This window comes from Helicobacter mehlei (genome assembly GCF_003660265.1).
Classification (GTDB): Bacteria; Campylobacterota; Campylobacteria; order Campylobacterales; family Helicobacteraceae; genus Helicobacter; species Helicobacter mehlei.
Genome location: NZ_QXQP01000002.1, coordinates 55,434 through 113,104 on the forward strand (window position 1 = coordinate 55,434; position 57,671 = coordinate 113,104).

At 46.2% G+C, this 57,671-nt stretch carries 52 protein-coding genes and 1 tRNA gene (2 of these 53 cut by a window edge); 21 read left to right on the forward strand and 32 right to left on the reverse strand.

Annotation, left to right across the window (positions count from 1 at the left end):
• The 3 genes from EAO36_RS01040 to EAO36_RS01050 all read left to right on the forward strand — a co-directional run.
• Positions 1 to 166, forward strand: the final stretch of a protein-coding gene (locus EAO36_RS01040) for an HpaA family protein (RefSeq protein ID WP_120947465.1). 551 nt of this gene lie to the left of the window's left edge; only the last 166 of its 717 coding nucleotides appear in the window; its start codon lies off the left edge, out of view; its stop codon occupies positions 164 to 166.
• Positions 167 to 234: 68 nt separating this feature from the next.
• Positions 235 to 735: a YhcH/YjgK/YiaL family protein gene (locus tag EAO36_RS01045; RefSeq protein ID WP_120947464.1), complete on the forward strand. Its 501-nt coding sequence runs from the start codon at positions 235 to 237 to the stop codon at positions 733 to 735.
• Between the two features lie 2 nt (positions 736 to 737).
• Positions 738 to 1,238 (forward strand): DUF2147 domain-containing protein, encoded by a 501-nt coding sequence (locus tag EAO36_RS01050; protein WP_120947463.1) that lies wholly within the window; start codon positions 738 to 740, stop codon positions 1,236 to 1,238.
• Here EAO36_RS01050 and asd read toward each other — a convergent pair.
• The 3 genes from asd to uvrA are packed head-to-tail and all read right to left on the reverse strand — an operon-like array spanning position 1,213 to position 6,393.
• Complete coding sequence (asd, locus tag EAO36_RS01055; RefSeq protein ID WP_120947462.1) at positions 1,213 to 2,223, reverse strand: aspartate-semialdehyde dehydrogenase; 1,011 nt, start codon at positions 2,221 to 2,223, stop codon at positions 1,213 to 1,215. The two genes, EAO36_RS01050 and asd, sit on opposite strands and share 26 nt — an antisense overlap.
• Positions 2,220 to 3,530, reverse strand: coding sequence for a histidine--tRNA ligase (gene hisS / locus EAO36_RS01060; RefSeq protein ID WP_120947461.1), 1,311 nt, complete (start codon positions 3,528 to 3,530; stop codon positions 2,220 to 2,222). Before hisS ends, asd begins: the two co-directional genes overlap by 4 nt.
• Positions 3,531 to 3,585: 55 nt before the next feature.
• On the reverse strand, positions 3,586 to 6,393 hold the full coding sequence (uvrA, locus tag EAO36_RS01065) for an excinuclease ABC subunit UvrA (RefSeq protein WP_120955589.1): 2,808 nt from the start codon (positions 6,391 to 6,393) through the stop codon (positions 3,586 to 3,588).
• A 163-nt stretch (positions 6,394 to 6,556) separates the two neighbouring features.
• On the opposite strand from uvrA, the gene EAO36_RS01070 reads away from it, so the two are divergent.
• A complete protein-coding gene (locus EAO36_RS01070; RefSeq protein ID WP_120947460.1) occupies positions 6,557 to 7,354 on the forward strand; it encodes an outer membrane protein in 798 nt (265 codons plus the stop codon).
• A 59-nt stretch (positions 7,355 to 7,413) separates the two neighbouring features.
• On the opposite strand, the gene EAO36_RS01075 is transcribed toward EAO36_RS01070, so the two are convergent.
• On the reverse strand, positions 7,414 to 8,571 hold the full coding sequence (locus EAO36_RS01075) for a cation:proton antiporter (protein WP_120955590.1): 1,158 nt from the start codon (positions 8,569 to 8,571) through the stop codon (positions 7,414 to 7,416).
• Positions 8,564 to 9,175 (reverse strand): phosphoribosylglycinamide formyltransferase, encoded by a 612-nt coding sequence (gene purN / locus EAO36_RS01080; protein WP_120947458.1) that lies wholly within the window; start codon positions 9,173 to 9,175, stop codon positions 8,564 to 8,566. Before purN ends, EAO36_RS01075 begins: the two co-directional genes overlap by 8 nt.
• Positions 9,176 to 9,293: 118 nt before the next feature.
• On the opposite strand from purN, the gene htpG reads away from it, so the two are divergent.
• The 5 genes from htpG to EAO36_RS01105 all read left to right on the forward strand — a co-directional run bounded on the left by htpG (position 9,294) and on the right by EAO36_RS01105 (position 15,202).
• Complete coding sequence (htpG, locus tag EAO36_RS01085) at positions 9,294 to 11,156, forward strand: molecular chaperone HtpG (RefSeq protein WP_120947457.1); 1,863 nt, start codon at positions 9,294 to 9,296, stop codon at positions 11,154 to 11,156.
• A complete protein-coding gene (locus tag EAO36_RS01090; protein ID WP_120947456.1) occupies positions 11,156 to 11,779 on the forward strand; it encodes a hypothetical protein in 624 nt (207 codons plus the stop codon). Before htpG ends, EAO36_RS01090 begins: the two co-directional genes overlap by 1 nt.
• Complete coding sequence (guaA, locus tag EAO36_RS01095) at positions 11,769 to 13,310, forward strand: glutamine-hydrolyzing GMP synthase (protein WP_120947455.1); 1,542 nt, start codon at positions 11,769 to 11,771, stop codon at positions 13,308 to 13,310. Before EAO36_RS01090 ends, guaA begins: the two co-directional genes overlap by 11 nt.
• Positions 13,301 to 13,912 (forward strand): thiamine phosphate synthase, encoded by a 612-nt coding sequence (thiE, locus tag EAO36_RS01100; protein WP_120947454.1) that lies wholly within the window; start codon positions 13,301 to 13,303, stop codon positions 13,910 to 13,912. The genes guaA and thiE overlap by 10 nt, the downstream gene beginning before the upstream one ends.
• A 72-nt stretch (positions 13,913 to 13,984) precedes the next feature.
• Entirely contained in the window at positions 13,985 to 15,202 is a 1,218-nt protein-coding gene (locus EAO36_RS01105) for a molybdopterin molybdotransferase MoeA (RefSeq protein ID WP_120947453.1), read from the forward strand.
• A 9-nt stretch (positions 15,203 to 15,211) separates the two neighbouring features.
• Here the strand turns inward: EAO36_RS01105 and EAO36_RS01110 are convergent, their stop codons facing one another.
• The 17 genes from EAO36_RS01110 to glmM form a co-directional block, all read right to left on the reverse strand.
• The gene (locus EAO36_RS01110; RefSeq protein WP_120947452.1) at positions 15,212 to 16,624 is read right to left on the reverse strand and encodes an outer membrane family protein; all 1,413 of its coding nucleotides are present in this window, start codon (positions 16,622 to 16,624) and stop codon (positions 15,212 to 15,214) included.
• 97 nt (positions 16,625 to 16,721) lie between these two features.
• A complete protein-coding gene (locus EAO36_RS01115; protein ID WP_120947451.1) occupies positions 16,722 to 18,359 on the reverse strand; it encodes an outer membrane family protein in 1,638 nt (545 codons plus the stop codon).
• A gap of 246 nt (positions 18,360 to 18,605) precedes the next feature.
• On the reverse strand, positions 18,606 to 20,078 hold the full coding sequence (locus tag EAO36_RS01120) for an outer membrane family protein (protein WP_120947551.1): 1,473 nt from the start codon (positions 20,076 to 20,078) through the stop codon (positions 18,606 to 18,608).
• A gap of 161 nt (positions 20,079 to 20,239) precedes the next feature.
• Complete coding sequence (locus EAO36_RS01125) at positions 20,240 to 21,601, reverse strand: outer membrane family protein (RefSeq protein ID WP_120955591.1); 1,362 nt, start codon at positions 21,599 to 21,601, stop codon at positions 20,240 to 20,242.
• A 7-nt stretch (positions 21,602 to 21,608) separates the two neighbouring features.
• Complete coding sequence (locus tag EAO36_RS01130) at positions 21,609 to 23,135, reverse strand: outer membrane family protein (RefSeq protein WP_120947449.1); 1,527 nt, start codon at positions 23,133 to 23,135, stop codon at positions 21,609 to 21,611.
• 46 nt (positions 23,136 to 23,181) lie between these two features.
• Entirely contained in the window at positions 23,182 to 24,660 is a 1,479-nt protein-coding gene (locus tag EAO36_RS01135) for an outer membrane family protein (RefSeq protein WP_120947549.1), read from the reverse strand.
• A 149-nt stretch (positions 24,661 to 24,809) separates the two neighbouring features.
• On the reverse strand, positions 24,810 to 26,261 hold the full coding sequence (locus EAO36_RS01140) for an outer membrane family protein (RefSeq protein ID WP_235852167.1): 1,452 nt from the start codon (positions 26,259 to 26,261) through the stop codon (positions 24,810 to 24,812).
• A 142-nt stretch (positions 26,262 to 26,403) separates the two neighbouring features.
• On the reverse strand, positions 26,404 to 27,834 hold the full coding sequence (locus EAO36_RS01145; RefSeq protein WP_120955592.1) for an outer membrane family protein: 1,431 nt from the start codon (positions 27,832 to 27,834) through the stop codon (positions 26,404 to 26,406).
• A 20-nt stretch (positions 27,835 to 27,854) separates the two neighbouring features.
• Entirely contained in the window at positions 27,855 to 28,781 is a 927-nt protein-coding gene (locus EAO36_RS01150; protein ID WP_120955593.1) for an ACP S-malonyltransferase, read from the reverse strand.
• Positions 28,782 to 28,908: 127 nt separating this feature from the next.
• On the reverse strand, positions 28,909 to 30,246 hold the full coding sequence (locus EAO36_RS01155) for an NFACT family protein (RefSeq protein WP_120955594.1): 1,338 nt from the start codon (positions 30,244 to 30,246) through the stop codon (positions 28,909 to 28,911).
• Positions 30,243 to 31,739 (reverse strand): DNA repair protein RecN, encoded by a 1,497-nt coding sequence (locus tag EAO36_RS01160; protein ID WP_120955595.1) that lies wholly within the window; start codon positions 31,737 to 31,739, stop codon positions 30,243 to 30,245. Before EAO36_RS01160 ends, EAO36_RS01155 begins: the two co-directional genes overlap by 4 nt.
• A 69-nt stretch (positions 31,740 to 31,808) precedes the next feature.
• Complete coding sequence (locus tag EAO36_RS01165; protein ID WP_006016099.1) at positions 31,809 to 32,480, reverse strand: potassium channel family protein; 672 nt, start codon at positions 32,478 to 32,480, stop codon at positions 31,809 to 31,811.
• On the reverse strand, positions 32,477 to 33,841 hold the full coding sequence (locus EAO36_RS01170; protein WP_120947444.1) for a TrkH family potassium uptake protein: 1,365 nt from the start codon (positions 33,839 to 33,841) through the stop codon (positions 32,477 to 32,479). The genes EAO36_RS01165 and EAO36_RS01170 overlap by 4 nt, the downstream gene beginning before the upstream one ends.
• Before the next feature lie 91 nt (positions 33,842 to 33,932).
• Positions 33,933 to 34,724: a tetratricopeptide repeat protein gene (locus EAO36_RS01175; protein ID WP_120955596.1), complete on the reverse strand. Its 792-nt coding sequence runs from the start codon at positions 34,722 to 34,724 to the stop codon at positions 33,933 to 33,935.
• 197 nt (positions 34,725 to 34,921) lie between these two features.
• Positions 34,922 to 34,996: transfer RNA gene (locus tag EAO36_RS01180), tRNA-Val, on the reverse strand.
• Between the two features lie 8 nt (positions 34,997 to 35,004).
• Positions 35,005 to 35,478, reverse strand: coding sequence for a signal peptidase II (gene lspA, locus EAO36_RS01185; protein WP_120955597.1), 474 nt, complete (start codon positions 35,476 to 35,478; stop codon positions 35,005 to 35,007).
• 3 nt (positions 35,479 to 35,481) lie between these two features.
• Positions 35,482 to 36,816: a phosphoglucosamine mutase gene (gene glmM, locus EAO36_RS01190; RefSeq protein WP_120947441.1), complete on the reverse strand. Its 1,335-nt coding sequence runs from the start codon at positions 36,814 to 36,816 to the stop codon at positions 35,482 to 35,484.
• An 80-nt stretch (positions 36,817 to 36,896) separates the two neighbouring features.
• On the opposite strand from glmM, the gene rpsT reads away from it, so the two are divergent.
• The 4 genes from rpsT (at position 36,897) to EAO36_RS01210 (ending at position 40,571) form a co-directional block, all read left to right on the forward strand.
• Positions 36,897 to 37,169 (forward strand): 30S ribosomal protein S20, encoded by a 273-nt coding sequence (gene rpsT, locus EAO36_RS01195; protein ID WP_120947440.1) that lies wholly within the window; start codon positions 36,897 to 36,899, stop codon positions 37,167 to 37,169.
• Positions 37,170 to 37,172: 3 nt separating this feature from the next.
• On the forward strand, positions 37,173 to 38,231 hold the full coding sequence (gene prfA, locus EAO36_RS01200) for a peptide chain release factor 1 (protein ID WP_120955598.1): 1,059 nt from the start codon (positions 37,173 to 37,175) through the stop codon (positions 38,229 to 38,231).
• A 115-nt stretch (positions 38,232 to 38,346) separates the two neighbouring features.
• Entirely contained in the window at positions 38,347 to 39,474 is a 1,128-nt protein-coding gene (locus tag EAO36_RS01205) for a hypothetical protein (protein ID WP_143928405.1), read from the forward strand.
• Entirely contained in the window at positions 39,474 to 40,571 is a 1,098-nt protein-coding gene (locus EAO36_RS01210) for a hypothetical protein (RefSeq protein ID WP_235852165.1), read from the forward strand. Before EAO36_RS01205 ends, EAO36_RS01210 begins: the two co-directional genes overlap by 1 nt.
• Here EAO36_RS01210 and pdxA read toward each other — a convergent pair.
• Genes pdxA through EAO36_RS01225 form a run of 3 tightly spaced genes read right to left on the reverse strand, consistent with a single transcriptional unit; the run spans position 40,548 to position 43,218 of the window.
• Complete coding sequence (pdxA, locus tag EAO36_RS01215; RefSeq protein WP_120947437.1) at positions 40,548 to 41,492, reverse strand: 4-hydroxythreonine-4-phosphate dehydrogenase; 945 nt, start codon at positions 41,490 to 41,492, stop codon at positions 40,548 to 40,550. The genes EAO36_RS01210 and pdxA overlap by 24 nt on opposite strands.
• A complete protein-coding gene (locus EAO36_RS01220) occupies positions 41,489 to 42,268 on the reverse strand; it encodes a pyridoxine 5'-phosphate synthase (protein ID WP_120947436.1) in 780 nt (259 codons plus the stop codon). Before EAO36_RS01220 ends, pdxA begins: the two co-directional genes overlap by 4 nt.
• Positions 42,259 to 43,218 (reverse strand): glycosyltransferase family 4 protein, encoded by a 960-nt coding sequence (locus EAO36_RS01225; protein WP_205586152.1) that lies wholly within the window; start codon positions 43,216 to 43,218, stop codon positions 42,259 to 42,261. Before EAO36_RS01225 ends, EAO36_RS01220 begins: the two co-directional genes overlap by 10 nt.
• A 50-nt stretch (positions 43,219 to 43,268) precedes the next feature.
• On the opposite strand from EAO36_RS01225, the gene EAO36_RS01230 reads away from it, so the two are divergent.
• Positions 43,269 to 43,859, forward strand: coding sequence for a phosphatase PAP2 family protein (locus EAO36_RS01230; RefSeq protein WP_013890114.1), 591 nt, complete (start codon positions 43,269 to 43,271; stop codon positions 43,857 to 43,859).
• A gap of 15 nt (positions 43,860 to 43,874) precedes the next feature.
• Here the strand turns inward: EAO36_RS01230 and EAO36_RS08890 are convergent, their stop codons facing one another.
• From EAO36_RS08890 to fliI, 6 genes are all read right to left on the reverse strand, one after another.
• Positions 43,875 to 44,156: an HpaA family protein gene (locus tag EAO36_RS08890; RefSeq protein WP_268877261.1), complete on the reverse strand. Its 282-nt coding sequence runs from the start codon at positions 44,154 to 44,156 to the stop codon at positions 43,875 to 43,877.
• Between the two features lie 46 nt (positions 44,157 to 44,202).
• A complete protein-coding gene (locus tag EAO36_RS08895) occupies positions 44,203 to 44,376 on the reverse strand; it encodes an HpaA family protein (protein ID WP_268877226.1) in 174 nt (57 codons plus the stop codon).
• A 165-nt stretch (positions 44,377 to 44,541) separates the two neighbouring features.
• The gene (locus EAO36_RS01240; RefSeq protein ID WP_120947435.1) at positions 44,542 to 45,318 is read right to left on the reverse strand and encodes an HpaA family protein; all 777 of its coding nucleotides are present in this window, start codon (positions 45,316 to 45,318) and stop codon (positions 44,542 to 44,544) included.
• Positions 45,319 to 45,413: 95 nt separating this feature from the next.
• On the reverse strand, positions 45,414 to 46,394 hold the full coding sequence (locus EAO36_RS01245; RefSeq protein ID WP_120947434.1) for an iron-sulfur cluster assembly scaffold protein: 981 nt from the start codon (positions 46,392 to 46,394) through the stop codon (positions 45,414 to 45,416).
• Between the two features lie 9 nt (positions 46,395 to 46,403).
• Positions 46,404 to 47,576: a NifS family cysteine desulfurase gene (locus tag EAO36_RS01250; RefSeq protein ID WP_120955599.1), complete on the reverse strand. Its 1,173-nt coding sequence runs from the start codon at positions 47,574 to 47,576 to the stop codon at positions 46,404 to 46,406.
• A gap of 88 nt (positions 47,577 to 47,664) precedes the next feature.
• Complete coding sequence (gene fliI, locus EAO36_RS01255; protein ID WP_120947432.1) at positions 47,665 to 48,975, reverse strand: flagellar protein export ATPase FliI; 1,311 nt, start codon at positions 48,973 to 48,975, stop codon at positions 47,665 to 47,667.
• Between the two features lie 92 nt (positions 48,976 to 49,067).
• On the opposite strand from fliI, the gene tig reads away from it, so the two are divergent.
• From tig to EAO36_RS01285, 6 genes are all read left to right on the forward strand, one after another.
• The gene (tig, locus tag EAO36_RS01260; protein ID WP_120947431.1) at positions 49,068 to 50,375 is read left to right on the forward strand and encodes a trigger factor; all 1,308 of its coding nucleotides are present in this window, start codon (positions 49,068 to 49,070) and stop codon (positions 50,373 to 50,375) included.
• Positions 50,372 to 50,965 carry an ATP-dependent Clp endopeptidase proteolytic subunit ClpP gene (clpP, locus tag EAO36_RS01265; protein ID WP_006017056.1) on the forward strand — a complete coding sequence of 198 codons (594 nt, stop codon included), beginning with the start codon at positions 50,372 to 50,374 and terminating at the stop codon, positions 50,963 to 50,965. Before tig ends, clpP begins: the two co-directional genes overlap by 4 nt.
• Complete coding sequence (def, locus tag EAO36_RS01270; protein ID WP_120947430.1) at positions 50,965 to 51,477, forward strand: peptide deformylase; 513 nt, start codon at positions 50,965 to 50,967, stop codon at positions 51,475 to 51,477. Before clpP ends, def begins: the two co-directional genes overlap by 1 nt.
• 32 nt (positions 51,478 to 51,509) lie before the next feature.
• The gene (locus EAO36_RS01275) at positions 51,510 to 52,994 is read left to right on the forward strand and encodes a YifB family Mg chelatase-like AAA ATPase (protein WP_120947542.1); all 1,485 of its coding nucleotides are present in this window, start codon (positions 51,510 to 51,512) and stop codon (positions 52,992 to 52,994) included.
• A 33-nt stretch (positions 52,995 to 53,027) separates the two neighbouring features.
• A complete protein-coding gene (locus EAO36_RS01280; protein WP_120955600.1) occupies positions 53,028 to 55,091 on the forward strand; it encodes a heavy metal translocating P-type ATPase in 2,064 nt (687 codons plus the stop codon).
• A 68-nt stretch (positions 55,092 to 55,159) separates the two neighbouring features.
• Positions 55,160 to 55,618, forward strand: a complete 459-nt coding sequence (locus EAO36_RS01285) for a DUF1104 domain-containing protein (protein WP_120947429.1) — start codon at positions 55,160 to 55,162, stop codon at positions 55,616 to 55,618.
• Between the two features lies 1 nt (position 55,619).
• Here the strand turns inward: EAO36_RS01285 and EAO36_RS01290 are convergent, their stop codons facing one another.
• The gene (locus tag EAO36_RS01290) at positions 55,620 to 56,054 is read right to left on the reverse strand and encodes a N6-threonylcarbamoyl adenosine t(6)A37 modification in tRNA (RefSeq protein WP_185962965.1); all 435 of its coding nucleotides are present in this window, start codon (positions 56,052 to 56,054) and stop codon (positions 55,620 to 55,622) included.
• Between the two features lie 172 nt (positions 56,055 to 56,226).
• Here EAO36_RS01290 and EAO36_RS01295 point away from each other — a divergent pair, with 172 nt between their 5' ends.
• Positions 56,227 to 57,671, forward strand: partial view of a methyl-accepting chemotaxis protein gene (locus EAO36_RS01295; protein ID WP_120947428.1) — the 5' portion only. The gene runs 232 nt beyond the window's last position; only the first 1,445 of its 1,677 coding nucleotides appear in the window; its start codon is at positions 56,227 to 56,229; its stop codon lies beyond the right edge, outside the window.

The window sequence follows — 57,671 nt, forward strand, 5'->3', positions numbered from 1 at the left end:
CACCAGCGTGGTAACACCCGTGCATGGCAATGGGTTTGATAGCCATGTCTATCAAATCTTACTGCAAATTTATACGCAAGGTGTGAGCAAGATTAGCCATGAGCTCACCTTGCACAAGTTGGAGCAAGAAAAATACTTGATCCAAAAAGCCAAACAAACACCTTAAGGGGGCACGGCTACTTTATTCACCTTTTATTGCTAGAATGTGCCCTTTAGTGATAACATGGAGGTTACATGGCAATTATTGGTAAATTAAACTCTTTAGAGACACTTTTCAGCAAAACCCTAGAACTAGAGACTCTCTATGGGTATTTGGCTAGCATGTTGGACACCAACCACCCCCACCACCAAAGCTTAATCCAACAGCAAAGCGGATCGCTACGGCAAGACATCGGGCATGGCATGCACGCCATGCACATCGCTTACAAACCCTTAGGAGGTGTGTTGGAGACTCACCGCACCCACATTGATTTTTGCCTTGTGGTGCATGGGTGTGAGATTTTAAACTTAAGCGACTCAAGCGATTTGGTAATTCAAGAAGACTATGATAGCACGCTAGACAAGCAAACTTACCATAATGGCGAACATAGCCTAGAAATGTATTTGCACGCTGGCTGGTTAGCCATCTTATTCCCCACAGATGCGCACACCACCAGCCCCCACCCCCAATCTTTGGACTTAGTGCATAAAGTCGTGGCTAAAGTGCCCGCTAATCTTGTTAAATTAAAGCTCTAAACATGAAAATTTGCTCTTTTGTTTTCTGTATCGCCCCCCTGTGTGCGGGCACTTTGGAGGGGATTTACCAAACCCAAGCTTTTTTGTATATGAAAGCCTCTTATGTAGAATTTTTTAAGTATGAGGACAAGTATTATGCTTACGGGATTGCCAATGTGGATGGCTCACCGGCTAGAAAAGATATTTACAATAAAAACCCTGCTTTACGCAGCCGTAGCGATAAGGGCGTGGTGTTTTTATATAATCTGAAACACATTTATGATGACACCTATAAAGGCGGGCGGGCATATAATTTTTACGATGGGCGGACTTATTATGTGCAAATCCACCAAAAGAAAAACGGGGACTTAAAATTTTTGCCCAGCCTAGATCGGCGTGGATTTTTTGGCAAAACTTTTATCTGGAAAAAGCTCGATGAAAACTACCTCAAAGAGCACAACATTGCCCGACCTAATTTTTTTGAAGTGCTCGAAACCCTCAAGCAAATCCCGCAAGACCCTTAAGAGCAAGGGCGATCTTAACCGCATTGGTGGCCGCACCCACGCGCAACTGGTCAGCTACACACCACAAGTGTAGCATGTGTGGGCTGTGCAAATCATCGCGAATCCGCCCCACAAAAGTTTGATCGCTATGGCTAGCAATCAAGGGGGTGGGGTAGCTAGAGGTGGTGGGTTCATCGAGCACCACGACATTGGGAGCTTGTTTTAAAACTTCTCTAGCTTCTAGGGCACTCACGGGTTTTTCAAAGCTAATACTCAGACTCTCACTATGGCTTCTAAGCACGGGGACACGCACACAAGTAGCACTGATAGGGAAGTTGGCGTGCATGATCTTATGGGTCTCTTGCACCATTTTCATCTCTTCTTTAGTGTAACCCGAGGGTAAAAAGACATCAATTTGGGGGATCACATTAAAGGCGATGGGATGGGGGAAGGCACTATTAGGCGCATTAGAATCCTTGATTTGTTCTTGTAGCTGGTGAATGCCCTTTTTGCCCGCCCCGCTCACAGCCTGATAAGTGCTCACATCCACGCGCACAACTTTAAAGGCGTGGTGTAGGGGGTTTAAGATTTGCACCATTTGGATGGTGGAACAATTCGGGTTAGCAATGATTGATTGTGGGCAGTTTTGCAAGTCTCTCGCATTGACCTCTGGGACCACTAAGGGGACATCTGCTTGCAAGCGAAAAAAACTGGTATTATCAATCACCACCGCGCCATTTTGAGCAGCACAAGGGGCAAAAACCTCACTCACGCCCTTACCTGCACTAAAAAAGGCAATGTCGATCTTTTCTTGGCTAAAAAAGGCTTGGGTGGTCTCTAAAATGGTGTGATTCTCCCCAAAGGCGCGGATTTTCTTGCCCGCACTCTTGGCACTAGCCAAAGCAAAGAATGCGCCCACGGGAAAAGTGCGCTCTTCTAATACCTTGATGATCTCCTCACCCACTGCCCCGCTTGCGCCCACTAAAGCAATGCTATATGTTTTCATTCTTTGACCATCGCTAAAGCTTTTAGAAAACTCAAATGATTCACCTGCAATCCCGTTGTCATGTTTTTGAGTGTCAAACTCTCCTTTTGCACCTCTTCTTCGCCCAAAACCACCACAAACTCATGCCCCTTCTGGTTGGCATAGCTAAAAGGTTTTTTTAACTTGCCAATCTCAGGGTAAAGCTCGGTATTGACCTCACTTTGCCTAAAATTCTGCGCCACTTGGCTAGCATAGACAAAATGCGAGGGGTGCATGCACACCACCAACACCCGCGCACTAGTGGATTTGCTCTCCACCAACTCCAATTCCTCCAAAGCCACCAACAAGCGATCCAAACCAATAGAAGCCCCCACGCCGGGTAAATTTTGCGTGCTAAAACTCCTGGAGAGATTGTCATAACGCCCCCCCGAGCACACACTCCCCAAGCTGGTGAGTTGGTTGAGTGTAGTTTCACAGACCATGCCCGTGTAGTAACCCAATCCCCTAGCAATGGAAAAATCCACCTTGAAGTGATCCGGATTGATGTCTAGGGCTAACAAGAGGGCAAAAAGTCTCTCTAGCTCCTCTAAGCCCTCCTTGAGGGTGGCATTGTAATCTTTCAAGTAAGCCACGCGTTTGAAAAACTCTAGGCTATCCTCTTCTTGTTTGGTGTTGATGATGCTCAAAAACTCTTTAAAATCAATCTCGGGAAAATAGGTATTAAGCTCTAAGAGCACCCCCTCATGCCCGATTTTGCCCAATTTGTCAATCACCCTTAAAAGTGTGTGGGTGTCCTCTTGGGCGTGCAAGCCAAAATGTTGGCACAGACCATTTAAAATTTTGCGGTGGTTGATCCAAACACTAAACTCCTCCAAATCTAGGGCTCTCAAACCCGCAATGATCACCTGGATAATCTCGCTATCACAAAGGATGCTATGACTCCCAATAAAATCAAAATCACATTGTGTAAATTCGCGATAACGCCCTTTTTGGGCGCGCTCGCCCCGAAAAACATTCCCAATCGCATAACGCTTAAAGGGCAAACCCAAGACAGAATGGTGTTGGGCGATAAAACGTGCTAGGGGCAAGGTTTGATCAAAGCGCAAGCCCACTTCACGCTTGCCATGATCTTTAAAGCGGTAAATCTCTTTTTGAATCTCCCCTTGTTCTTGGGTGAGGATATGGGCGTATTCTAAATGTGGAGTCTCAATGGGCACAAAACCAAAACTTTTAAACACATGGGCTAACTTGTCCAGCACCACCCCCTTTGCCATCGCCTCTTTAGGGAGTCTGTCTTTAAAGCCACTCAAGGTTTTAGGAGTGATCATGGGATTCCTTTATTAAGATGGGTGCATTATAGCAATTTTTAGGATTCTTTAGGGCTTAAAGCTTGGGGGCAATCCCTAGCTCTTGGGCTAAGAATTTAGCGGTGTAACTCTTGCTTTTGGCGTGGTTTTTGGCTAGCTCTAAGGGTGTGCCCTGTATCGTGATTTGCCCACCTAAATCGCCCCCTTCAGGTCCCATATCAATGATATAATCTGCGTTTTTGATCACATCTAAATTATGTTCAATCACAATCATGGAGTTACCCAACTCCACTAAGGAATGCAAAACATTAATCAATAATTGTACATCTTCAAAATGTAGTCCGGTGGTAGGTTCATCTAAAATGTACAGAGTCTTGCCCGTGTCTTTGCGACTCAACTCCTTAGCTAATTTGATGCGTTGGGCCTCCCCCCCGCTTAGGGTCGTGGCATTTTGCCCCAAAGTGATGTAACCCAACCCAACTGCTTTAAGAGTCTGTAATTTGGTGGCAATCTTGGGGATTTTGGCAAAAAACTCTAGGGCTTCCTCCACACTCATGCGCAACACATCGGCAATGGATTTCCCCCTAATCTTGATCTCTAGGGTTTGGGGGTTATATTTGCTCCCCTTGCACGCATCGCATTGCACCAACACATCGGGCAAGAAGTGCATTTCAATCTTAATATCCCCCTCACCGTGGCATTTTTCACACCGCCCGCCCTTGACATTGAAACTAAAACGACTCGCACTATAGCCTAGTATTTGCGCCTCCTTGCTCATCGCAAAGAGATCGCGAATCTCATCCATCACCCCCGTATAAGTGGCGGGGTTAGAGCGGGGGGTTTTGCCAATGGGGGCTTGATCCAAATAGATCACCTTGTCTAAGTGCTCTAGCCCCACCACCTCCACGCTCCCCACTGCCTTTTTTTGGGCGTGATTCAAGCATTCCTTAACAATGGGTAAAAGAGTCTGCAAGATGAGCGAACTTTTCCCACTCCCACTCACCCCGCTCACGCACACAAATTGCCCCAAAGGGATTTTCACACGCAAGTTTTTAATGTTGTGGATGGACACACCATTAAGCTCCAAAAAGAGCGTTTTTGTGCTAGGTGCTTTTGTGGGGCGTGTGATTTGTTTAGCCCCGCTCAAATAAAGTGCGGTCGTATGCGCGCTTTTCAGCAAGCACTCCACGCTCCCGCTAAAGACCACTTCCCCGCCGTATTTGCCCGCCCTAGGCCCAATATCCACCACAAAATCGGCTTGTTTAATGGTTTCTTTGTCATGCTCGACCACAATTAAGGTGTTGCCCTTTTTTTGCAAATTCTTTAAAGTTTTAATGAGTTTGAGCGTGTCCTTTTCGTGCAAACCAATACTGGGTTCATCTAGCACATATAAAACACCGGTTAGTCCGCTCCCAATCTGGCTAGCAATCCGGATTCGCTGACTCTCTCCCCCGCTTAAGGTGCGCGCATCTCTGCCCAAACTCAAATAACCCAACCCCACATCCACCAAGAAAAACACCCGCTCTAAGATTTCTTTTAAAATCGGGGTGGCGATGCGTTGGTTTTGGGGGCTCAAGTAGGCAAAATGAGTGGAATTCTTAAAAAAAACATACACACTATGGATGGGCATATCCAGCAAATCGGCGATATTATGCCCCGCCACCCGCACGCCCAGAGAGGACCCCTTGAGGCGATGCCCATGGCAGACACTGCATGGCTTTTCGCTCATGTATTGGTTGAGATCGCGTGTGTCTTTGAAAATATCGTAGGCAATTTGGATCACCCCTTTCCAAGGACGTTTGAGTTGGCTTTGCCGCCAAGTAAAACAAATTTCTGTCCCATTGCCATAGAGCAAAGCCTCTTGCTGAGTCGTGCTCAAATCTTTAAAAGGCACGCTAGGATCGATTTGATTAGCCACACAAAAGCCCTCGAAGAGGGCGTTATAATAGTTGTGATTCCAAAAAAAGGCTTTTTTGATGTGCTCGGTGGGTAAATTGGGGTCTAGGATTTTTTGGGTATCTAGGCTCAGTTTGCTTCCCAAACCCGCACACGCCTCGCATGCGCCCTTAGGGGAGTTAAACGAAAAGCTCAAGGGTTCTAGCACCTCAAAGCTTACCTTGCATTGAAAACAAGCCAAATGCTCGCTATAATGCATGCTTTTTTTGCCCTCAGTGTCCATCACCTCCACTTCTCCAAAACTCTCGGCTAAGGCTTTTTCTAGGGCACTGGCTAGGCGGGCTTGGTTTTCTAGGCTCGTTTGCAAGCGATCGAGCACGGCTTTAATAGTGTGTTTCTTGCTCTTGGCAAGCTCGATGGGCTCATCTAAACGCACCAGCACGCCATCAATGTAGGCGCGCACAAAGCCTTTTTGGCGTAAATTCGCGATCTTGTCAGCAAAGCTGCCTTTTTTATCGCGGATTATGGGGGCTAAAACAATAATGTTTGTGTCTTTGAAGTCTTGCAAGACCTGCTCTAAAATGTCGCCCACGCTCATGGAGGCAATGGGCGCGCCACACAAATGGCAATGTTGTTGCCCCACGCGCGCAAATAGCAAGCGTAAATAGTCGTAAATCTCAGTGATTGTGCCCACGGTGGAACGGGGGTTCTTACTCGTACTCTTTTGATCAATCGCCACAGCCGGAATCAAGCCCTCGATCTTATCCACAGCGGGCTTGCCCACCTTGTCTAAAAATTGGCGTGCATAACTGGAAAGCGATTCCAAATAACGCCTTTGCCCCTCGGCATAGAGGGTATCAAAAGCCAAGGTGGATTTGCCCGATCCGCTCAAGCCCGTAAAAACAATGAATTGGTTTTTGGGGATTTCCAAGTTAATATTTTTGAGATTATTTTCCCGCGCGCCATAGATTTGAATTTTGTCTAACAAGCTTTCTCTTTACAACCCATGAATTTTTGGAACGCTATTATACAGAATTTGCAAATCAATCACTTTAAGCATAAAAAAAATATAAAATTCTTGTTTTATGAGAGGAAACATGGTATGATTGGAACTTAAGTTCAACTTTTTTTATGGTGTATAAAGGATAAGAATGAGAAAGTTTTTACTGGGGGTACCTCTAGTTTTAGGCGTGGCGAGCAGTGGCTTGATGGCGGAAAAGGGCGGTGGTTTTATTGGGCTTAACTACCAGATCGGGCAGGGTAGGATGAATACCGGTCTTTACACTAACAACAATTATTCGCCCGGAATGTGGCATTTGGACAAGCAGGGCAATCCTACAGGAAATGAAAACTGGCAGGGTACAAACATTAGCTGGCATGGCAAATATGCCAATGGTGCGATGAATGGTTTTGGTTTCTTGGCTGGGCAGAGTTTCTTTTTCAAGCCCCCCAATGCCAAGACTGCATGGCTGGGCTTGCGCTATTATGGTTTTTTGGACTATGGGTATGCGCATTTGGGGCGGCAACTGAGTGTACCAACCACAGTAGGTGGGTCCATTTATAATGGCAGTGTCGATCTGAGCATGGTTGCTTATGGTGTGGGCACAGATTTAATGGGTAACTTCTTCGATCGCGAAAATGCCAGCGTGGGGGTCTATGGGGGCTTTGCCATCGGGGGGAATGCGTGGCAGGTGAATAGATCAACTCTGCATGCATGGCAAGATGCATTGATGGCTAGTAATACGGGCAATGTCGGTAAGCCTAGCCATGGGAACTTTAATGTGTGGTTGAATTTTGGCTTTAGGGCCAATATCCACAAACATAACGGCATTGAGTTGGGCGTGAAGATCCCCATGTTAGTCAATAAATTCTTGAAAACGGCGGGGGGGCAATATTACAGCCTCAAACGAGACTACTCTGTCTATCTAGGCTATCTCTACACTTTTTAATCTCCACTCACTTTTTGGTTTTGCTTGGTTTGCCCGCGCTTGGGCTTGCCTAGGTTTGTCTAGGCTTTCTTTTGGGTGTGCATGAGTGCTTTAATGAGAGTGGTGAAAAGCACGCCCTCAAAAATGGCAGCCAGCAAGAAGGAATAATAAGTATTTTGGTTGATCGCCCCCACTCTTAAGCCCACGCTAGCGGTGGTTACCAAAAAGGTCAAGGGCATAGAGGCACTGAGTGCAAAGGTTAAAGTGTTGCGCAGATTAGCAAAGTGGGTCCTAAAGAGCGTGAAGCTTGCCACCAAGTGCAAACCTAACATCGCGCACACCACTAAGCACGCATGGTAGATGAGCTTGGGGTTGTCTAAAACCAGTTTAAGGTCCAAAGTGGAGCCCACATGGATAAAAAATAAAGGCACAAAAAAGCCAAAGCCAATATCGTTAAGTTTATCGAATAATTCATGCTTGTGGGGGAAGAAGGTCGCCACGATGGTCCCAGCCAAAAACGCGCCCAAGACCATTTCGAGTTTGAGCCATGCCACGAGTCCTATCAAGCTAAAAAAGAGCATAATGGCAAAGCGGATATCTTGGTTAGCTTGGTCGGTTGTGGGCATGATAAAGGATTTTAAGCCCGGGAACCACCAAAACAAGATGTTAAAAATTTGCATTAACGCCACAATCGCGCCCAAAAAGAGCAATAAAATGCCCAAAGTCTTGTAAAGCTCCAAGCCTAGACCATGTAAGTAAATCCCATCCACGACCACCAATAAAATAATGCTGATCAGTTCGCCTAACACGCCCACCTTGAGCACCAAATCCAGCCATGGTAATTCTTTGCCATAATCGCGAACTAAGGTCATGATCATCCCCAAACTGACAATGGGTAGGGCGATGATGTAGAGGGCGGAGAGTTTGGCACTTAGAGTGATGGTTGAAGAGAGGGCGTAGAGAATGCCAAAATAACACAGAATTTTTTTTAATAAGGCCCGATTCATCTGCCTAAACATATACAGATCCACTTCCATACCACACAAAAACATCAAAAATAAAAACCCCACTTCAGCCATCATGCCAAAACTAGGATTGGGCGTGAATAAGCCAAAATAGACCCCCAAAGCCCCAAATACAATTTCTAAAACCGCCACGGGCATTTTGACCAAACGGCTCACATAGGGGACTAAAACAATTAAGGGCGTGATGATGGCTAAAATAAAGAGATCATGCATGGCATAGACCTAGTGCTTTTAAAAGGGCTTTAGGGTAGAGTTGGTGCTCTAGGGCATGCACTCTTTGGGTGAAACTCTCCAGCGTGTCGTTAGACTCCCTTGCTAGAGGCTCTTGTAAAATGATGGGACCCCCGTCTAATTCTTCTGTTACCCAATGCACGCTCACCCCCATACCCTCCTGACTTTCAAAACTCTTTAAAATCGCATCTTTGCCCTTGTGGTGGGGCAGAAAAGAGGGGTGGATATTGAGGGTGGGGTAGTGTTTGACAAACAGAGGGCTTAAAATTTTCATATAACCAGCTAGCAAGATCACATGGCAACGCACTAGGGCTTGCATCAACTCCTCTTCACTAGAAATTACCACGCAGGGCACGCCCAGTTTCTCACAACGTACAATGCCGTATGCTTTGGGGTTATTGCTCGCACACAGAGTCACATCCAAAATCAGGGGTTGGCTATTTGAAGTACGCACAAAGGACTTTTTGTGCAACTGCTCAATAAGATTTTGCATATTCGATCCATTCCCACTAAATAAAATCCCCACATGCACCAAAGAAGAGGGCAGATGATCCATGAAAGCCACTCTGTTTGCCACGCCACCCATGCAAAATCCTTAAAATTTTTTCGCATTTTAACATGTTTATCAAAAAAGCAAGAGGCCACGAAACGGGCTATTTTTGTGCTATAATCCTAACCTTTAAAATTAATCTGATGGAGTTTTTATGTCCCAAAAACATGCGTTCCAAACCGAGATCAAGCAACTTTTGGATTTAATGATCCACTCTCTTTACTCCAATAAAGAAATTTTCTTGCGTGAGCTGATCTCCAATGCTTCTGATGCCCTAGATAAACTCAACTATTTAGTGATTAGCGATGAAAAATACAAACAACTAGACTTCGTGCCTCAAATCCACTTGAGTTTTGACGAAAAAGCCAAAACGATCACCATTAGCGATAATGGCATTGGCATGGACGAATCTGAGCTCATCTCCCATCTAGGCACCATTGCCAAATCGGGTACCAAAAGCTTTTTATCGCATTTGAGCGGAGATCAAAAGAAAGACAGCGCGTTGATTGGGCAATTTGGCGTGGGCTTTTACTCTAGTTTTATGGTGGCGTATAAAGTTGTGGTGCAAAGTAAAAAAGCCCTAGATACACAGGCTTATGCGTGGATCAGCGATGGGCAGGGTGAGTATGAAATTAGCCCTTGTGTCAAAGAGGGGGTGGGCACCGAAATTAAACTCTTTTTAAAAGAGGAAGAGGGCAAATTTGCTAGCCGTTGGGAGATCGAGCACATTGTTAAAAAGTATTCCGAACATATCCCCTTCCCTATTTTCCTAAGCTACACCGAAAGCAAGTTTGAGGGCGAGGGGGAGAATAAAAAGGAAGTGCAAGAGGACAAATGCACGCAAATTAATAGCGCGAGCGCGCTTTGGCGCATGAATAAAAATGAGCTCAAAGAGGAGGACTACAAAGAGTTTTATAAAAGCTTCGCACATGACAACAACGAGCCTTTGAGCTGGATTCACAATAAAGTCGAGGGGCATTTAGAATACAGCACCCTCTTTTATATCCCCAGCACCGCCCCCTTTGATTTATACCGCGTGGATTACCAATCGGGCATTAAACTCTATGTCAAGCGGGTTTTCATCACCGACGATGACAAGGAGTTATTGCCCCAGTATCTGCGTTTTGTGCGTGGGATCATTGATAGCGAGGATTTGCCCTTGAATGTGAGTCGCGAGATTTTGCAACAAAATAAAATCCTAGCCAATATCAAGAGTGCTTCTACTAAGAAAATTCTGGCCGAGATTGAACGCCTAAGCCAAGAAGAAGAGACTTATAAAAAGTTTTATGTGCCTTTTGGGCGCGTACTCAAAGAGGGCTTGCACCATGATTTTGAAAACAAAGATAAGATTTTAGACTTATTGCGTTTTGCTAGCTCTAAGGGTGCAGATTTTCTCTCCCTAAAAAGCTACAAAGAAAACATGCCTGCCGATCAAAAAAGCATTTACTACATGATCGGGGAGAATTTAGACCTCCTAAAAGCTTCGCCCTTGCTGGAAAAATACGCCCAAAAGGGGTTTGAAGTGCTCTTGATGGGCGATGAGATCGATGCCTTTGTGATTCCTAGCGTGTCAGAATATGCCAAAATCCCCTTAAAAGATGCCGCCTCTAGCGAAACCCTCAAAGAATTAGAGTTGGCCCCAGTGAGCGAGGAGGAAAAACAAGAATTTGACCCCCTAGTGCAAGCCTTTAAAGAAGCCCTCAAAGATGAGATTAAAGATGTGGCTCTCTCTAAAGACTTGAACTCAGTCGTGGTGTTGGTCGGGGACGAACAAAATGCCATGATGGCTAATTTAATGCGCCAAATGGGTCAAGAAATCCCTAGTCAGCCTAAGACTTTGGAACTCAATATCAACCACGCCATCATGCAAAAGCTCAAGGGCATTGAGGATAAAGCCGTGCTTGCAGATGTTGCCCATTTGCTCTTTGATAGTGCCAAACTCCTAGAAAAGGGTGCGCTCAAGAACGCCAAAGCCTTTAGCGATCGACTCAACGCCACGATTTTGCGCGCCTTTTAATGCGCTTTTTACGCCTAGTTTTTTTAGCCCTGCCCTTGTGGGGTAGCCCGCTTAGGATTGCTAGTGATTTGGGCAACCAACAAGGTTTTTTGGATATTTTGCAACAAGCTTTTAGGCAAGATACTAAGCAAGAAATACAATGGGTGGGGATACCCAAGAATCTTTGCATAGCAGACGCTCTATTGGTCTCTAGGTCTGTTTGGCTTTCTTTAAAACTGGAGGGCACGCCCATTTTACAAGAACGCTTGGTTTTACTGGGCAATCCTAGCACATGGGCTAGACTCCAAACTAAAACCCCACTTGCGCTTTTAAAAGCCCTCCAAGAGCCCGCCATATCAACGCACCTCAAGGTGATGTTAAACACCCCCAAAACCTACCGACCCGATGATTTGATTTTGATGAGCCAACGGCTGTATTTGCAACAAAAAACACGGGCAAATTTACCCCCCATTTTGCACCAGCCCCTAAGAATGCGTTATTTTTGGATCAACCCTTGCCATTCCGACAAAGGTGCACTCTTTGGCAAATGGCTTTTGAGCCCACAAGCCCGCCCAAGCATTGAGGGTTTCCGCATTGATTATCAACCTATCTTCACACTAATTAAGCACAAACATGGACATTGAATTAATTATTTTGGACTTTGGGAGTCAATATACCCAACTGATTGCTAGGCGTCTGCGTGAAAATGGTATTTATGTTGAAATCTACCCCTACCACCACAACTTACAAGACCTGCTCGCTAAAAAACCCAAGGGTTTTATCTTGAGCGGGGGTCCAGCAAGCGTCTATGATCCGAAGGCCTATCGTTGCGATCCGGCGTTGTTTGAGTCTAACTTGCCCATTTTGGGGATTTGTTATGGCTTGCAACTCATTGTGGATAGTTTTGGGGGGGAGGTAGTGGGCGCGCAACACCAAGAATTTGGCAAGGTGCATGTCAATCTCCTAGAAAAACATGCGCTTTTTGAGGGCGTTGATCCCACAAGTGTGGTGTGGATGAGTCATGGGGATCGTGTAGAGGTCTTGCCCCCTAATTTCCAAGTCTTAGCCCAAAGTGCCCATGCACCCTTTTGCGCGATCGCCCACACCCAAAAGCCCATTTTTGGCTTGCAATTCCACCCCGAAGTGATTCACAGCGTACAAGGTGCACAAATTTTAAAAAACTTTGCCCTGTTGATCTGCCAGAGTACGCCCATGTGGGATATGCGCTACTTTGCCAGCCAAGAGATCGCCAAAATCCGCGCTCAAGTAGGCAAAGAGCGTATTTTATGTGCGGTGAGCGGGGGGGTGGATTCAAGCGTGGTGGCTAGCCTGTGTTGCCAAGCACTGCCCAAGCAAACAGAAGTGGTTTTTGTGGATCACGGCTTATTGCGCTTGGGGGAAAAAGAGCAGGTGATTAAAATGTTTCAAGGGCTCAATATCCCCTTGCATGTCGTTGATGCCAGCACGCTTTTTTTGCAACGCCTAGCTGGCGTGATCGATCCAGAGAAGAAACGCCAAATCATTGGCAACACTTTTATTGAAGTTTTTGAAAACAAGGCAAAAGAATTAGAACAAGCAGGCAAGATCAAGTTTTTAGCGCAAGGGACTTTATACCCCGATGTGATCGAGTCGGTGAGCGTAAAAGGCCCTTCGGCTGTGATTAAGTCCCACCATAATGTGGGCGGTTTGCCCGAAAAAATGGATTTTGAGTTGCTAGAGCCTTTAAGGGAGCTGTTTAAAGATGAGGTGCGCGCTTTGGGGACACAGCTGGGCTTGCCTGAGTCCATGCTCAAACGCCACCCTTTCCCCGGACCCGGACTGGCGATCCGCATTTTAGGTGAGATCACCCCCCCTAGTCTAGAACTCTTGCGCCAAGCCGATCGCATTTTCATTGATGCCTTGCATGCCGAGGGGCTTTACGATCAAGTGTGGCAGGCATTCTGTGTTTTGCTCAATGTGCGCTCGGTGGGCGTGATGGGGGATAAACGCACCTATGATAACACCATCGCCCTAAGAGCCGTGCAGGCTAGCGATGGGATGAGCGCGCATTTTGCGCCCCTGCCCTTTGAATTTTTAGAGCGCGTGGCTAATGCGATCACCAACCAAGTTAAAGGCATTAACCGCGTGGTCTATGACATCACCTCAAAACCCCCCGGGACCATTGAGTGGGAATAGAACTCAAGGGGCTTTATGCCCTTAGTGATGAGATTTTAACTCCCTATGACAAACTCCCGTACATGCTTAGCCTTGCCATCCAAGGCGGGGTTAAAATCTTCCAATTTAGAGATAAAAGCCATAGTGATTTAGAATTACTTAGTCTAGCTCAAGAATTGGCTAAAATCTGCCAAAAACATGCCGTGGGTTTTGTGATTAATGATCGCCTAGATTTAGCCCTCAAATGCCACGCTTGGGGGTTACATTTGGGTTCTGAAGATGTACCCTTATCACAAGCTCGTCGCCTATTTAAGGGGTATTTGGGAGTCTCTTGTTATGGCAATTTGGATCAAGCCTTGCAAGCCCAACAAGCTGGGGCAAGTTATGTGGCTTTTGGGGCGTGTTTCCCCTCTTTAAGCAAACCCCAAGCCCCGTGCATTTCTTTAGAAACACTCCAGCGCGCCAAAGCGCATTTAAACATCCCCATCTGTGCTATTGGAGGGATTAGCCCCCAAAATACCACACAGCTTAAAAACGCCGACATGATCGCCGTGATTTCTAGCTTATGGAGTGGGGATATTGTGCAAAATGCTAAAAGACTCTTGGATGCTTGGCGGGCCTAAGGTCCTCAACTTGCATTAATCCCTCGTATATTTCTTTGTGCTAGCATGGTGGCTTAATGCTTAAGGATAGTGATGAATCAGAAGTTGATTACATTTGTGGAGGCGTTGCAAATTGGGTTGAATTTACCTTGTCCTACACACCAAACAGAGAGAATCAAATTAGAAGAGGGCTTGGGACGCATTGTGAGCGAGGATATTGTGGCATTAGAGGACTTGCCTAAAGCCACGCATTCAGCAATGGATGGTTTTGCCTTTGCTTTAGAGGATTTGGGGGCATGTGTGGGCGTGGCATGTGTGGTGTATGCGGGCATGGATGTGAGTAGCCTAGAATTGCCCAAGGGGGCATGTGTGAAAATCATGACCGGTGCGCTCTTGCCCAAAGGTTTGGATCTGGTCGTGCCCTTTGAGGAGATGTTAGAATTTGATGACAAGCACGCTCAAGCCCCTAAGCACAAACCCAACCAACAAGCCTTTAAAAAAGGGGATAATGTCCGCTTCCAAGGTGAGGATCTGCAAAAAGGGGCAATTCTTGTTAAAAAGGGCACGCGCTTGCATATGGGGCTATTAGCCCTTTTAGCCTCTCAGGGCGTGGCCGTGATCCCGGTTTTCAAGCGTTTAAAAGTGGGGGTGGTGAGCAGTGGAGATGAGATTGTGCCTTTAGGCACTAAAGCCCTGCCCCACCAAATTTATGATAGTAATGCCCTAGCCCTAGTGGCGTTGTTAAAAGATCATGGCTATGAGGCGCAACATTTAGGTAAGCTAGGTGATGATTTGGAGGCGCAAAAGCACGCCATAGAGGGGTTTTTAGATTATGATGTGGTGTTGAGCAGTGCGGGCGTGAGTGTGGGGGATAAGGATTATTTTAAAGAGGCTTTGGCACAAATGGGCGCAAAAATCCACTACCATGGGGTCAATGTCAAACCCGGTAAGCCCATCATGCTAGCCAGTTTGCAAAAACAGGGGCGATCCACGCTGGTTTTTGGCTTGCCGGGTAACCCTCTAAGTTGCTTGCTGACCTTTTTGGCGTTGGGTTTGCCCGTGCTTGAAAAGCAAGCCGGATCGCTAGCGACACTCTCAAGCGTGAAAGCCCGCCTATCAGAGCCTCTCAAACTCAAGGGCGATCGGGCACATTTAATCTTGGGGCATTTAGATCAAGGGATTTTCACCCCCTATCGTAACAACCGCTATAGCTCGGGGGCTTTAGATGCGCTGGGGGCTTGCCAAACTGTTGCCTTAGTGCAAGGCAACACTGAGGAGATTGAAGTCTTTTTTTACAAACGCTTTTTGTAAAACCACTCTTTATAAGAGTTGGAAACCATAGGTGAGGGTGAACATCAAATGACTGCGATCCGAGTCGATATTGCGGGTCAAGATGGGGGCGTAGTTGTTGGTGGCGGGGTCCCATGATCCGCAAGTATTAGGAGTGGGGCCAAAGCCATACCCCAAACAATAGCCTTTTTTGGTGATGTTGTTGTAGTACTCTAATTTGAGATCGAATTTGAGGTTATAACGGCTCAAAAAATAGCTCAAAAAGAGGGCGATACTTTGCTCGTTAGCCCGTGGGGAAGTGGTCAGACGGCCCAAGACCTTCCATGTAAAACTTCTATAATGCGAGCCAAAGTATAAAAAGCCATTGAGCGCATCTTTGCCAACAATATTATTGATCTCAGCATCATAAATACTATTAGTCCAGATGTTATACCCCAAGGGGTCGCCATAAATGCCAATATCCCCGTTGGCATTGCCGATATTTTTATAAATGCTCCCCCCAAATTGCCACTTATTGTAGTAAAAACGGGAGCGGAAGAAGAGAGTTTGCCCATATTTGCCCATTTTTTCTTGCCCAAACAAGATGATGTCATAGCCCCGCCCTGATGGGGGAAAAAAGGGGAAAAAGCCGACAAAAGTCCCCACCCACCTAAAGCCCTTATCTCTAAAATTAGGGTTGGTGTCATAGGTGATGTTGATCCCGGGGGCATTCATGCGCCCAAAGATGGAGTAAAAATAGGGGTTGATTTTTAACCCCTTGTGTTGGTATTTGAGATCGGCGATCATCAAGGGCTTACCGCTGGTGTAGTAACGCCCAAAGGGCCAAAACCAGTCGCTGGAGGCTGAAGCCCTAGCATCGGAGTAGAGCACACGCAGTTTATAATCTTTGTATTTGACATAGCCCTCGACCCCTTGGCTAAAGGAAGTGAACCAGTCATAATCAGAGAGTTCGTAACGCCCACCCTTGATTCCAAAAATGCCCTTGTAGTCGTAGCTCAAATAGGCATTATTCACCATCGCATAGCGGGGTTTTTGCACATTCAAACCGCTATGCCCGGCATACCAGCCGATGTATTCCCAATAAATCCCGCCGTCATGCTGGTAGAATTGCCCCGGGCCCCCGGGCTGGCCGGGCTGGATGTTATTGCCTTGCTGGGCTGTGGAGTCATAGGGCAGAGCAGATACCATGCCCCCCACTTCGGCATGCCAGCCCTTGTAAAGGTCCATGCTGATATTGAGTTCGGCTAAAAGAGAGGTGTAGCTACCTGTGGGGTAAATGAATTTGGAGGGGTTATAGCGCTTGTTGTTGAAGCCATATAAGGTGTAGCTACTCATCTTTCCAGTGATGCTCATGTCAAAGGCAATCGCTTGCTCTAAATATGTCAAAGCAAGTGCCACAAAAACAAATCCCTTGGGAGCGTGTCGGCGACTTCTAACTTGCATAAACACCCTTTGGAATAAATAAAAAGAGGAGACGGTTTATTGTAGCAGAAAAAAGCTTAAAGGGGAAAGATTCCCCTTTTGTTAGAGAAAATGGTTTTTAGAAGCTGTAGCTGATGTGAGTCATCAAGTGGCTGCGATCTTGTACCACCGTGTGGGTGATCGCACCGGTATTTTGGGGTCCTTGAGCAAAGCCAGCAGCAGAGAAAAGACCGGTGTTCAAACTCAAGGGCTGACCCATATAGCTTAGGAAGCCCACACCGGGGTTATAGCCCGCACGGATAACTTGCATGAACCATTCAAGTTTGATCCCGGCTTTGATGTGTTTGCCAATTTGGTAGTTCATATACAACGCTAGAGCCTGACCATCAGCACGCGGAGCTGTGGTGTAACGCTCAGCTAGCTCCCAGTCAAATTTGCCATAAACACCACCACCTTTCCAATACAAAGTAACGGCATCGGCAGCGGTGATGTTGTTGATGGAGGCAAACCCTAGTGAGTAGATACCACCTGTCCATTGTTCCACACCATCGATGGCAACGGGGTTACCATAGGTACCGATATTAGGGTTTGGGTTACCAATAGCAGCATAGATACCAAAGGAGGTGTTATGGTTATCAAAGTCAAAGCGTTGTTTGAACAAAATGATGGACCCACCCGGACCTTGCAGACCTTGCCACTTCCCGTTATTTAAGAAAGGGTCCCAAGTGTTATAACGCGCAGGCGCATAGCGACCATACTGGGCGTTATTCCACTGATAGACATACATCGCATACAGCGTGGTTTGTGATCGAAAGCCCCGGCCACTAAACTCTGGATTAGTATCGTAATACAGCTTGATCTCCGGAGCGGTGAAGACTTGTGGGGAGAACCACACATGCGGGTGGATCGAGAAATGTTTATTAACTTGGTAGATCAGCCCGATTTTGTGTTGCCCCCAAGGCTTTTCGCGGTAGATGGGGAACATCCACTGCCCGTCAGCGATACCACGGCCCCAGGAGCTGAACACTTGGAAAGTCAGCTTATTGGTCAGGTTAAACATCCCATAGAAACCCTGAGTCAATTGGTAGAACCAGTCAATGTCTTTAACTTGTGTGGTGTCATAACGCCCAGCGATGATCCAAATTTTATCGCTTTTATATTGGACATTGGCCTTATAAATCTCATAACGGCGGGATTGTCCGGGGGTGTAGGCACTAGCTGGGTAGTAGTTGGGGGCTAGCCCGTTCCACTCACCCATAAACATGTAGCCGATACCGCGCGGGTCAGCGACCATGCCGGGGCGATAATCCCCCCCTAACATACCACCACTGGTTGCCGGGACACAAAACCCATTGCTACTAACTGGTGTGCCATCACAACCCACATTTCCCCATACGTTGCGAGGGTTATAGTTCTTAGAATACTTGTCGTAACGCGTGCCATCATAGGGCATACCACCCAGTGCACCCCCCACGCTCACACTCCAGCCCTTGCCCAAGTGCAGGGTGCTCTCCAACTTGCCCGTGAGCTCCACGAAAGTACCTGTTGGGTAGTATCCTGCAACCGGGTTGATGGGTTGCGTGTTAAAGCCCACCTTGGAGAAATTGATAAGATCCCCATGGACTTCATAAGAAAGGGCATCCAACGCACCTAGTCCAAAAGAGGAGGACAAAATCAAAGCAGGAGCGATTGCCTTCCCTAACTTGCGCCCCTTGACCTGCGCCTTCCTCGTCTGTTTTTTGATCATTTCCTTCATCAGCATTGCCTTTATATGTTAAGTAACCTTGAGTGTTGCATCTACACAGAACATGTCTAAGACCCTAAACCAGTAACAGCCTCAAGCCCACGACAAAACCATGATTGTGTGCCCGCATTCTAATATAGATTAGGTATTTTTTTTCTTAAAAAAAACCCTAACCATTCCGCTTTCTTAACTCGCCTCAAGAATATTACTTTATATTTTTTCATAATATTATTGCTCATCATGCGAGTAGTACAGCACCTAAAACTTGAGCGTCAAATTCGCCATCAAATGGCTACGATCTTGGTAGCGGGCTTGGTAAGTGGCTTTGCCAAATTGGGGGAGTCCAAAGTAGCCAATTTTATAGCCATTGTGGATTTCAATCCCATAATACTCCACCTTGACATGGAAAAAGAGCGAACGGGTAAAAGCATAATCTAGACTGAGGGCTGCTGAATATTCATTGCTACGCCCGCGGTGTCCTTTAGAGTCCTTGTTGGCATTGCTCACCCGTCCAAAGATGGACCACGCAAATTTTTTATACACGCTCCCTACTGAGCCATAGATCGTTGTGGTGTTGGCATTGGTAGCGGCATCGGCGATCCCATCATAGACGCTATTATCCCAAAAGTCATAGGCGACCATGCCGTAAATGTCATTTACATAGGAGCTGTTGTTCCCCATGGGCATGGTGTGCGATCCCAAATACGCATCGGAGTTGCCAAAGGTGTTATACAGCCCGATGATATAGGTAAATTTGTTCCAACGGAAGATTTGGCGGAGATTGAGGGTTACGCCATATTTGCCCACCGCCGATCCATGTGAGGCGGCGTCCCAAATGCTATACAAGCCCGTTTTAGGGTCATACCACCCGGAATAATAGATTGGCACGGTGAGCATGATCAAGCTTTGGGAGCGAAAACCCACCTGCCTGAAATTCTTATTGGTGTCATAGGAGAGTTTAATGCCCGGTGCGTTGTAAGTCTTGGGGGAAAAATAATAGTAAAACTCTGTGCTCAGATTTTTATAATCATAGGTGGCACTCGCGCCATGCCAGCCGTAGTTAATCCATGAGCTATTGTTAGCAGGATTGCCCCCGGGCTTGAGATAGGGGACAACCGCATAAAACTCATAAATCCAAGAGTTAAACGCCAAGCCCCGCCCATAGGAGCTCCACCACCAGAGTTTAAAATTTTTAGTGGGTCTGTAATACAGCTCCCAACCTTGGTTAGACCCGCTCATCAAATCAATGTTGGCGGTGTAACGCCCTAGCTTAAAACCAAAAACATCTTTGTAGTTATAATCCAAATAGGCATTATCCAAGACATAGGGTCTAGCGTGCAGGGCACCCGATTTGCCTACCCCATCATAAGTTGGGCTGAAATATTGGTTAAAAAAGTAACCATGCCAGCCCCCAATAAAGTTGTAAATTACTGAGCCATAACGCTGGTCATCATGCCCATGATCAACCCTTAATTTTGTGCCATCATAGATCACGCCCCCCACTTCCCCGCCTATCCCAAATCTTAGCGTGTGATCGGCAACATGTTTGGGCAATAAGCCCACATTAAAATAGACATTCCCCACCACAGAGGCAAAACTCTCGGTCGGGTAAATCCCCAATTTGGAATTTAATGGGGCGTTGTTAAACCCCACTTTGCTAAATAGATCCAACTCGCCCGAAAGTTTATAATCTAGGGCGTGCAAAGAGCCTAGCTGTGCTAAAACAAGCATAGATTTTAACCATTTAGGTTTAGAAGGCGCGCGGGTATTCAATTCAAACCTCCCTGTGTGTTGTGATTCCATTTTAACATGATTTACCTCCTGACTTTAGAATATCAAAAAACCCTAGAAAATAAGGGCTTGGGTATTGTGTATCCATGTTACAACCCCATTTAAAATTGTGCCTTGATAGAGGTCATTAGATAACTTCTATCTTGCGCGGTTGCGCCCACGCTGTAATCACGGACATACCACTGGGCGATGTTATAGCCCTTGTGGGTATAGACCTCGTGGTATTCGATCTTAACATCGCTAGAAACATAGCGACTCCACTTAAATCCTAAGTTGAGCGCGACACTTTGTTCATTAGCACGGGGTGAAAAGGTGAGTTTGCCTAGCATGCCCCAAAAAAACTTGCGATACACTCCACCCCCAAAGATAAAGCCGGTAATGGCATCGGGAGAGAGCATGTTATCCATGAGCCCCCCATAGATACTCGCATCGCGATAATCAATCCCAATGGGATTCCCATACCAACCCATTTTGGCGTTGGCGTTCCTGATGTTTTGGTAATACCCGCCCCCAAAGTTGAATTGATTCCAATCAAAACGCTGGCAGATATAAATGCTCACCCCGCCCTTCCCTAGTTGCATCCCACGATACCAAGTATCGGCTAAATGTGCGCTATAAATGGGAAAAATCACCGTCATTTCAGTTAGGGATTTAAAACCTATCCCATCAAAGGTGGCATTAGAATTGTAGTGGAGCTTAAAGCCGGGCGTGGTGTAGGTGTTAGGTGAAAAATAGACAAAGGGCACTAGGGAAAAATAGCGGGTATCGTAATTAATGCCCACCGCATGGATGCCCAAATCCACATCTTCGCCCTTTTTGTTGGTCGTGGTGATGGGGGCATACCAAGGGCGGATAAATTCTCCCGTAGCTAGAGCCCTGCCAAAGGAGCTAAACCAGCGGAATCGAAAATAGGAGAGGAATTTATAGGAGACCTCAAAACCCTCTGTATAACCACTTACAAAGGTTGTCTTGGCTAAATAACGCCCACCTATAAAGGTGAAAATGCCCTTGTAGTCATATTGTAAAAAAAGGTTATAGAGCACATAGGGTTTGGCGTTTTTGGTGGATAAAATATTAGATTTTTTCCAAGGGGCATTGCCCAAAAAATCCCACCATCTCCCAATGTAGTAGTAAAGTTTAGAGCCATAGACCTGCCCGGTGCTCTGATCGATGAGGTTCTTGGTGCTATCATAGGCCAATTGCCCCACACTCCCCCCAATGCCCGTTGTGATCTTGTGCCCATTTTTATTTAACAAGGTGGCATCGGCTTGGAGCTTCAAGGTCATGGTTACAAAACTCTCGGTGGGGAAGATACCCTTAGCCGAATTAATAGGCGAGTGGTTAAAACCAATCTTGGAGACTGACTCCGCACTCCCACTCAACTTATATTTAAAAGCCCCCAGCAAATCCACACAACACACGCAGAATAAGGCACCCACAAGGAGTGTTGCAGAGTCTTTCATAGGACCTCTAAAGTTTGACCTTGATCTCCGTAAAAATATGGCTTCTGTCTTGATAAGTTGCTGGCTGATCGGGCAAATAGGGACCATTCCAACCCACCTTATAACCCTTGTGCACGATCTGGTTATAATACTCCACCTTGATATCTGCATAAAAATGCTTAGAAAACTGATAGCCCAAGTTGAAGGCCAGACTTTGTTCATCCGCGCGTGGCCCATAGGTCAAACGCCCAATCACACCCCAAAGCCATTTTTTATACACACCCCCGCCAAATAAAAAGGCGGTAAAGGCATCCGCATCCATCATGTAGGATAGAGAGTTGAGGGTATTGGCATAGACGCTATTGGTCCAAAAGTCAAAGCCCAAGCGGTTACCATGGTAGCCAATCATCCAGTTGGCATTCCCAAAGCTCTTATAAATGCCCCCCCCAAAGTTGTAGTTGTTGTAGTCAAAACGCTGTTTGATCATCAAGCTATGGGCGTTCTTGCGCGAAATCATGCCAAACTGGTAGGTGTTCCAAAAGCGTTTAGCATAAAAGGGGTTGAGCACCGTAATATCGGTCTGGGATCGCCAGCCTATCCCTTTAAAGCCCGGCTTAGAGTCGTAGGTGATTGTGAAGTTGGGGTCGTATTCGTTGTTGGGAGAGAAATAAACAAAGGGGACAATGCTTAAGCCCTTATACTCCCATGTGATGTAAAAGGCATGCACCCCGGGGTTAATCTTGCTCCCATTGGCTAACGTATAGGTCTTGGGCGAATAGAAGTTATACAACCATTCGTTATAGGCAAAGCCCCGTCCAAAGGAGCTAAACCACCAAAACTTAAAATTGCCCAATTTCAAGGTCATGTCCAAGCCTTGGGTGTAGCCACTCATGTAATCTGCTGGCGATTCGTAACGCCCCCCTCTAAAGCGGAAAATGTCTTTATAAGAGTAGTCGATGTAGGCGTTGTAAATGACATAATTGCGTGTGTTGTTGGCATAGCCTTGCACACAATCGGCTGCACTCATTGTTCCACCATTAGGGTTAGGAACGGTCGTGGCATCTGACATAGCTTGTAGCTGGGCTGCACTCAAACCCGCATAATCTGACTCTTTGCCCCCACCTAGTCCATACCAGCACTGCGCCCAAGGTTTTTGCCCCACCAAACCCCCATAGTAGCCAAAGTAGTTCCAATCCATCGCCCCATAAGGTTTGCCCGTGGCCTCGTTGATCAGGTGCTTGGTCCCATCATAAATGAGTCCCCCGCCAAAACCCCCCAAACTTCCAGACATGTGATGCCCATTGGCGGTGGCACTCTTGGGCAAGAGCTCGGGAAAATCTAATTGCAAGTAAGCCACCACAGTGACAAAAGTTTCTGTGGGGTAAAGACCCTTATTGGTGTTAATGGGCTTGTTATTAAACCCGATCTTAGAGAACGACTCCGCCCCTGCTTTGAATTTTGCAAAGGATTCGAGATTTCTCCAATCAAGGGCTTGGGCAGGCGACATAGCTAAAAGAGCCACTAAACTTTTGGACAACAAAACGATCTTTTTCATCACATCCTCGTTAATTTTTCCATACCCCCTCTCTTAAGACAACAATTTAAAACTGAGCCGTGATGGTTACCATCAGGTGGCTTCTATCGCTATAACGCCTCGAATAAAGCACGCTGTTACTAATACCATTTGCTTTAGCATAGGCAACAGGATTACCCCACACGCCTTCTAAATAACCTTTGTGCATGATCAACCCATAATACTCTAATTTAACCTCTGCTTTTAAAGCTTGGGTAAATTTGTATCCCACATTGACAGCACTACTCCCTTCATTGGCTTTGAGTGCGCTTGTCCAACGCATCAAAATGCCCCAAAGCCATTTTTTATGCACACCCCCACCAAAAATCCAGCCACTCACCGCATCCGTGCCCACAACATTGCTCAAAGACTGCCCCACATCATAGACACTATTGGTCCAAAAGTCAATCCCTAGAGGGTTGCCCGTAGTCCCAATGAAGGAATTAGCATTTTGCCACACCTTATAAAAAGCCCCACCAAAATTGAACTCATTCATGTCAAAGCGTTGGCGGATCAATAAAGATTGTCCGGTTTTACTCATTTTGGTCCCATAGCGGTAGGCAAAATCCCCGTAATTGATCGTGCCTGTTTGGGAGTTTGTGGTATAAACGAGGCGATCGTAGTAAATGGGGAAGAGCGCAACTGCACGCGTTTGGGATCGAAAACCCACCCCATCAAACTTAGGATTCGTATCGTATTTCAAATCAACCCCGATCGTGTTATAAGTTTTGGGCGCAAAGTAATAAAAATGGCTGATGCTAAAGGCACTGCCCAATTTCTGAAAATCTTTTGTGTAGGCAAAAGAGAGTGCATGGATTCCATAATTGACTAACTTACCTCTCTTCCCGCTAGGGCACTCCGTGCATTGCACGCCATTAGGCGTGGTGTAGGCCGAACGGGGCGAATAATAGTCATACAACCATTCGCCATAGGCAAAGGCACGCCCCCAAGAGCTAAACCAAGAAAGCTTATAAGTGGCATGGTGCTTGTCTTTAAAGCGCACGAAAGTATCAAACCCCTGCGTATAGCCACTCATATAGTCTGCCTCCGACTCGTAACGCCCCGCCTTGATCCCAAAAATGTGTTTATAGGTGTATCCTAACCACCCTTCATTAAAAACGTAGGTTCTGGTGTTTTTAGAGATATCCGGATCTAAGAAACGATTCCCCATAAAACCATTGTAATAACCAATGTAGTTAAAGATTTGCGTCCCACCGGGGAGGTGCTTGGTCCCATCATAAGCTACACCACCCACGGTTCCTCCAATGCTCCCCTTAAGGCTATGCCCTTCTAGTTTTTTAGGCAATAGGCTAAAATCAATCCGCCCCTGCCCCACGACCGTTACAAAAGTCTCCGTAGGGTAGATGTTTTTAGATTCATCAATCTTGCTGTTATTAAATCCAATCTTAGAAAAAGACTCTGCCCAACCGGCTAATTTATATTCAAAAGATTCTAATCCGCCCGTCAGAGCCGCCAACGCTAAAACCTGCTTACTTAAACTCTTCATCCCAATCTCCTCAAGATTTTGGTTAGCTTTAACGAGCATTTACCCTTACAAGGCACAATAATAGTATGATTTGCCTTGTTTTTCCATATTTTCTTTCGTTTTTCCAAAAGAACAACACCACTCTATTTTCTATTGTAACTATCTTGGCACTAAAATGACGCGATCAAGCTCGTATAGAGCGCGCTACGATCTTGGTAACCGCCCTGACAACCCTTGGTACAAAGCGCATTTAAGCCCGCTTGGTAACCTTTATTGGTATGTATGCCATAGTAGAGTAAATCCACGCTCCCTTTTAACACCTTGTTAAATGTGTAGCCCAACGTGAGCATATAACGCCCTTCCCAAGCAACCGGGGCACTTGTCCATTGCCAAACCATCTTCCATGAAAATTTTTCTTTGAAATGCGTAGCCCCATAAGAAATCATTCCTGTAACCGCATTTGCTTTTAAAGCCGTGCCTGCTACACCAGCATAAATACTATCATTGCCCATCAACACACCCGAGGGGTTACCCATATTGCCCACATAGGCATTGGTGTTTTTAAAATTCTTATAAAACGCCCCGATGAGATAAAAATTGTTGTAATCAAAGCGTTGGCGGATGATGAGGCTTTGCCCATTAGGCGTGGCGGGGCTGTCATATCTGTAAATGGGCTTGCCATCTTTACCAACCAGCATCCATGGATAATACATGGGGAAAAAGGCGATCAAGTGTGTGTGGGAGCGGAAACCCTTACCGCTAAAATTGGGGTTAGTGTCCCAGCCCACCTGAAAACCCGGGGCATTGAACGCTTTGGGCGAAAAGTAGTAAAAAAACTCGGTTAAGAGCTTGTGGCGGTTGTAGATGAGGCGCACCGCATGGGTGCCATAGGAAAGTTTCTTGCCATGTGGATCCCAGCCCCCTTGGCTATTTTTGGTGTAATCCCCATTATAGCTTGTTCTGGGCGCATACCAATCGATCAAAAAGCCCCCCCCCACAATCGCGCGCCCCCAAGAGCTAAACCACACCAAGCGCGCATGCTTGTATTGCCCAAAGACTTCAAAACCCTGTGTTTTCCCGCTTCGATAGGGCATGGTAGAATTGTAACGCCCAGCTTTGACTCCGAAGACATTTTTATACTGGTAGTCCAAATACGCATCGCTGAAAATATAGGTGTGTCTCATTGCATGTTTTTTGGCATTCTGAACCGCAATGGTATCGGTGGATAGTATATTGGAAGCCCCGCCCAAGTAGCCATCATAATAGCCATAAATCTTATAAAGCACGCTCCCCTCTTTGGAATGGCGTGTGCTATCATACAAAACCCCCCCAACCATGCCTGCAATAGCCCCTTTTAGACTATGATCGCTCACCTTTTTGGGTAGCAAATTAAAACTCAAATCCAAATAACCCGAGATGGTGGCGTATTGTTGGGTGGGGTAAATGCCCCTAGAGCGATCGATTTGGTGTTGGTTAAATCCAATCCACGAGGTTTGTTCGGCCTTGCCACTCAACTTGTAATCAAAAGCAAAAGCTGCAGAAAAGACCAAGGGACCTATTAAAAGAACTTTTGAGAAAAAACAATACCTGCCTCTCAGGTCCTGCTCGCTCGCCTTACTCATGGTAACACTCCTTTTTGATAATGTCACACATTTTAACAAAAAACACCCTTGACACGAGAGCGCACCATCCCTTTTTTCTATCTTTATAAAAAATAATAGACCGATATGCTACTAAGTGTAACCAAAAAGATAGTGGCGATCCCTAGAAAGAGGCGATCAGTTGCGTGTAGAGCGCGCTGCGATCTTGATAATTGCCCCCACAATAGGTCTTCTGTGGGTTGCAAGGTCCATTCAAGCCCGCTTGGTAACCCTTGTTAGTGTGCAAGCCATAATAGGCCAAATCAACAAGCATTTTAAGCCACGGCGTAACTTGGTAGATCACCGAAAATACAACCCGTCCCTCATAAGAAACTGGGGCACTGCTCCACTGCCAAGTCATCCGCCATGTAAATTTCTTTTTAAAATGCGTGCCCCCATAAACTAACGACCCAGTTACCGCATCTGCCTTTAAAGCCGTGCCCGCGTAACCTGCCCACAGGCTATTGCTATAAAGTTCCACCCCAGCGAGGTTGCCCGTGTTGCCGACATAGGCATTCACATTGCGGAAGTTTTTATAGAAAGTCCCCAAAATGAAAAATTGGTTAAAATCAAAGCGTTGCCGGATGATGAGGCTTTGCCCATTAGGTGTAGTTGGGTTATCATAACGGTAGATATTGGCTCCATTTGCCCCAATCACCATCCATGGGTAGTACATGGGGAAAAAGGCGGTGATCTCGGTGTTGGAACGAAAGCCCAAGCCCTGAAAATTGGGGTTGCTATCCCACCCTATGCGCAAACCCGGTGCATTAAACATCTTGGGAGAAAAATAAAAGAACCCTTCGGCTAATAGATGGTGTTTTTTGTAAGTGAGCTGGATGGCATGTGTTCCGTAGGCAACCTTATGCCCTCTAGGACTCCAACCCCCATTGCTATTTTTGTAGTAACCCCCACTATAAAATACCCGTGCGGCATACCAATCCCTTATGCGCGCACCGGTTGAAAAAGCACGCCCCCAAGAGCTAAACCACCACAAGCGGACATGTTTAAACTGCCCATAGACCTCAAAACCCTCTGTCTGTCCAGATTTATAGGGTGCAAAGGAGCGGTAACGCCCCGCCTTGATCCCAAAGAAATTTTTATAATCGTATTCCAAATAAGCATCACTAAAGATATAATCATGGACATAATTAGTCATTTTTCTATTTTTAGTGGTGACGCTATCGCTTTGCAACACATCTGCCCCACCCCCTAGAAAACCATCGTAGTAACCAAAATTTTGATAGACCACAGAGCCCCCCTGAAAGTGCTTTGTGCCATCATACAAAACACCCGCAACCATGCCCCCAATACTCCCCTTGAGGCTATGTCCGGTTAAGGTTTTGGGCAAGAGATTAAAATCAAGGGCGAGGTAGCCCGCAATGGTGGCATATTGTTGCATGGGATAAATCCCTTTACTCCTATTCACTTGATCTTGGTTAAACCCGATTGTGGCTGCCTGATTGGCAAACCCACTTAACTTATAATCAAAGGCTTCTAAAGAGAGAGACAGCGGGGCTAAAACCCCCAAAGCAAATTGCAAAGACAATTTCCTCATGCGATCTTCCTTGTGGGGTGCTAGTGATCTTGGACAAATTTTAAGGCTTCCTCCAAACTGGCGGTATCTGTGATGCTCAAGGTGGGTTTGTTGCTCAAGCGTTTGTTGAGATTTTTAAGCACGCTGGTGCCAAATTCGATATAGTAATCCGCTTGTGCCTCGCACACTTGCAAACAGCGATCGTAAAGTACGGGTTTAACCAGTTGCACCCCCAAGCATTCTAGGGCATCAGCTTTGTTCTGGTAAATTTGGGTTGTGGCGTTTGAGACAATGCCAAAGGCATAAGAGTCTTGCAAGCTTGATTTTAATAGGACTTGAAAATCTGCTAGCATCGGGGCTAAAACCTCGCAATGGCTCACCACGCTCATAGGCAAGAGCACCAATTTTTTAGCCCCTAAGCTTTTGGGCTCTAGGCGTTGCAAGAACTCCTTTTCCCCAGCTAACACGACTTGAGAACCATTGAAGTTAGCCACATGGAGTAATTGTCCCTGTGCCCTTGCTTGATCACAATAGGCTAAAATACCCTCTGTTTGTGCCCCTAACACCGCCAACATGCCTAACTCTTTGGCATGCCTAGTGCAAACCTCTTCCATCAATCTCCCCCGCTCAAAGACCAGCCTTAAGCCCTGTTCTAGGCTCAATGCCCCACTCGCCCCATTAGCGCTAATTTCCCCCAAAGAATGCCCCAAACCCATTTTAGGCACAAGCGAGCCCGCTTGGCTGGCAAAGAGCCTAAAAGCCATCATGGAAACTAAAAAAATTGCACTTTGGGTATAGGCACTCTTGTTGAGGTCTGCATTTTCGCTCCATAGTAACTTGGGCATATCCCGCTTTAACACATCGCTAGCCTCCTCACACATTTGTTTAGCCAAGCTAGAATGCGCGCACAAATCCTGTCCCATGCCTACATGTTGTGAGCCCTGCCCACCAAATAGCCATACCGCCATTGTTATCCCTTCATTTGTTTTTGTTATTGTAACACAAGTTCTTAAGTCAATCCCGCTTATCTCCCCTTAGCACCCACTCCACGATTAAAAGGAGATTTAAAGGTTGCGTAGTTCTTGTGTCTAAAATTCAAATCCCCACGCTCAAGCTAGAAAAATGCGTGTAGGTAACATAAGCCTTATTGTTGGGCTTGCTGGTAAACTTGACATGCTTTTTTGGCGTGTAATCAATCCGCACTTTTAAACTTTGCTGGCTACTGGTGTGTGGGTAAGAGAGTTTGGCTAAGAGTGTGCAAGCCTTTAAAAGCAAGGAGCTAGAGGGTTTATTAGGGTGGGTGAAGATTAGCATGTGTGCGCTGGGCTTGTCTTGGATATGCGCCCAAATGTCTTGAGAGCGCGCCATTTTCAACAATTCACGGTTTTCCTTTTCATTGCGCCCGATGAGCACCTTAACCCCCTCAATCTCAAAACTTTCAAAGCGCGCTGGGGGGGCTTTTTTCTTGGCTGTATTTTTTGGGGGGGCTAAAATTGCCAGTTCTTCTAAGCTGGCATGTTCTAAAAGCACCAATTTGGCATCTAAAAAGGCAATTTTGGAGGTTAGATTATCTCTTTGCAGAGCAACATGGGCGGATTTTTGTTTGCATTTTTTGGATTCTTTGAAAAGCTTATTGGTGGCATCACTGAGCGAGCGGGCATTTTTGGGGAGTTCAATATCCTCATTCTCTAATTTAAGCACAGGGCTATAAATTACCTTAGGATCTAGGCGGTGCAAATTGGAGAGGATCAAAGAGGCGTGTGCGTGTTTTTGTTGGGCTAGGCTAGCCAAATACGGGGCACTGGGCAAGTCTTGCAACACCGTTTGCAAGTTTTGCTTTTTTTTAAGCCACAGGCTTTCAAGGTTGCTTTTTTTGGCACTAAGGAGTTTAGCACTATAGGCACCATGCAAATCTTGCAAGGCTTGCAAAAAATCAGGCGTGCTTAGGGGCTCTAGGGGCGGGCGTTTGAAATGGGGTTTTTGCAAGGGGAGCAACACTTGGTTTTTGAGCACGGGGCGGTAACTCTGTGTTTCTTTGATAAAGCGCAAGGCTTCGATGACCTTGTTTTGCGCGTCTAATAAAATGGCGTTGCTGTGTTTGCCGGTAAATTCTAATTGCAAACAAGCACGGATTTTTTTATACGCATGGGGGCATTCTAGGGCGATTTTTAAAATGCGATCCTCATTTTCTAAAAAGGCATCTAAAATTTGGGCATTGGAGGCGTATTTTTCCAAAGCCAAATTAAAAGGGGTTTTGGACACGCTCAGCCGGGTTTGATCCACATAGACATAACTTTGGGCTTGTTGCATCAAGGCTTTAAACAAATAATGGGGGGTGTCTAGACTCAAAAGGTTTTGGTGGTGGCGGATTGTAATCTTGCTTTGTTGCTTTAAGAGGTGGGCTAGCTGGTGGAGCAGGGCATAGGGCATCATTTGGGTTCTAACATGCGTTTTGCATAGGCTAGGGCTTCTTTGCCCAAATTGGCATCCACCATGCGTGCGATTTCTAGGGTCTGCTCATCTTTATTGAGGGGTTTGACAGAAGTTAAGGAGCCTTCTTGATGGACTAAAAAATGCCGATCGGCAATAGCGGGCAAGTGGGGGGCATGGGAGATGGCGATGATCTGATAAATCGCGCTGAGTTCCTTTAAGATCAACGCTACGCTTGCACTCTCCCGCCCGCTCAGATTGGTATCCAGCTCATCAACAATAATGGTTTGTGCTGGGCAATCCAAGACTTGTTTTTTCAAGCTTGCCTTTAAAGCCAAGAGTGCCAAACGCAAGCGGTTAAACTCGCCCGCACTCACATGGGCTAAAGGCGCGTTGCCCAGTGTAATTTCCAAGCTCTCTAAACCTTTTGTGCCCAGTGGGGTGGCTTGCAAGCTCAAGGCGGGTTTTTTAAGCAGGAGTTGTTGGGTGTAGCTTTCCAAATTTTCTTGCATAGAGGGCAGATATTTTAGGCGTTCTTGTTTGATCTCTAGAGCTAGTTTCAAGCACTCTTGTTCTAGGTCTTGGGCTTGTTGCTGGAGCTTTTCCAAATTATGGGCATGGGCACAATAACGCTCATAATCTGCACTCAAGGTTTCTTTTCTCGCCCTAGCTTGTGCCTCACTCCCGTATTTTTTCAAAATTGCGCCTAATTTGTTGGTTTTATCTAGCAAATCCTGAATATCCATCTCTTCAAGTTCCTCTAGCTGGCAGAGGCGATCGCTTAGGGCTTGTTTGGCTTCCTCTAGCAGGGCTTCTAGGGGTTCTTTGGGGGTTGGGGTGTACTGGAGGGCTTTGGTGATCTCAAAACTATGTTCTAGGGCTTCTAAGCCCGCCTTGATTTGGCTTGCCATTTTTTCTTTGGAGCTGTAGGCTTTTTTGAGTTCCAAAAGATGGGTATAGCTCCCCTCTTGTAAATCCACGCTCTGTAATTGGGCTAACTCAAAACGCGCCATTTCTTTGAGCATGTCTAAATGCGTTGCCTCTTGTTGCTGTTTGGCAAGCTCTTGGCGGGCTTGGGTGTAGGCTTGGTGGGTCTCTTGGAAAGTGTGGGTGAGTTGGGGGTCTATATAGCCATCTAAGAGTTCTAGCAAAAAGCTAGGGGTGAGCTCTTGAGCGTGTTTGTGGCTAGAGATGTGTAACACAAGGGGGGCAAAACGATCTTGGAGGGCTTTTTTAGTGGTGGGTTTGTGATCCAAGGTGCGCTTGGTTTTTTTGTCTTTAAAGGCTTGGAGGTGGCGGGTGTGGTTATTGTCTTTGTAAAGGGTGGTGATGCTTTGGGCGCGCACTTCTTGCAAGCCTAGACTAGCCAAAATACAATCAATCAAAACACTCTTACCGCTCCCACTAGCCCCGCTGATCACATTCAAATGGGGGCTAAATTCCAAGCAGGCATGGGCAAAAACCAACCCCTTTTTAATCTCTACACTCTCTATCATTTTAACCACTGATTTTTAGGATCAAGTCTAGCACAGGCAAGTTTAAAGGGCAATAAGTCAAGCACCCCATCACTTTTTAAACTTCAAAGCGTCCTTACTAGCCAAGAATATTTCCACTTCCCTAGCATGCCCAAACAGCAACAAAGTATCCTCAAGTTTTAAGATGAGCGATGGCTCAATGTTATAAATCCACTTGTTTTCACGCTTGAGCGCCACAATTTTTAAATCCGCTTGGAAAGAATGCAAAAAATCTTGCACTTGCCGATCGGCATGCGCATTGCCAACATTCAAACGGATAATCTTCATGCTATTGGTAACATCTAGCACTTCTAAATTGGGGTTAAAAGATAAACTTTTTACCAGTCTTTTAGCCGCATCGCGTTCAGGATAGATCACGCGATCCGTGCCGATCTTGGATAAAATCCTGCCATGGATGAGTGTCGAGGCTTTGGCAATGACCTCAGGGACTCCAATTTCTTTGAGAGCCATCACGCTTAAAATCGAGGCTTCCACATTCTGCCCAATACTCACAATGGCGGTATCCACCTCCCCAATCCCCGCATCCTTTAAAGCGTTAATGTCGGTGCTATCAATGATAAATAAATTGTCGCACACGCCCTTAAAAACCTTGATACTCTCTTCATTAATATCCATCGCAATCACTTGTTCGCCATTTTCTACCAAGCCATGCACCACATGCGAACCAAATTTACCCAGACCTAAAACCGCATAAGTTTTCATAAAAGCACTCCTTCTTCGGGATATTTGATATGACGTGTTTTACTCTTGCCAATAAGTGCCATGCTAAACATCAAAACCCCCGCACGCCCCATAAACATCAAAACAATCAAATAGAGCTTACCAAAATTGGTAAAAGTGGCTGCAAATGAGAGACTACCTCCATCACCTGTGCTGGCCCCCACCGTTCCAAAGGCAGAGCAAATCTCAAAGAGCAAGTGTAAAAAATGCTTGTTTTGGGTGTCATCAGTGGCACTCAAAATCATCACCGAGATGATGATATAAAACATGGTGATGATAAAAACTAGAAAGGATTTTTTGACAAGGGCTTGGGGGATGGTCCTTTGGAATAGCACCATTTCTCTATCTTTAAGCGTGCAATAAGCATATACTAGCAAGAGAGTCATGGTAGTGATCTTAATGCCCCCAGCCGTGCCCCCCGGAGCTGCGCCTACCACCATGAGCAAGGAAGAGAAAAACAAGCTTTGATCGTGCAAGCCAGACATGTCAATGGTGTTAAAGCCGGCGGTGCGTAGATTGACCGAGATAAAAAACACGCCTAAAATCTTCTCAAACCAGTTCGATTCGCCAAAACTCTTGGGGTTATCCCACTCAAAGAGCAAGAGCACCGCCATACCTAACACAATGCAAATAGCCGTAGCGATGAGAACAATGCGCGTATGCACGCTCCAACGCGATTTGTTGCGGTAATCATAACATTCACTCAAGACCAAAAACCCCAGCCCACCTAGGATAATAAGCAAACAAATTGTCAGATTAACCACGACATCATTGCGGTAATTTACCAAATTGGACTCAAAGACACTAAAACCGGCATTGTTGAAAGCCGAGATGGCATGGAAGATCCCCGCCCACAGGGCTTGTTTGAAAGGCATATTGGAGAGAAAATACAAAGTTAAGATGAGTGCACCTAGCCCCTCAATGCAGAGCGTGAAAAGGAGGATTTTTTTAAGGTATCTGATAATGCCTTGCATGTTGGGGTAATCTAGGGATTCTTTGAGCAACATACGCCCTTTAAAATCCATGCGCTTACCCAAAATCAAGAACAAAAAGCCCGCTAACCCCATGTAACCAAACCCCCCAGCTTGGATCAAGCCCATTATCACCGCCTGCCCATAGATACTCAGATCGGTTGCCGGATTGAATGTGATAAGCCCGGTCAAACAGACTGCTGAAACAGAGGTAAAAAACAAGTCAATAAAGGGAATGGGTTTGAGCCGCATAGGCGATAGGCTCAGTAACAGTGCCCCTAAGAGAGCCAAGAGCACATAACTAATCACAATGGTGCCAAAAGTTTTATTGACAGAGGAAGCTTTATTTAAAGAGCCCTCACTAGCTAACATGGCAAAAGCCTTTGAATGGAGTCAAAACCAACAAACCCACGATAAAAAGCAAAATCCAAAAAGTCTAGCATAAAATCGTGTAGATTTGTGTTTAAGGGCACTTAGCAGGGGATTTATCCTCTTGTTGTTTGTTGAGTGCTTCTGCCTTGCGGTAGTATTCTGCCGATTTGTCCTCATCAACCCCCACATCTCTAGGATCACCAGCACTCCCAGCATCCCCCATTTTATAGATAAACCCCAACCTATCATAGGCTTGAGCATACCCTAATTCCCCCGCTTTGTTATAATACTCTAGGGCTTTTGGGATGTTTTGTTTGACCGCATAGCTCCCATATTCATAGGTTCTTCCCAATTTATAATACCCCTCAGCTGATCCCATCTGTGCTGCCTTTTGGTAATATTCTAAGGATTTTTGATCGTCCTCAAGCACCCCATAACCCCCATCTAAATAAACATCACCCAAACCCACATACCCCTCAGCTGATCCCATCTGTGCTGCCTTTTGGTAATATACGAGAGCCTCAAGGTTGTCTTTACGGACATTGGTGACAATATTGTTATTAAAAGCATCATTCCCCATAACATAAATGTTTGCGATGCTCAAATAGGCATCCACACTCCCCAAATCGCCCGCCGTGTTATAATACCCAATGGCTTTTTCATCATCATTATAGTCATAATTGTCTGTATCAGAATAAAAATTCCCCAAAGCCATATAAACGCGTTTATCGCCTGCTTTGAGGGCTTTTTGGTAGTGTTGCAAAGCTTTGTCATACTGGTGGCACACATAAGCTTGCTGGGCAACCAAAAAATCCTGCTCCTTAGCAAGCATACCCCCACTTAAGAACAACCCCACCAACACCACTACTCTCCAGATCACCACACAACCTCCAATCACAAAGGGCTTAAACCCCCCATTCTACCTTTTTTATATGTGAGATTGTCTTAAAGATAAAATACCCCAATCACGGATTTTTCTTGCTCTATGATCTCATTTACAAGCGCATTCTTTAATCATATGGGGCAATTCTTGAGGCATTTTGTTGCAATCTAGGGGTTAAACATGTGTCCGTAGTGAAATGGTGGTCCCGACTGGACTTGAACCAGCGACCCCTACCATGTCAAGGTAGTGCTCTACCACTGAGCTACGCGACCATAAGCCACTATTTTACCCGATCTTGTTTGTTTTTTGCCTTAAAAGCCCCTTGTCTTAACATCTGGATCACCAAAAGACCCACACCCACATCGATCAACACATCGGCTAAATTAAAGATCGCAAAATCAAATTGATAATGCCAATAGACATAATCCACCACCCCCCCATGCACGAAGCGATCTAAAATGTTAGAGCTACCCGCTCCTAGCACCAGCCCAAATGGGAGGGCATTGGGGATAAAAAAATCTTTTTGCCGCACCAATAAGAAGACCATCCCCACAATCAAAAGCACCTGTAAATATTTGAGCCAAGGGCCTAAAAAATCCAACATCGAAAAAGCCACGCCCTTATTGTAGGCCAAGACAATGGAGATCACAGGACCATGGTATCTAAACCCTTCTAAAATCACTTGTTTTAGGGCTTGATCGCCAATGAGAGCCACTACCCCAGCTAAGACAAAATAAACCAGTGCGCGTCTCAAGGCTTAACCTAGTTTTTCATGAAAAAAGGTTTTGAGTTCTTGAGTCTTGCTTTTTAACAATGTGCTATCTTTACCCTCTAGCAAAATACGCAAGAGATTTTCGGTGCCTGAGTAGCGGATCAGATGGCGGATATGGTGTTGTTCTAGGTTTTTGATCATTTCTTTAAAGCCCGGGATTTTCTCTAGGGGCTTTTTGTGCTTGATGGGTAGGTTTTCAAGCACTTGGGGGCAGAGCTTGAAGGGGTTGAGCACCTCGCAACTGGGTTTATTGGCCTGCACCAAGAGCGCACTCACCTGCAAAGCACTCATGATTCCATCCCCGCTTTTAGAATAATCCCCCAAGATGATATGCCCACTCTGCTCAGCTCCAAAATTGGCTTTGTGCTCGATCATTGCTGCGCTGACAAATTTATCCCCCACATCACAGATCACCATGCTAATCCCTTGCGTGTCCAAATATTCTTGCAGGGCTAAATTGCTCATGCTGGTTACCACGACCTTGGCTTGGGCTAGTTGCTGGTTTTGGTGCTGGTAGCTGGCTAACACGCCGATGAGCTTATCGCCATGCACCACCTGCCCCAAATTATCCACCACCACCAGCCGATCGGCATCCCCATCTAAAGCGACGCCCAAATCTGCGCGGTAGCGTTTGACCTCTTGACTCAGTTCTAAGGGGAAGAGCGCGCCACATTGGGCGTTGATATTACTCCCATTGGGTTTGTTATTAATCACAATCACATCGGCTCCCAGCTCGCTAAAGACAATGGGGGCGACCTTGTAGCCGGCTCCATTGGCAGTGTCAATCACCACGCGCATACCCTGCAAGCTCAAATGCTTGGGGAAGGAGTTTTTCAAATGCACGATGTAACGCCCGATCACATCATCAATGCGCTTAGAACTCCCAATGCCTACCCCCACTTGGCAACTATTGCGAACCAAGTTTTCATTAGCAAAAATCTTTTCAATCTCTAGCTCACTCTCTCTTTGGAGCTTGTAGCCAAAGCGATCGAAAAACTTAATGCCGTTATCCTCAAAGGGGTTATGACTCGCACTGATCATCACACCCGCATCACAGCGCATATTCTCGCTCAAAAATGCGATGGCAGGCGTGGGCATGGGTCCAATTTGGATCACATCATAACCTACGCTAGTGAGCGCACTCACTAGGGCATTTTCAATCATGTACCCGCTCTTGCGCGTGTCTTTGCCCACTAGGATTTTATGACTAAGGGCATTCTTGCTAAAATACAACCCAGCCGCAATGCCTAATTGCATCACAAACATGGGCGTGATCTCCACTCCCGCCTTCCCCCGCACCCCGTCAGTCCCAAAAATCATGCCAGCACCCTATTTAATTTGTCTTTAATGCGCTTTTGGCTAGAATTTTGCCACATTATTTTTGATAAAAGGATTAAGTAGTGGCCAACCATAAATCCGCTGAGAAAAGGATTCGCCAAACCATCAAGCGCACCGAGCGCAACCGCTTTTACAGAACCCGCATTAAAAATATCATCAAAGCGGTGCGTGAGGCGGTGGCACAAAATGATGTCCCCAAAGCCCAAGAGTCCCTGAAAGTGGCCAATAAGGAATTGCATAAATTCGTGAGCAAAGGCATTTTGAAGAAAAACACCGCATCTAGAAAGGTTTCTAGACTCAATGCGAGCGTGAAAAAGATCGCTTTAGCCAGTTAATCCGTGCTCCCCCAAAAATTAAAGGAAGTCGTGGCGCGCTACGATGCGCTTGCGACTAGCTTAACCCAACCGGAAGTTTTAAATGATGTGCGCCAGCTCACCGAGCTGAGTAAAGAACAAGCCAGTTTAGAGGAGCTAGCCAGTTGTGCTAAGGAATATCTAGGCATATTGGAGAATATCCAAGAAAATAAAACCTTGCTTGAGGATAGGGAGCTAGGCGAGCTGGCTAAAGAGGAACTTAAAGACTTAGAGGATCAAAAAGCCGGTCTTGAGGCGCGCATTAAAGTTTTGCTCATCCCCAAAGACCCTAATGACAACAAGAATATTTACTTAGAATTGCGCGCGGGCACAGGGGGCGATGAGGCGGGTATCTTTGTGGGCGATCTCTTTAGAGCTTACTGCCGTTATGCGGATTTAAAACGCTGGAAAGTAGAGATTGTTAGCTCGAGTGAGAATAGCGTAGGGGGATATAAAGAAATGATCGCTCTGATCAAGGGGCAGGGGGTGTATTCGCGCCTCAAATTTGAAGCGGGCACACACCGCGTGCAACGCGTGCCAGAGACCGAGTCGCAAGGGCGTATCCACACCTCGGCCATCACTGTGGCGATCATGCCTGAAGCCGATGATGTGGAAATCAACATTAACCCTAATGATTTGCGCATTGAGGTTTTTAGAGCGGGCGGGCATGGGGGGCAGTGTGTGAATACCACCGACTCTGCTGTGCGCATCACGCATGTCCCCACCGGGATCAGCGTGTCCATGCAGGATGAAAAATCCCAGCACAAAAACAAGGATAAGGCATTAAAGATTTTAAAAGCCCGTCTGTATGAACAACAGATCGAACAACAACAACAAGAGAGTGCAGCTGAGCGCAAAATGCAGGTGGGTAGTGGGGATCGCAGTGAGCGGATTCGCACCTACAACTACCCCCAAAACCGCCTGAGCGATCACCGCATTAATCTAACCCTTTATAGCTTAGAGGAGATCATGCTCTCAGGCAATTTAGACCCGGTTATCGAACCCCTGATCGCCCATGCCCAAAGCGTGTTGGTGGAAAATTAGACCAGAATCGTTCTCTAGGTTTGCCGAACTTGTTAAAAATCTAGAGGAGTATTTTTAGTGCGTTGGTGTTTTGCTTAGGTGGGGTTGATCGTAAGCCATCAACAGGATCGATTTGATGGGTCTTAATGGAATGTTTAAAAAATGGGTTTTGGTAGGTTTTATTTGGTTGGGTGGTTTTTTGGATGCCCAGCAAAGTGTGTCTGTTGATTCTGATTTTGTCCAAAGGCTGACTACACTCAAAGCCCAAATGGATACAAAAAGCCAACAGATTTTAAAAGACCCTATTTTCAAACGCACAGAATACTCCTACACGACCTACCTAGTTGCCCTCCAATTTGATGGGGATGTCCAAACACATCTAAGTGGAGCGCGCACACTCCTAGAACAAGTGCCTTTGTTTCAAGATTTTAGTCCCCAAAATGAGCCACAAGCGCATTTATTAGAAAATCTTAAAGAATTTGAAGCCCTCCACCTCTTGGCCTTGTTGGACAATTCTGATGCCCAACCCACCCAAATTGCCCAAAATTTTTTAGACAGCCTAAATTTTTTCTATGCCCCCCTTTTTAACGCCCACAAACAAGGGCTAGACCCTTTAGCCTATCTCGAGGCATTACGGATAAATATGGCTACCTATGAGAGAACTTGCCAAAATTGCCCCGGACATGTTTTAAGAAACTATGGCAGTAGCCTAGATTACTATGTGCGTTTCAACCCAAATGGCATGGTTGCAAATTTGGTGCGCGATGTGCGTGATGCTGACAACGCTTACCAGCAGTTGCTAACATTAAAGAGTGCTTGGGCACAAGTGGCAATCGCCTCTATTCTCCAACAAGATGTGTCGCATTTGCACCATTATGAGTCCTTTGCAAGTTTGCTAGCACAGCCTCCCCTTGCCAAATTTAAAATCTTCTCAGCCCTCTACCTTGCCCGTATTTTGAATTTGGTCAAAGACATCGATGTTTATGTGGATTTGCAAGATGTGAGCCCCGATCTTTTGCGAGAACGCCCCACGATCTGCCTAAACCCCCAGTATCTAACCCCCTCTCTGATACACGCATGCCAACAAGTCCTGCACCAACACAAAGACACTAAAGCCCTCCAAGACCAACTAAAAATCTTACGCCTATTTGCCATGGAAGACACGCCTTGTATCTATTTAGATCGCCATGATGAAATCGTCAAGTTACACTCTAAAAATGCAATTTGCAAAGCCTTGCAAAAACACCTCACAAAGGAATTTTGATGTTTCGTTTGTTGTTCTGCCTAGTTTTGGCGGTTTGTGGTGTAGGGGCGATGGGGGAGACTCCCCTCATGCTAGTTGCCACAAAAATAAAAAATCTGATGCAAAAAGGTAATCAAGATGCCATGCCCGGATACGATCTGATCCGCAGCGAGGTTGTGCAAGATAGTATCCCTACCTTAGAAGAACTAGGCTTAGAGTTTATGCACAAAATTTCCCTTTTTAAGAAACTCAAACCCAAAAATGAGGCAGAAGAGCGTTTTGTGACAGGGCTTAAAAAATTTGAGATTTTGCATGTCCTTGCGTTGATCTATGGTTTGATCTTAGACGAAAAAAATGAAGACCATCAAGGAGTCCTTACTCTTAGCCAAGTGGTACAAGATTATCTCAAGGTACTAGATTTTATCTATACCCCTCTTATTCAAGCACACCAAGCAGGCTTGGACTTAAGTATCTATGCCACCACTTTGAGCAAAAATCCCCTCAAGCCCAGCGATTTCAAGGATTTAATCCAATATTTTCTTAAAAACGAACAAGTGAGTCCTAAACCCGTGTTGCCCGTGCAAGCCTTTTTCAAGGATTTTAGAGTGGCGGAATTGGCCTATGACTTGACACAACACCATTTTTATAACACGCTCTTGGGTCCTAGTATTGGATGGGACTATGCAGATGCCTATATCCTTGTAAAATTTAATGCCGGTAAAGAGTTTGGGGAAGATAATGTTGTTAGTCAAGAGGATTATACTGATCTCTATAAACTCTATTACGCCCACTATGCCACGCGACTCTTGGAGTTTTTAGATGAGAGTTATTACTACACCTTTGATGACCCTCTTTCTAGCCCAGAACTAGACATAGGGATTTTGCAAAAACACCCCCACCTTTGTTTGAAGCCCAAATACTTACGCCAAAAATTCCAACAAGCGTGTTTGGACATCTTTGAAAAACACACCTACGATGCCCAAGCCCTCCAACACTCCTTGCAAAATCTCCCCCTTGTCAGCATCAATAATGCACCTTGTCTATACAACACTCAGGGCAAATGGCAAAAAATTAAGTCCAAAGACATTCTATGTCTAGCTCTCCAAAAAATCCCTTGACAAGGACACCAACCACTTAATCGCATTCAAGTAGCTCTGTGGGCTGGCTTTGTTTTGGTAGGCAATATCAAACCCACAGCCATGATCGACACTGACGCGCTTGATGGGGAGGTTGAGCGAAACATTGATGCTCTCTTCAAAATAAAGAGCTTTGAGTGGGGCTAGCCCCACATCGTGATAAAGGGCAACAAAATGCGTGTAGCGCGCACGCATATGCGGGGCAAAGGCACTATCAGCGGGCATGGGTCCTAAAAACAGCGCGCGCCCTAGCCGATCGTTTACGTCCTTGATCGCCTCTTGCACGATTGAATCTTGCCAACCAATGGCACCCCCATCGCCACAATGCGGGTCTAGCCCCAACACCACGATTTTTTCCACCTTTGCCAACACCCGCCCCAAAGTGCCTAAAAATTTTTTTAAAGGCTCTAATTGCACACACCCACTCACCGCACTTAAAGGGATGTGATCGCTAAAGAGTGCCACCCACAGCTTAGGGCAACCCAGCATCATGATCGCCTCTTCTTGGTAGCGCTTTTTTAAAAGGGCGGTGTGTCCGGGGGTGTTAATACCCGCTAATTGCCATGCTTGCTTGTGGATGGGCAAGGTGCAGACTCCCATGGCCTCTTGACTATCAACCAAATCTAGGGCGTGCAAGAAACTTTGGTAGCTATAAAACCCACTCTCTTGGTACACTTGGGCGGGCTTGATTGTGGGTTTGGGAGCATTAATGGGTACGCACTCCATGCGCTCTAGGGCTTGGGTATAGCGGCGTTTGAGCAGGGCGTTAGCCTGCTTTAAAACCTCCAAATGCACGCAATAAAGCGGGGTGCAAATTTGGCTGATGCGCACATGGGCTTTGAGCGCGATTTCTAAGCCAATGCCCTGAATATCCCCAATACTAATGGCGATTTTGGGCTTCATCTGTGTTGCATCGCCTCTTGCATGTCATAAATGGCGCGCTCTAGCCCCACAATCACCGCCCGTGCGATGATAGCATGCCCAATATTGAGTTCTTCTAAGCCCTCAATGCACGCCACTAACCCCACGCTAAAATAATTCAAGCCATGCCCAGCGCACATTTCTAAGCCCATCTGCACTCCTTGTGAGGTGGCTTCTCTGAGCTCTTGCAAACTGGTATCCAGCATGCTTTTCAAGGTGGGATTATCTGATGGTAAATCTTTTAAGCAGTTCTTATGGTGCTTGAAGTGGGAATAAAGGCTATTGTAAAGATTGCTGAATTTGCCCGTGTGCAACTCCACGACTCTAGTGCCCAAATCCAAAGCCCGCGCCAAATTCTCTCCTTGCGGATCGATGAAGAGTGCCACCTCGATCCCGCAATCTTGGTAAGTCTTGATGGTCTGGCTTAATTGGGGGTGCTCTAAGTTAAGTCCGCCCTCTGTGGTGATCTCGGCGCGTTTTTCAGGCACTAGAGTTACTTTGAAGGGGCGCAGGTGGCATAAAATTTTAGTGATTTCAGGGTCGATCGCGCATTCTACATTGATAGGCATGGGGGCATGCTGGATAATGCTGGCTACATCGTCTTCGTGGATATGGCGGCGATCTTCTCTTAAATGCAAAGTGATCAAATCCACCCCCGCATTTTTGGCAATAAAGATCGCCTCTAGAGGGTTGGGCTCGTGGATTTTACGCGCCTCCCTGAGCGTGGCAATATGATCGATATTCAGACCTAAGCGCATGGGCACTCCTTGCGATTGAGATATTGATAAAAGCTAAGATACACCCCTACAAAAAGCGCGATCACCACTAAAAGCCAATGGGGATGGTTACGCCAAAAATAGCTAGCCAGCATAAAGGGCAGATTTAAAACCACAATCGAAAATCCGGTGAGGGCATTGGGATTGGGGTATTTGCTAGTCAGTGCCTTAAACAACAAAGTGTGTAGGTGCAGGGCATCAGGCAGGGTCGCTTTTTGTTTTTGCAACTTGCGCCGCGCGATGGAAAATAACACTTCAGTTACCGGATACACCATTAAAGCCAGCCCAAACCACACGCTCACCACGCCCCTTAAGGCTAAATCCATCAAATGCGCCCCGCACACTAGTCCCAAGAGATACGCCCCCCCATCGCCTAGGAAAATATAGCCTTTGGGGAAGTTTAAGACTAAAAAGCCCAAAACACCTAAGAGCAAAGCTAGCACCCAGGTATTGGGCTCGATCCAATAAAGAATGCCCAAGATTGCCAAACTCAAGCCCCCAGCAAGCCCGTTAAACCCATCAATGATATTGATCGCATTGGCTACACCCACGAGCATGAACACACTAAAAGGCAAAGCCAAGATCACAGGCAGGCTAAAAAAGGGGGCAAAATCTTTTAAAATGAGCGGGGTTAGGCTAATGGCGAACAATGCCCCTAAACTTTGCAAGAATAAGCGTTTTTGTGGGCTTAGGGGGCGGTTGAGATCTTCTAAAAATCCGCTTAAAAAGACCACCACGCCTCCTAAAAGTAGCCCCCAGTGCGCACCCCCACCCACCAAAAAAACCAAAAAAATCCCCAACCCTCCGGCCCGTGGAGTTCTTTTGGTGTGGAAGCCTTGGGGTTTGTTGGCATTATCCACAAACAAGAGCGATCGCTTAGAGAAAATCACCACCCCCAAGCTACTTAAAAAACTTAGCGCGAAATACAGCACAGTCTAAACTTTTTCAAACATTATACCTTACAAAATGTTATAATCTAGGCATGTTGAAAAAAGTTGTTCATACGGGCTGTGCGCTGTTGCTCTGTGTGCGCTTGGGGCAGGCCGAGAGCCAAGAAGCCAAGATTTTAGAGGACATTGGTGATGTTTTGCGCTTGATGCCTATTTTTGTGGGCGTGGTCAGCTTGGGTATGCGTGATTATAGAGGACTAGGGGAGTTGGCAGTTGGGAGTTTTGTAACCCAAGGCGTGATTTATGGCATCAAGGGGGCATTCCAAAGCGCGCATGACAGAGGGGCTAAGGTGCCCTTTGCGAAACGCCCTTGCTGTGATAGCTGGCGGGGGATGCCCAGCGGGCATGCTGGGGGGGCATGGAGTGCAGCCGGGTTTGTTTTTTACCGCTATGGGTGGAAACCGGCTCTGCCTGTGATCGCTTTAGCCATGCTCACCGATGCAAGCCGTGTGGTGGCGCGCAAACACACGATTTTACAAGTGGTTGTGGGGAGTTTGATTGGCTGGGGCTTTGCCTATCTCTTCACTTCCAAATACCGCCGTAATTGGGAGCTTTACCCCGAGATTAGCATTAATGAAAAAGGGAACGCCCGCTATGGCATGGCGTTCCATTACCGCTTTTAAACCCTCCTTGATGGCTTATTTACCTTTGGTCTTGATCTTTTCGATCACCTCGCGGTAGCGATCGATGTTCTCGCTGGTGAGTTCTTTCAGCATTCTTTTCATCACGATCACATACATTCTGTTGAGAATCTTGCGGATTGCATTGCCATTGTTCTTCTCTAGCTCGGTGTGGCCAATGGTATTTGCGCCCGCAAAACCTCCTGAGTCTGTAGCTTGGTAGGTGTAGGTGTGGGTGATGGCTTGTTCTGTCCCCACCTCAATGCCAAAGTTATGGATAATAGGATCGTCCGTATCCATTTTGACATCCTCTAAACCCGACCCAACCCCCTATATCTAAAATAGACTACATTTGGTGTTTTTGTGCGGGCGTGAGCACTTGCCCATTTGTGAAATACACGACCTGATAACCTCTTTTCTGGAAAATCACTTGAATCTGTTCGACTAGCGCATCTTGAAACCGATCGATGTAGGGGCTAAGGTTGCCACTCACTTGTACATGCAGGGCTAAAATCCCCACAGCACAGTATAGGCGAATCTTGATCGATATTAACCGGGCAACAAAAACTTTTGTTCAAAACTCTTTTTATCCGTTATTAACCCCAAGAAAACAAAGAGATAACAAAAAGCCAAAGGTGGAGACCCCCCCCCAAAAAACCCTAAGAGACCCGACCTTTAAATGGAACTATTTTTTGTCGCTTTTCATCTGCTCGATGGCTTTGCGGTAGCGATCCACATGGGAATGGCTAATTTGCTTGAGCAAATCCTGCATCACACCTGCATACATTTCAGTTAAAATTTTGTGGATTGCCTTGTCGGTATTTTCTTCACGCTCACTTGTGGCTTCAACACGGGGACCAGAGAAACCTCCCGAGTTTGTGTTGCGGTAAGTGTAGGTGTGTCTAAAGGCTTGGTAAGTGCCCACATTCACACCAAAGTTATGGATGATCCGTCCAGTTTGGGGCTCATAGAACTTGAAAAATAGTGCGCCGGCACTTTGATCGACCAATTCATCAGCATTATCGTTCTCCGGATCGTCCAAATCAATTTTCACATCTTCAAGGACACCTATCCAGCCGGTTAAATCCAACACAGCCCAAACCTTGTGCTTTTCTTCATCTGTGAGTTTGTCCCTTGTGTCCAACAACTCTACATCATAACCCATTCTTTGGTAAATTTCTTTGACCTGCCCAACCAAAGCTGTTTGGAAGTCCTGGATATGGGATTTGAGATTGTCGGTTGATTGGATGTGGGGGATAAGAATACCAATTACATGGTGGTTAGCCGGTTCTTGTTGGATATTAAGGGGATAAGAAAAATGTAATGGCGTCTCACCTTGTGCATGGACAGCTTTTGAGGTTGAAGCATGCCCCACCTTGTGGGGTCCGCCCTCTGTGGCACAGCCCACAATCAATGCGCCCATAAGCCCCGCCAGCATAACACTCTTTGTTGTCTTGTTCATCAAAACTCCTCTAAAATGTAAGTAAATAGGATTGATTCTATCGTAAAAAAAATAACAAATAGCTAATTTACCCCCCTTTTGTTAAAAATACACGCCTAAATAGGCAAGACGCGGATATGTTCGTCTAGGTGATCTTGCAACATGCCCTCAATGGCAAAGAGAGTCCCTGTGGTTGCGCTGGCGCACCCATCGCATGCGCCCATGTAGCGGATATAGACATCCACAAATCCCCCACCCTCCTTGATGTCCAAAATCTCCAAATTCCCCCCATCCATCATCAACATTGGGCGGATATGCGTATCAATGGCCTGATCGATGGCGCGCACTTTTTGCACCATGGTCATATCGCTAAAGGCTAGGCTACCCTCCAAAGATTTTTGCGCTTGGCTTTTGAGTTTCTCCTCTTCCATCTCAGCGCGCACCTCTTTTAAAATATCCACCAAGTAATATTCTCTAGCTTCATGCCCACCCGGGCGCACACAGCTTTTGCAAAAACCCCCAGCTTTGGTGTAGTTGGTGATCTCCTCGACACTTTTGAGATCATTGAGTTTAATAACTTCTTTAATTGTGCCCAAACTCACACGCGCACACTCGCACACAATGATCTCATCTTCAAAATCAGCAACATCTTTGCCCAAATACTGCCCGGCTGCTTGTTTGATCACATCATAAGCCATCACCGAGCAGTGCATTTTTTGCCCGGGCACAGCCGGCACATCAGGATGATCGCGCAAATTCCGCTCCACATCTAAGTTGGTGATCTTGACCGCCTCTTGGACACGTTTGCCCAAACACAGCTCCACCATCATATCCGAGCTAGCAATGGCTGTCCCACACCCAAAGCTCTTAAACTTGGCATCAATGATTGTGTCGCTCTTTTCATCCACCAGCCAATACAGGCGCACCGCATCCCCGCAAGCTTCTGCACCATAATCAGCTACAATGAGCCTAGCCCCCCTAGCTTTAGCATCCTCCTCTGTGAGCACGCCTAAATGCGTGGGATTATCCATGCGTCTGCTCACCTCGTTAGAATAAGCATCCCACAACGCCCCACCTAATAAGTTATTCTTTGCCATACAATCTCCTTAATTTAAGCCATAAGAGCTAGAAATATTGCGCAATCGTTTCACTGCTTTTTTAAACACCTCAATGGTACGATCAATCTCTTGGATTGTGTTAAAACGGCTGAGTGAAAACCGCACAGCCGTGTGTGCCAGCTCCACGTCTGCTCCAATGGCGACCATGACTGGATTGGCCTTGAGATCCTCACTAGCACACGCGCTCCCGGTAGAAGCGGCGATATTAGCACGATTCAAATCCCACAACATCGCCTCGCCCTCAATCCCACGCACGCTCACCAAAGTGGTATTAGGCACGCGTTTGATGCGATCTCCAATCACAGAAACATCTTTGATCTCTAGTAGGGCATCTTCTAGCTTGTCTCTTAGTCCTCCAACCACTTCCCTTTCATAGTCCAAATTTTGTTGGGCTAACTTCATCGCCTCCCCCATGCCAATGATATAGGGTACATTGAGAGTCCCGCTACGCCTCCCGCGCATGTGCTCTCCTCCATGTAAAAGAGGGGTGATCTCCACGCCCGATCTGATGTAGAGCCCCCCCACGCCCTTGGGACCATGGAACTTGTGTGCCGAAAAAGAGAGAAAATCCACTTGGGCTTTTTGCACATCCACCGGGATCTTCCCGATGGCTTGCACCCCATCGCTATGGAACAACACGCCTCTTTGCTTACACACCTGCCCGATCTCCTCAATGGGGAAAATCAAGCCCGTTTCATTATTAGCCCACATCACGCTCACTAAAGCAGTTTTATCCGTGATCGCCTCCGCTACTTGGCTAGCCGCAATCGTGCCATGCTCGTTAATGGGCAAATAGGTAACCCGCATGCCCACACTCTCTAAAAACTCACAAGTGGCATGCACGGCTGGGTGTTCAACTTCTGTGGTGATAATGTGATCCTTGCCATGTTTGAGATAAGCATCAAAATACATCGATTTGAGCACCCAATTATTGCTCTCAGTGGCACAGGAAGTGATGATAATATCATCCTCGTTATTGGCGTGTATGCCCTCATAGAGTTTATCTAGGGCTTGGGTGATCATCGGGTGGGTTTCTGTGCCAAACTTATGCAGGGAATTGGGATTGCCATAGTGCTTACAAAAATAAGGCTCCATCATGTTTTCCACTAAAGGATCAACCTTGGTCGTGGCATTATTGTCTAAATAAATGCGATCTTGCATAAACATATCCTATCGGTAATTTGGTGAGTTTGTTGGAAAAATCACTCTCATAGTTTGACGATAATACACGCCTATCCTTTCCCCAAGCTTAAGGAATTTGCATCATCTCAATGAGTTGCTGGATACTCTGCTGGCTATCCACAATTTCTTCCTCCTCTTGTGCCATAAAAGCCCCCATGCTCTCCTTTTTATCCATCGCTTCATCCAGTTCGCTATCAAACCCGCGTTGGTAGGAGCCAATGCGGATCAAAACCTCATTTTCTTTGAGCAAGGCATGGAGTTTGCGGAATTTGCGGGCTGCCATATTGTGCTCATGGCTACTCACTTCCTTACTCACCCTAGAAGCAGAATTTAAAATATTAATGGGTGGATAAATCCCGTGATCGGTTAGTTCGCGACTGAGCACAATATGCCCATCTAAAATACTGCGGGATTGATCGGCGATTGGGTCGCTCAAGTCATCACCCTCCACCAAAACGGTGAAAAAAGCCGTGATAGAACCTTTGTTTTGTTCCTTGCCTGCACGCTCCATCAGCTGGGGTAAAAGCGTCAAGGCGGAAGGGGGGTAGCCCTTGCTGGTGGGGGGTTCGCCCAAGGCTAGCCCAATTTCACGTTGCGCCATCGCAAAACGCGTTACTGAATCCATCATGAACAAGACATCATGCCCTTGATCTTTAAAATATTCTGCCACGCTCATGGCACAAAAAGCCCCGTATTTGCGCATCAAGGGCGAATCATCACTGGTGGCCACCACCAACACGGTATTACTCAGATCACCTTGTAAGTTCTTGTGGATAAATTCGGGAATCTCACGCCCACGCTCCCCAATTAGGGCAATGACCTTAATTGAGGCACTGCACCCGCGCACAATCATGCCCATCAAAGTGGATTTTCCCACCCCGCTACCCGCAAAAATCCCCATTTTTTGCCCTTTGCCACAGGTGAGCAGACCATCAATGCTTTTCACCCCCACGCCAAACATTTCGTCGATGATTCCGCGTTGCAAAGGTTTCATGGGCGCAACCATCACGGGCGCATAAGCACTAGCCCCTACAAACCCCAAGTCATCTAAGGGATTACCCAAAGGATCAAGCACCCGTCCCAACAAAGCCTCTCCCACCGGGAAGCTCAAACCCTCCTTGACAAACAACACCCGATCGCCCACTCTGCACCCCTCCACAAAGGAAAAGGGTGCAAAACCAAACTGGGCTTGTTCCACCAAAACTACCATCCCCAAGCATTCCTTACCATCATTGCGCTCGGCTTTCACCACATCGCCTACAGAGGGCAAGAAACCCTTGACAAAAACCATGTTGGGTAAAATTTTGGTGATCACGCCATAGCGGGGCGATAAATCCCGACTGAGTTGTAACCTAGCTTTGAGGGCTCCTAAAGACATCGGCTCTCCTTGGGGCTTAATTTTGGATTAACACAGATTGCGCTAAAATAAAAGCTTATGATTATACTTTAAATAGACTTCAAGGAGTTCTAATGGATGTGGAAGCTAAGAGGCTGGATAGTGCTAATGCTAGTGTGTGCGCCAAGCCTTCAATGCAAGATTTTGAGGAGAAATCCCAAAAAATCGCCAGAAAAATCGCCAAAAGTGCTAAACTAGATGGATTTAGAAAAGGCAAGGTCCCCCTAGACATTATCAAACAACGCTACCAAAGCCACATTGAGCAAGAATCCCAAAAAGAGCTCCTAGATGAGATTTTGAAAGAGGGGCGCGCACAGCTCAAGATAGAACTGCGGGATTTAATTGGTAACCCTGCGGTAGTCAAATTTGACAAACAAGCCGTGCATTTTGATATTGAGATTGACATCGGTTTGAGACCCCAAATTGACTTGTCCGCTATTAAAGACTGCGTGCCTACCTTTTCGCTCAAGGAGATTGAAGAGAGCGAAATTGAAGAGAGGTTGCAGACCTTAGCCAAAGAGCGGGCTACCTTTTCAGATGCCCCTACAGATAAAAAAGTTGAAAAGGGCGATGGGGTGGTGCTTGATTTTGAGGGCATGCTTGAGGGCAAACCTTTTGAGGGCAACAAAGCACAAAATTTTGCTTTGATTGTGGGCGAAAACCGCTTGATTCCCGGGTTCGAGAAACAGCTTGTAGGCATGAAAGTTGGGGAGGAAAAATATTTTCCCGTGCTCTTTCCCAAAGATTATGCCAATGCCAACTTGGCGGGTAAAGAAGTGTCTTTTTATGCCAAATTGCATAAAATCCAAATCCGCCATATCCCTAAGATTGATGATGACTTCATCAAAAGCGTTTTAAATCAAGAAAAAGAGCCCACCCTAGAGTTGCTCAAGCAAAAAATCAAAGAACAGCTTTTTACAGAGGCTAAAACCCGCCTTTATAATCAAGAGCTCAAGGAAAAGCTGATTGATAATTTGGACAAGTCTTTATCTTTTGACCTGCCTAAAACCATTGTGGAACAGGAGATGGATTTAGCCTTGCGCCAAGCCTTGCAGAGCATGGACCAAACTGCTATTAAAGAACTCCAAGACAATCCTAGCAAGGTCCAAGAAAAGCGCGAGGGTTTTAGAGAGAGTGCCCAAAGGAGTGTGAAAGTAACTTTCATCATAGACGCACTAGCCAAGCAAGAAAATGTCCAAGTCCAAGATAATGAGGTCTTCCAAACCCTCTACTACGAAGCGTTAATGACCAACCAAAACCCCCAGCAACTCATCGAGCACTACCAAAGAAATAATATGCTCCCAGCGGTGAAAATGGCGATGGTGGAGGATCGGGTATTGACCTTTCTTTTAGATCAACAATTGCCCAAGGCGCAAGCATGAATTATGTTCCCTTTGTGATCGAAAAAACAGGACGGGGCGAGCGTAGCTATGATATTTATTCGCGCTTGCTCAAAGATCGCATTGTTTTGCTGAGTGGGGAGATCAACGATGCGGTGGCAGCGACCATCGTTGCGCAGTTACTCTTTTTGGAAGCAGAAGACCCTGAAAAAGATATTAATCTTTACATCAACTCTCCGGGTGGGTCGGTTACCAGCGGGTTTAGCATTTATGACACCATGAACTACATCCACCCGGATATTTGCACCATTTGTATTGGGCAGGCGGCTTCTATGGGGGCGTTTTTACTCAGCTGTGGGACTAAGGGCAAACGCTTTTCTTTGCCCCATTCGCGTATCATGATCCACCAACCCCTAGGGGGTACACAGGGGCAGGCCACTAACATTGCCATTTACACCAAAGAGATTTTACGCTTGAAAGGCACTTTAAATCAGATCATGGCGGATAATACCGGGCAATCCTTAGAAAAGATCGAACAAGACACTGATCGCGACTTCTTCATGAGTGCTCATGATGCCAAAGATTACGGGCTAGTGGATGAAGTCTTGGTCAAAAGCACCAAACAAGTTTAATGGCACTCGAGATTTTACACTACCCAGACAAACGCTTAAGGACCATCTCTCAGGAGGTGGTGTGTTTTGATACAGATCTACACACTCTCTTGGATGCGATGTTGGAGAGCATGCTAGAGAGCAAGGGCATTGGACTAGCGGCGATCCAAGTGGGCGTGCCCAAGCGTATTTTGATCATCAATTTACCCCGAGAAGATGAGCAACAATACCCACAGGATCGCCTAGAGATCATCAATCCGGTTATCACCCACAAGGAAGGTACAATCTTGTGGAAAGAGGGCTGTTTGTCTGTGCCGGATTTTTATGAAGAAATTGAACGCAGTGCTCAGATCACCTTGAGTTATCAAGATCGCACTGGCACGCCTAAAATGCTCCAAGCCAAGGAGTTATTAAGCGTGGCAATCCAGCATGAAATGGATCACCTCAATGGGATTTTATTTGTGGATAAGCTTTCCATGCTCAAGCGCAAAAAGTTTGAAAAAGAGTTTAAAAAAACCTTAAAAATTCCGTGAATGCCCGTATCAACACCCTTTATTGCGCCACGATGTCTTGTGCCCGGGCACATATTGTGGAGGTGGAGGCGACTTTTACGCGCGCCTTACCCGCCTTTGTGATCGCTGGCTTGCCTAGTAGTGCGATCCAAGAGTCTAAACAGCGTGTCCAATCTGCTTTGCAAAATAACGGCTTTTCTTTTCCGCCCCTAAAAATCACCATCAATTTATCCCCGGCTGACTTACCCAAAACCGGGAGTCATTTTGATTTGCCCATGGCTTTATTAGTGGCTTTGCAAAAAGCCCCTTTGGAGGGCAAATGGTTTGCCTTTGGGGAGTTGGGTTTAGATGGCAAGATCAAGCATGCTACAAGTATTTTTCCCTTACTCTTAGACATCGCGATCTTAGAGCCCAATGCCCATGTGATTGTCCCCAAACCCAATCAAGAACTCTTTTCGCTCATCCCCAATCTCAATTTTTACTATGTGGAGCACCTCAAAGAAGCTCTAGAGATCATCACGCAAAAAGACCCCACACCCCATGCCTTTAAATCCCAGCTAGATTTTGAATGCTTGGAGATCAACAACCAAAAATACTACTATGTACCCACTTTTGATCTGGATTTTAGCGATGTCAAGGGGCAAGAGAGTGCTAAAGAAGCAGCCTTGATTGCCGCTAGTGGGATGCACAATGTGATCTTTGAGGGTTCTCCGGGCTGTGGGAAAAGCATGATTGCCAAGCGCATGCGCTATATTTTGCCCCCCAGCACGCTAGCTGAGATGATCGAATCGCTCAAATTACGCATTTTAAGCCAACAAGAGAGTTTTTATAGCCCCTTAAGGAGTTTTAGAAACCCCCACCAAAGTGCCTCTAAGTCCAGCATTCTAGGCTCAACCCACGCGCATAGCCCCAAGCCGGGTGAAATCGCCCTCGCCCACAATGGGATTTTATTTTTTGATGAGTTGCCCCATTTCCAAAAAAATATTTTAGAAGCTTTGCGCGAGCCGATGGAGAACAATAAGCTGGTGATTTCTAGGGTGCAAAGCAAGATCGAATACCCAACCTCATTTTTATTCATCGGGGCGATGAATCCTTGCCCATGCGGGAACTTGCTAGACCCCCATAAGCTCTGCCGTTGCCAAGAACGCGAAATCAATGCCTATAAAAACCGCCTAAGTGAGCCCTTTTTAGATCGCATTGATTTATTCGTGCAGATGAATCCCACCCAGCTTGAGGCTAAAACCAACACCTCTTCAAGCCATTACCATAGCCAAATGCTCCAAGCCTTCAAAATGCAAAAACGCAGAGGGCAACAAAAACTTAATGGCAAACTCCTAGAAAGCCAAATTGAGGAGTTTTGCATTCTCGATCATGGTGCACAGACTTTATTAGATCAAGCCACCATACGCTTTGGACTCTCAGAGAGAGCGATTCACAAAAGCAAAAAGGTGGCGCGCACCATTGCCGATTTGAATCAAAGCCCCCAAATCCACAAAGAGCACATGTTAAAAGCTCTCCAGTTTAGAAAAGTCAGCTAATATCGGCTAGCAACCTCCAAACAAGGAAAAAGCATGCAGAAGTATTATTTTAAGGGGTTGGATTGCCCAGATTGTGCCAACAAATTAGAAGCAGAGTTGAATAAACAGAGCTATGTTAAAAGCGCGCAGGTCTCTTTTAATACCAGCACGCTTTATTTAGACAGCCAAGACATCCCCCAAGCCCTATTGCTCATCAAAAAACTAGAGCCTGACATGGTGCTATCTGCCCAAGAACAAGATCGCGGCCACAATCAAGCCCACGCACGCACAGACCTGTATATTTTGCTGGGCACGATTGCGCTTTTTTTAGTTGGCGTGGTGGCTCTGCACTTTAGCCAAGTTACTTGGGTGCGCCAAGTCAGCTATGTTTTGTTGGCTGGGGTGTATGTGTTTGCGGGCAAAGATGTGTTTATAGGGGCTTTTAGAGCCATTAAAAATAGACGTTTTTTTGATGAAAATACGCTCATGCTCAGCGCGACCATTGCTGCCTTCTGTGTGGGGGCTTATGAGGAAAGCGTTTCGGTGATGGTCTTTTACTCCGCTGGGGAGTTTTTGCAAAAACTTGCCATCGCGCGTTCTAAAAAATCCCTGCAGTCTCTTTTAGATGTCGCGCCCAATTTGGCTTACATCAAACGCGCGCATGGCTTAGAACAGGTCGATCCTAAGGATTTGCAAATAGGCGATGTGGTGGTGGTGAAAGTGGGGGAAAAGGTGCCCACCGATGGGGTTGTTTTGCTTGGTGAAAGCATGCTAGATCAAAAGAGTTTAACGGGCGAGCCCTTGCCCCTCAATGTGAAAGAAAATAGCCCCATTTTGGGCGGGAGCATCAATTTAAAAGCCATGTTGGAGGTTAAGGTTACTAAGCTTTACAAAGACTCTTCGGTGGCTAAGATCATTGATTTGGTCTCTGAAGCGGTGAGCCAAAAATCCCAAACCGAAAAGCTCATCACCACTTTTGCGCGCTACTACACACCCGCTGTTTTTGGCATTGCCCTTTGTATTGCGTGCGTGCCTCCCTTACTGGGGTTTGGGAGTTTTGATGAGTGGATTTATCGGGGGCTCATCGCCTTGATGGTGAGTTGCCCCTGTGCCTTAGTGATCTCGGTGCCCTTGGGGTATTTTGGTGGGGTGGGGGCGGCTAGCAAGCATGGCATTTTGATCAAAAGCGTGCATACCCTAGAGACTCTCACGCAAGTTAAAAATATCGCCTTTGATAAAACCGGAACTTTGAGCAAGGGGGAATTTGAGGTGGTGGATGTCGTGCCAGCAGGCGATTTTTCCAAAGAAGATGTGTTGCAATTTGCCACTTGTGCGCAAATCCTCTCCACCCACCCCATTGCTGTTTCGATCCAAAAAGCCTACACCAGCACATGCCAACACCAGATCGAGGAATACCAAGAATTGGGGGGCTTGGGCGTACGGGCTAAGTGCCATGCCAATTTGATCATTGCGGGGAATGAAAAGATGTTGCGTAAATACAATATCCCGCATGAGTGTTGTTCTTTGGAGGGCACGATTGTGCATGTGGCTTCTAATGGGGAGCACATTGGCTATATTGTGGTCGCTGACACACTCAAAGAGAATGCCAAAGCGTGCTTAGAGGGGCTTAAAAAAGAGGGGATCGAGCATTTTTGTATCCTCAGTGGGGACAATGAACATGCCACTAAAGGTGTGGCCAAGAGCTTAGATTGCCCCTATTATGCTAATTTGTTGCCTGAGGAGAAGGTGGAGGCGTTCAACAAGTTCAAGCAAGCCCACAAGCACAAAAGTGCCTTTATTGGAGATGGGATCAACGATGCGCCCACTTTGGCTTTAGCAGATGTGAGCATGGGTATGGGGAGTGCTAGCCAAATTAGCAAAGAAAGTGCGGACATTGTGATCACCAATAATAATTTGGAATCCATTACCCAAGTTTTTAGAATCGCCAAAAAGACTAAAAATATCGTGATGCAAAATATCATCTTTGCATTGGGAGTCAAGGCGATGTTCATTGTGCTCGGGCTCTTTGGGGATGCAACTTTGTGGGAGGCGGTTTTTGGCGATGTGGGGGTTACACTCATCGCCTTAGCCAACTCCATGCGCACCATGCGTATTTAGGGGCTTGTTTAGTGATGGTTAGTTTTTTTTGTGTTATAATGCCCGTTTAAAAATTGCAAAGGAAAAAAATGAAGGTTTTAAAATTAGCATTGGCTTCTGGAGCTCTTTGTGTGGGGCTGAATGCCCAAACCATCGGCTTGAATGTCTTCCCCGAGTATCAAGCTAAGCCCGATCAAGAGATGTTAGACTTGGCGGGCAAGATTGAGGCGCGCAAGGTGATCGAGTATTTGAGCGAGATGAAAAACCGCTATAACAAAATGACACCCAAGCACAAGGCAGATTTTCAAAAACAATTCCAAGACAACTTGGCGAAAAACTTAGCTAAATTGAAACCAAGCGAGAGGAAACAACGCTTGGCGACCATTAAAAAAGCTTTGGCTACAAGGGAAGCAAATATCAACCATCTACGCGAGGAAGTGGATGAGGAGTATGCCTACATCGACTACTGGAAAAAGTTGCTCAACTCCGATAAGTTTGAAGAAGATTTGATTCAACATGGCTTTAACGCCCCGCTCAAACACAAATAGGTTAGCGCAGGCGTTTTTTGCGGGTTTTGGAGAGTTTGAGGATTTGGGAGGGTTGGCTAGCATAAAGTCCACGCCGATCCTCTATAATGACTTGGGCTAGCTCAAGGGCGATCTTAGGGTCGTAATTTTGGGCACTGAGATTGGCCGAAGTGCTGTAGATCACGCCCAAGCGTTCTAAATAATTTAAAGTCAAAGGGTCTTGGATCACGCGCCAAGCTTGGGATTTACGGCAAGCCAGCGTGGCTTTGGTGCGCCGTGCTAGGGCTTTGTGTTGGGGGGGCACGCGTGGGCTTAGGGCTTTGAGGCTGGGAGATACTTGCAAGAGGGGCTTGTTAGGGGGGCTGTTTTTAATAGTGTTTAATTTTTTGGCATCATAACTAAAAAAGCCCGCTGTGGTGTCGCTTTGGGCTAAGCCCACATCTTCTATAAACTCCATGCACCTCCTTTATATGGCACAATTTGACGCATATGATAACATTCTTAGGGCTTAAAGCAAGATGAGTCGCCACTCCTTAGGTGAATCATGTTAGAATCCGCGGGTTTCATGTCTTTTTACATAGCGCGATATCGCATGAAAATAAATTGGCAACCCAAAATGAGGAGTATAGATGAATCTAGGTTTTAAAATCATAGGGATCGTTTTTTTATCTCTATCCATTGTGGGATCTGTGGTTGCTTGGATCACCAGCACAAAACAGCATGATCTGCTCTCCTCTTTAGTGGAGAGTGAAAAGAAAGGGGATATGGGCAGTAGGACAGATAACCTGCGCTACACCACCCATCTAATCGAGCAAGCCATCGCGGGTTTTTATGAACTCTTGCCTAGGGAGAAAGCCCGACAAATGGCATTGGAGTATTTTGGCAAGATCAACAATGACAAGGGTATGATCTATATGGTTGTAACCGATATGGAGGGCAAGGTGCTTTTTGACCCGGTCAATCCCACCTCGGTGGGCAAGAGTGGTTTGCATTTGATGAGTGTGGATAATGTCTGCTATGTGTGTGGCTATATCAAGGAGGCAAAGGCAGGGGGGGGATACACTTACTATAAAATGCCTAAATTTGCTGGGGGCACGCCCGAGCCCAAAGTCGCCTATAGCCATTATGATCCGGTGAGTAAAATGGTGATTGTTGCTACCAGTTATTTTAGCGATATTTTAAAGGCTTCTCAACAAACCAGAAAAGAAGTCCGTGCAAAGGTGACGGAAAATCTGGGCACTTTAATTTGGTATATTGTGCTCATTGTTGTGTTTTTGATTGTGCTCACTTCTCTTTTTGTTTATTTTGGCATTATCCGACGCTTGAATCGCTTGGTTCATCGTGTCCATGAGTTTAGCTTGGGGGATCGGGATTTGACTCAGCGCATTAAAGCCAGTCGGAGCAATGATGAGATAGGTAAGATTAGCGGGAGTATCAACTACTTTGTAGAGAGCATACAGGAGTTGATTAAAGAAGTTAAGGATAGCTCCGGTGGCAGTCGGAGCATGGCTGAACAGCTCAAAATAGGGATTGATGAAACCTTGCAGATCATGCATGAGCGTACGCAGATGATCAATGCTATTAGAAAAAAAACAAATGATATTAGCATGGTGGTGAATCAATCCACAGAAGAAGCCCAAGCCAGCCAAAAGGATTTAACCGAAGTGCAAGATTTGGTCCAAACATCTAATGATTCGATCAGCAATCTCTTTGGGCAAATTACAGAAGCATCTCGAACAGAGGAAGAGCTAGCTAGTAAGGTCGAGCAACTCAGCAAAAATGCCGATAGCGTGAAGAGCATTTTACACATCATTAACGACATTGCCGATCAGACCAATTTATTAGCCTTGAATGCCGCCATCGAAGCCGCCCGTGCGGGCGAGCATGGCAGAGGCTTTGCCGTGGTGGCTGATGAGGTGCGCAATTTGGCAGGTAGAACCCAAAAGAGTCTAGCAGAAATCAACTCTACTATTGGGGTGATTGTGCAAGAAATCAATGATGTGAGTAGCCAGATGAATCTCAATTCTAAGAAAATCGAACAACTCAGCGGGGTGGGCTTGGAGGTGCAAAAACG

Bases quoted from the DNA above. Each gene is read 5' to 3' on its own strand.
- EAO36_RS01045 (WP_120947464.1), top strand. From the start codon at position 235: ATGGCAATTATTGGTAAATTAAACTCTTTAGAGACACTTTTCAGCAAA.
- EAO36_RS01050 (WP_120947463.1), top strand. From the start codon at position 738: ATGAAAATTTGCTCTTTTGTTTTCTGTATCGCCCCCCTGTGTGCGGGC.
- asd (WP_120947462.1), bottom strand. From the start codon at position 2,223: ATGAAAACATATAGCATTGCTTTAGTGGGCGCAAGCGGGGCAGTGGGT.
- hisS (WP_120947461.1), bottom strand. From the start codon at position 3,530: ATGATCACTCCTAAAACCTTGAGTGGCTTTAAAGACAGACTCCCTAAA.
- EAO36_RS01070 (WP_120947460.1), top strand. From the start codon at position 6,557: ATGAGAAAGTTTTTACTGGGGGTACCTCTAGTTTTAGGCGTGGCGAGC.
- EAO36_RS01075 (WP_120955590.1), bottom strand. From the start codon at position 8,571: ATGCATGATCTCTTTATTTTAGCCATCATCACGCCCTTAATTGTTTTA.
- purN (WP_120947458.1), bottom strand. From the start codon at position 9,175: ATGGGTGGCGTGGCAAACAGAGTGGCTTTCATGGATCATCTGCCCTCT.
- htpG (WP_120947457.1), top strand. From the start codon at position 9,294: ATGTCCCAAAAACATGCGTTCCAAACCGAGATCAAGCAACTTTTGGAT.
- EAO36_RS01090 (WP_120947456.1), top strand. From the start codon at position 11,156: ATGCGCTTTTTACGCCTAGTTTTTTTAGCCCTGCCCTTGTGGGGTAGC.
- guaA (WP_120947455.1), top strand. From the start codon at position 11,769: ATGGACATTGAATTAATTATTTTGGACTTTGGGAGTCAATATACCCAA.
- EAO36_RS01105 (WP_120947453.1), top strand. From the start codon at position 13,985: ATGAATCAGAAGTTGATTACATTTGTGGAGGCGTTGCAAATTGGGTTG.
- EAO36_RS01110 (WP_120947452.1), bottom strand. From the start codon at position 16,624: ATGCAAGTTAGAAGTCGCCGACACGCTCCCAAGGGATTTGTTTTTGTG.
- EAO36_RS01115 (WP_120947451.1), bottom strand. From the start codon at position 18,359: ATGAAGGAAATGATCAAAAAACAGACGAGGAAGGCGCAGGTCAAGGGG.
- EAO36_RS01120 (WP_120947551.1), bottom strand. From the start codon at position 20,078: ATGCTTGTTTTAGCACAGCTAGGCTCTTTGCACGCCCTAGATTATAAA.
- EAO36_RS01125 (WP_120955591.1), bottom strand. From the start codon at position 21,601: ATGAAAGACTCTGCAACACTCCTTGTGGGTGCCTTATTCTGCGTGTGT.
- EAO36_RS01130 (WP_120947449.1), bottom strand. From the start codon at position 23,135: ATGAAAAAGATCGTTTTGTTGTCCAAAAGTTTAGTGGCTCTTTTAGCT.
- EAO36_RS01135 (WP_120947549.1), bottom strand. From the start codon at position 24,660: ATGAAGAGTTTAAGTAAGCAGGTTTTAGCGTTGGCGGCTCTGACGGGC.
- EAO36_RS01140 (WP_235852167.1), bottom strand. From the start codon at position 26,261: ATGAGTAAGGCGAGCGAGCAGGACCTGAGAGGCAGGTATTGTTTTTTC.
- EAO36_RS01145 (WP_120955592.1), bottom strand. From the start codon at position 27,834: ATGAGGAAATTGTCTTTGCAATTTGCTTTGGGGGTTTTAGCCCCGCTG.
- EAO36_RS01150 (WP_120955593.1), bottom strand. From the start codon at position 28,781: ATGGCGGTATGGCTATTTGGTGGGCAGGGCTCACAACATGTAGGCATG.
- EAO36_RS01155 (WP_120955594.1), bottom strand. From the start codon at position 30,246: ATGATGCCCTATGCCCTGCTCCACCAGCTAGCCCACCTCTTAAAGCAA.
- EAO36_RS01160 (WP_120955595.1), bottom strand. From the start codon at position 31,739: ATGATAGAGAGTGTAGAGATTAAAAAGGGGTTGGTTTTTGCCCATGCC.
- EAO36_RS01165 (WP_006016099.1), bottom strand. From the start codon at position 32,480: ATGAAAACTTATGCGGTTTTAGGTCTGGGTAAATTTGGTTCGCATGTG.
- EAO36_RS01170 (WP_120947444.1), bottom strand. From the start codon at position 33,841: ATGTTAGCTAGTGAGGGCTCTTTAAATAAAGCTTCCTCTGTCAATAAA.
- glmM (WP_120947441.1), bottom strand. From the start codon at position 36,816: ATGATTTTTGGGACTGACGGGGTGCGGGGGAAGGCGGGAGTGGAGATC.
- EAO36_RS01205 (WP_143928405.1), top strand. From the start codon at position 38,347: ATGGGTCTTAATGGAATGTTTAAAAAATGGGTTTTGGTAGGTTTTATT.
- EAO36_RS01210 (WP_235852165.1), top strand. From the start codon at position 39,474: ATGTTTCGTTTGTTGTTCTGCCTAGTTTTGGCGGTTTGTGGTGTAGGG.
- pdxA (WP_120947437.1), bottom strand. From the start codon at position 41,492: ATGAAGCCCAAAATCGCCATTAGTATTGGGGATATTCAGGGCATTGGC.
- EAO36_RS01220 (WP_120947436.1), bottom strand. From the start codon at position 42,268: ATGCGCTTAGGTCTGAATATCGATCATATTGCCACGCTCAGGGAGGCG.
- EAO36_RS01230 (WP_013890114.1), top strand. From the start codon at position 43,269: ATGTTGAAAAAAGTTGTTCATACGGGCTGTGCGCTGTTGCTCTGTGTG.
- EAO36_RS08890 (WP_268877261.1), bottom strand. From the start codon at position 44,156: ATGGATACGGACGATCCTATTATCCATAACTTTGGCATTGAGGTGGGG.
- EAO36_RS01240 (WP_120947435.1), bottom strand. From the start codon at position 45,318: ATGAACAAGACAACAAAGAGTGTTATGCTGGCGGGGCTTATGGGCGCA.
- EAO36_RS01245 (WP_120947434.1), bottom strand. From the start codon at position 46,394: ATGGCAAAGAATAACTTATTAGGTGGGGCGTTGTGGGATGCTTATTCT.
- EAO36_RS01250 (WP_120955599.1), bottom strand. From the start codon at position 47,576: ATGCAAGATCGCATTTATTTAGACAATAATGCCACGACCAAGGTTGAT.
- fliI (WP_120947432.1), bottom strand. From the start codon at position 48,975: ATGTCTTTAGGAGCCCTCAAAGCTAGGTTACAACTCAGTCGGGATTTA.
- tig (WP_120947431.1), top strand. From the start codon at position 49,068: ATGGATGTGGAAGCTAAGAGGCTGGATAGTGCTAATGCTAGTGTGTGC.
- clpP (WP_006017056.1), top strand. From the start codon at position 50,372: ATGAATTATGTTCCCTTTGTGATCGAAAAAACAGGACGGGGCGAGCGT.
- def (WP_120947430.1), top strand. From the start codon at position 50,965: ATGGCACTCGAGATTTTACACTACCCAGACAAACGCTTAAGGACCATC.
- EAO36_RS01275 (WP_120947542.1), top strand. From the start codon at position 51,510: ATGTCTTGTGCCCGGGCACATATTGTGGAGGTGGAGGCGACTTTTACG.
- EAO36_RS01280 (WP_120955600.1), top strand. From the start codon at position 53,028: ATGCAGAAGTATTATTTTAAGGGGTTGGATTGCCCAGATTGTGCCAAC.
- EAO36_RS01285 (WP_120947429.1), top strand. From the start codon at position 55,160: ATGAAGGTTTTAAAATTAGCATTGGCTTCTGGAGCTCTTTGTGTGGGG.
- EAO36_RS01290 (WP_185962965.1), bottom strand. From the start codon at position 56,054: ATGGAGTTTATAGAAGATGTGGGCTTAGCCCAAAGCGACACCACAGCG.